Source organism: Ruegeria sp. D7 (assembly GCF_056534355.1).
Map to the genome: position 1 here is coordinate 54,651 of NZ_JBQFPG010000015.1, position 55,023 is coordinate 109,673.

The 55,023-nt window shown below is 55.9% G+C and carries 60 protein-coding genes and 1 tRNA gene (2 of these 61 running past the window's edge); 33 read left to right on the forward strand and 28 right to left on the reverse strand.

Annotated elements, in window-relative coordinates:
• A protein-coding gene (locus ACRZ9U_RS17750) for an MFS transporter (RefSeq protein ID WP_170408674.1) crosses the window boundary here: on the reverse strand, positions 1-550 show its beginning. Its footprint begins 770 nt before the window's first position; the window shows 550 of its 1,320 coding nt (coding positions 1-550); it begins with the start codon at positions 548-550; its stop codon lies beyond the left edge, outside the window.
• 144 nt (positions 551-694) lie between these two features.
• On the opposite strand from ACRZ9U_RS17750, the gene ACRZ9U_RS17755 reads away from it, so the two are divergent.
• From ACRZ9U_RS17755 to ACRZ9U_RS17785, 7 genes are all read left to right on the forward strand, one after another.
• Positions 695-1,309, forward strand: coding sequence for a ribonuclease D (locus ACRZ9U_RS17755; RefSeq protein ID WP_170408673.1), 615 nt, complete (start codon positions 695-697; stop codon positions 1,307-1,309).
• Entirely contained in the window at positions 1,306-2,268 is a 963-nt protein-coding gene (locus ACRZ9U_RS17760; protein ID WP_170395309.1) for a KpsF/GutQ family sugar-phosphate isomerase, read from the forward strand. The genes ACRZ9U_RS17755 and ACRZ9U_RS17760 overlap by 4 nt, the downstream gene beginning before the upstream one ends.
• Positions 2,269-2,272: 4 nt before the next feature.
• Positions 2,273-2,881, forward strand: coding sequence for an LPS export ABC transporter periplasmic protein LptC (locus tag ACRZ9U_RS17765; RefSeq protein ID WP_170408672.1), 609 nt, complete (start codon positions 2,273-2,275; stop codon positions 2,879-2,881).
• A 3-nt stretch (positions 2,882-2,884) separates the two neighbouring features.
• Positions 2,885-3,376 (forward strand): LptA/OstA family protein, encoded by a 492-nt coding sequence (locus ACRZ9U_RS17770; protein ID WP_255611996.1) that lies wholly within the window; start codon positions 2,885-2,887, stop codon positions 3,374-3,376.
• Positions 3,376-4,134: an LPS export ABC transporter ATP-binding protein gene (gene lptB, locus ACRZ9U_RS17775; protein ID WP_170395315.1), complete on the forward strand. Its 759-nt coding sequence runs from the start codon at positions 3,376-3,378 to the stop codon at positions 4,132-4,134. The genes ACRZ9U_RS17770 and lptB overlap by 1 nt, the downstream gene beginning before the upstream one ends.
• A 252-nt stretch (positions 4,135-4,386) precedes the next feature.
• Positions 4,387-4,950, forward strand: coding sequence for a ribosome hibernation-promoting factor, HPF/YfiA family (gene hpf / locus ACRZ9U_RS17780; protein WP_039541074.1), 564 nt, complete (start codon positions 4,387-4,389; stop codon positions 4,948-4,950).
• A gap of 59 nt (positions 4,951-5,009) precedes the next feature.
• Positions 5,010-5,474 carry a PTS sugar transporter subunit IIA gene (locus ACRZ9U_RS17785; protein ID WP_170395318.1) on the forward strand — a complete coding sequence of 155 codons (465 nt, stop codon included), beginning with the start codon at positions 5,010-5,012 and terminating at the stop codon, positions 5,472-5,474.
• A 70-nt stretch (positions 5,475-5,544) separates the two neighbouring features.
• Here the strand turns inward: ACRZ9U_RS17785 and dalA are convergent, their stop codons facing one another.
• Positions 5,545-6,060: a divisome-associated lipoprotein DalA gene (dalA, locus tag ACRZ9U_RS17790; RefSeq protein WP_255611997.1), complete on the reverse strand. Its 516-nt coding sequence runs from the start codon at positions 6,058-6,060 to the stop codon at positions 5,545-5,547.
• A 169-nt stretch (positions 6,061-6,229) separates the two neighbouring features.
• On the opposite strand from dalA, the gene ACRZ9U_RS17795 reads away from it, so the two are divergent.
• Both ACRZ9U_RS17795 and ACRZ9U_RS17800 read left to right on the forward strand, forming a co-directional pair.
• On the forward strand, positions 6,230-6,829 hold the full coding sequence (locus tag ACRZ9U_RS17795) for a L,D-transpeptidase (RefSeq protein ID WP_170395325.1): 600 nt from the start codon (positions 6,230-6,232) through the stop codon (positions 6,827-6,829).
• A 139-nt stretch (positions 6,830-6,968) separates the two neighbouring features.
• On the forward strand, positions 6,969-7,151 hold the full coding sequence (locus tag ACRZ9U_RS17800; protein ID WP_010442520.1) for a hypothetical protein: 183 nt from the start codon (positions 6,969-6,971) through the stop codon (positions 7,149-7,151).
• 76 nt (positions 7,152-7,227) lie between these two features.
• Here the strand turns inward: ACRZ9U_RS17800 and hemH are convergent, their stop codons facing one another.
• Together hemH and ACRZ9U_RS17810 are read right to left on the reverse strand one after the other, a co-directional pair.
• Positions 7,228-8,277 carry a ferrochelatase gene (gene hemH, locus ACRZ9U_RS17805; protein WP_170408671.1) on the reverse strand — a complete coding sequence of 350 codons (1,050 nt, stop codon included), beginning with the start codon at positions 8,275-8,277 and terminating at the stop codon, positions 7,228-7,230.
• Between the two features lie 55 nt (positions 8,278-8,332).
• Positions 8,333-9,163, reverse strand: coding sequence for a methyltransferase domain-containing protein (locus ACRZ9U_RS17810; RefSeq protein ID WP_170408670.1), 831 nt, complete (start codon positions 9,161-9,163; stop codon positions 8,333-8,335).
• Here ACRZ9U_RS17810 and ACRZ9U_RS17815 point away from each other — a divergent pair.
• Genes ACRZ9U_RS17815 through ACRZ9U_RS17835 form a run of 5 tightly spaced genes read left to right on the forward strand, consistent with a single transcriptional unit; the run spans position 9,144 to position 12,214 of the window.
• Positions 9,144-9,908 (forward strand): double zinc ribbon domain-containing protein, encoded by a 765-nt coding sequence (locus ACRZ9U_RS17815; RefSeq protein ID WP_480902555.1) that lies wholly within the window; start codon positions 9,144-9,146, stop codon positions 9,906-9,908. The genes ACRZ9U_RS17810 and ACRZ9U_RS17815 overlap by 20 nt on opposite strands.
• Before the next feature lie 37 nt (positions 9,909-9,945).
• Positions 9,946-10,203: a glutaredoxin 3 gene (gene grxC / locus ACRZ9U_RS17820; RefSeq protein WP_170395334.1), complete on the forward strand. Its 258-nt coding sequence runs from the start codon at positions 9,946-9,948 to the stop codon at positions 10,201-10,203.
• Positions 10,203-11,033, forward strand: a complete 831-nt coding sequence (locus ACRZ9U_RS17825; protein WP_170408669.1) for a carbon-nitrogen hydrolase family protein — start codon at positions 10,203-10,205, stop codon at positions 11,031-11,033. The genes grxC and ACRZ9U_RS17825 overlap by 1 nt, the downstream gene beginning before the upstream one ends.
• 14 nt (positions 11,034-11,047) lie before the next feature.
• Positions 11,048-11,488, forward strand: coding sequence for a MarR family winged helix-turn-helix transcriptional regulator (locus ACRZ9U_RS17830; protein WP_170395340.1), 441 nt, complete (start codon positions 11,048-11,050; stop codon positions 11,486-11,488).
• Between the two features lie 36 nt (positions 11,489-11,524).
• On the forward strand, positions 11,525-12,214 hold the full coding sequence (locus tag ACRZ9U_RS17835) for a hypothetical protein (protein WP_170408668.1): 690 nt from the start codon (positions 11,525-11,527) through the stop codon (positions 12,212-12,214).
• Between the two features lie 30 nt (positions 12,215-12,244).
• On the opposite strand, the gene ubiG is transcribed toward ACRZ9U_RS17835, so the two are convergent.
• A complete protein-coding gene (gene ubiG / locus ACRZ9U_RS17840; RefSeq protein WP_170408667.1) occupies positions 12,245-12,991 on the reverse strand; it encodes a bifunctional 2-polyprenyl-6-hydroxyphenol methylase/3-demethylubiquinol 3-O-methyltransferase UbiG in 747 nt (248 codons plus the stop codon).
• 48 nt (positions 12,992-13,039) lie between these two features.
• Here ubiG and pip point away from each other — a divergent pair, with 48 nt between their 5' ends.
• The 6 genes from pip (at position 13,040) to infB (ending at position 20,322) form a co-directional block, all read left to right on the forward strand.
• Positions 13,040-14,017, forward strand: coding sequence for a prolyl aminopeptidase (pip, locus tag ACRZ9U_RS17845; RefSeq protein WP_170408666.1), 978 nt, complete (start codon positions 13,040-13,042; stop codon positions 14,015-14,017).
• Positions 14,014-14,826: an ABC transporter substrate-binding protein gene (locus tag ACRZ9U_RS17850; protein WP_170408665.1), complete on the forward strand. Its 813-nt coding sequence runs from the start codon at positions 14,014-14,016 to the stop codon at positions 14,824-14,826. The genes pip and ACRZ9U_RS17850 overlap by 4 nt, the downstream gene beginning before the upstream one ends.
• A gap of 160 nt (positions 14,827-14,986) precedes the next feature.
• Complete coding sequence (gene rimP / locus ACRZ9U_RS17855) at positions 14,987-15,577, forward strand: ribosome maturation factor RimP (protein WP_170408664.1); 591 nt, start codon at positions 14,987-14,989, stop codon at positions 15,575-15,577.
• Positions 15,577-17,190, forward strand: coding sequence for a transcription termination factor NusA (gene nusA / locus ACRZ9U_RS17860; protein ID WP_170395353.1), 1,614 nt, complete (start codon positions 15,577-15,579; stop codon positions 17,188-17,190). The genes rimP and nusA overlap by 1 nt, the downstream gene beginning before the upstream one ends.
• Positions 17,191-17,212: 22 nt before the next feature.
• Entirely contained in the window at positions 17,213-17,836 is a 624-nt protein-coding gene (locus ACRZ9U_RS17865) for an RNA-binding protein (RefSeq protein ID WP_170395356.1), read from the forward strand.
• Positions 17,837-17,844: 8 nt separating this feature from the next.
• A complete protein-coding gene (gene infB, locus ACRZ9U_RS17870) occupies positions 17,845-20,322 on the forward strand; it encodes a translation initiation factor IF-2 (protein ID WP_170408663.1) in 2,478 nt (825 codons plus the stop codon).
• A gap of 59 nt (positions 20,323-20,381) precedes the next feature.
• Here infB and ACRZ9U_RS17875 read toward each other — a convergent pair whose 3' ends face one another.
• The 5 genes from ACRZ9U_RS17875 to ACRZ9U_RS17895 all read right to left on the reverse strand — a co-directional run bounded on the left by ACRZ9U_RS17875 (position 20,382) and on the right by ACRZ9U_RS17895 (position 25,055).
• On the reverse strand, positions 20,382-21,212 hold the full coding sequence (locus ACRZ9U_RS17875) for an alpha/beta hydrolase (protein ID WP_170408662.1): 831 nt from the start codon (positions 21,210-21,212) through the stop codon (positions 20,382-20,384).
• A 3-nt stretch (positions 21,213-21,215) separates the two neighbouring features.
• Positions 21,216-22,091: a tryptophan 2,3-dioxygenase gene (locus ACRZ9U_RS17880; RefSeq protein ID WP_170396070.1), complete on the reverse strand. Its 876-nt coding sequence runs from the start codon at positions 22,089-22,091 to the stop codon at positions 21,216-21,218.
• 63 nt (positions 22,092-22,154) lie between these two features.
• A complete protein-coding gene (gene tdh / locus ACRZ9U_RS17885; protein ID WP_170396071.1) occupies positions 22,155-23,183 on the reverse strand; it encodes an L-threonine 3-dehydrogenase in 1,029 nt (342 codons plus the stop codon).
• Between the two features lie 14 nt (positions 23,184-23,197).
• Positions 23,198-24,382 (reverse strand): glycine C-acetyltransferase, encoded by a 1,185-nt coding sequence (locus ACRZ9U_RS17890; RefSeq protein ID WP_170408661.1) that lies wholly within the window; start codon positions 24,380-24,382, stop codon positions 23,198-23,200.
• 109 nt (positions 24,383-24,491) lie between these two features.
• The gene (locus ACRZ9U_RS17895; RefSeq protein WP_170395365.1) at positions 24,492-25,055 is read right to left on the reverse strand and encodes a helix-turn-helix domain-containing protein; all 564 of its coding nucleotides are present in this window, start codon (positions 25,053-25,055) and stop codon (positions 24,492-24,494) included.
• 112 nt (positions 25,056-25,167) lie between these two features.
• On the opposite strand from ACRZ9U_RS17895, the gene ACRZ9U_RS17900 reads away from it, so the two are divergent.
• Positions 25,168-26,343, forward strand: coding sequence for an acetyl-CoA C-acyltransferase family protein (locus ACRZ9U_RS17900; RefSeq protein ID WP_170408660.1), 1,176 nt, complete (start codon positions 25,168-25,170; stop codon positions 26,341-26,343).
• A 98-nt stretch (positions 26,344-26,441) separates the two neighbouring features.
• Here ACRZ9U_RS17900 and ubiB read toward each other — a convergent pair whose 3' ends face one another.
• Positions 26,442-27,971, reverse strand: a complete 1,530-nt coding sequence (gene ubiB, locus ACRZ9U_RS17905) for a 2-polyprenylphenol 6-hydroxylase (protein WP_170408659.1) — start codon at positions 27,969-27,971, stop codon at positions 26,442-26,444.
• Positions 27,972-28,724: a bifunctional demethylmenaquinone methyltransferase/2-methoxy-6-polyprenyl-1,4-benzoquinol methylase UbiE gene (gene ubiE, locus ACRZ9U_RS17910; protein WP_170408658.1), complete on the reverse strand. Its 753-nt coding sequence runs from the start codon at positions 28,722-28,724 to the stop codon at positions 27,972-27,974. It abuts the gene before it with no gap.
• Positions 28,725-28,810: 86 nt separating this feature from the next.
• Here ubiE and mutM point away from each other — a divergent pair, with 86 nt between their 5' ends.
• The 6 genes from mutM to recF all read left to right on the forward strand — a co-directional run bounded on the left by mutM (position 28,811) and on the right by recF (position 35,406).
• On the forward strand, positions 28,811-29,662 hold the full coding sequence (gene mutM, locus ACRZ9U_RS17915; protein WP_170408657.1) for a bifunctional DNA-formamidopyrimidine glycosylase/DNA-(apurinic or apyrimidinic site) lyase: 852 nt from the start codon (positions 28,811-28,813) through the stop codon (positions 29,660-29,662).
• Between the two features lie 66 nt (positions 29,663-29,728).
• On the forward strand, positions 29,729-30,505 hold the full coding sequence (locus ACRZ9U_RS17920; protein WP_170395375.1) for an enoyl-CoA hydratase: 777 nt from the start codon (positions 29,729-29,731) through the stop codon (positions 30,503-30,505).
• Between the two features lie 227 nt (positions 30,506-30,732).
• On the forward strand, positions 30,733-30,996 hold the full coding sequence (rpsT, locus tag ACRZ9U_RS17925; protein ID WP_010442545.1) for a 30S ribosomal protein S20: 264 nt from the start codon (positions 30,733-30,735) through the stop codon (positions 30,994-30,996).
• A gap of 543 nt (positions 30,997-31,539) precedes the next feature.
• Complete coding sequence (gene dnaA / locus ACRZ9U_RS17930) at positions 31,540-32,922, forward strand: chromosomal replication initiator protein DnaA (RefSeq protein WP_170408656.1); 1,383 nt, start codon at positions 31,540-31,542, stop codon at positions 32,920-32,922.
• Positions 32,923-33,147: 225 nt separating this feature from the next.
• A complete protein-coding gene (gene dnaN / locus ACRZ9U_RS17935; RefSeq protein ID WP_010442547.1) occupies positions 33,148-34,269 on the forward strand; it encodes a DNA polymerase III subunit beta in 1,122 nt (373 codons plus the stop codon).
• 39 nt (positions 34,270-34,308) lie between these two features.
• On the forward strand, positions 34,309-35,406 hold the full coding sequence (recF, locus tag ACRZ9U_RS17940) for a DNA replication/repair protein RecF (protein ID WP_170408655.1): 1,098 nt from the start codon (positions 34,309-34,311) through the stop codon (positions 35,404-35,406).
• On the opposite strand, the gene ACRZ9U_RS17945 is transcribed toward recF, so the two are convergent.
• Positions 35,403-35,969: a carboxymuconolactone decarboxylase family protein gene (locus tag ACRZ9U_RS17945; RefSeq protein ID WP_170423365.1), complete on the reverse strand. Its 567-nt coding sequence runs from the start codon at positions 35,967-35,969 to the stop codon at positions 35,403-35,405. The two genes, recF and ACRZ9U_RS17945, sit on opposite strands and share 4 nt — an antisense overlap.
• A 99-nt stretch (positions 35,970-36,068) precedes the next feature.
• Between ACRZ9U_RS17945 and ACRZ9U_RS17950 the strand changes: the two genes are divergently transcribed.
• On the forward strand, positions 36,069-36,641 hold the full coding sequence (locus ACRZ9U_RS17950) for a TetR/AcrR family transcriptional regulator (RefSeq protein ID WP_170408653.1): 573 nt from the start codon (positions 36,069-36,071) through the stop codon (positions 36,639-36,641).
• A 102-nt stretch (positions 36,642-36,743) separates the two neighbouring features.
• Positions 36,744-39,161, forward strand: coding sequence for a DNA topoisomerase (ATP-hydrolyzing) subunit B (gene gyrB, locus ACRZ9U_RS17955; protein ID WP_170395385.1), 2,418 nt, complete (start codon positions 36,744-36,746; stop codon positions 39,159-39,161).
• A 564-nt stretch (positions 39,162-39,725) separates the two neighbouring features.
• Here gyrB and ACRZ9U_RS17960 read toward each other — a convergent pair.
• Both ACRZ9U_RS17960 and ACRZ9U_RS17965 read right to left on the reverse strand, forming a co-directional pair.
• Positions 39,726-40,463 (reverse strand): hypothetical protein, encoded by a 738-nt coding sequence (locus tag ACRZ9U_RS17960; protein WP_480902566.1) that lies wholly within the window; start codon positions 40,461-40,463, stop codon positions 39,726-39,728.
• A gap of 95 nt (positions 40,464-40,558) precedes the next feature.
• Positions 40,559-42,232 (reverse strand): sulfatase-like hydrolase/transferase, encoded by a 1,674-nt coding sequence (locus ACRZ9U_RS17965; protein WP_170554587.1) that lies wholly within the window; start codon positions 42,230-42,232, stop codon positions 40,559-40,561.
• A gap of 276 nt (positions 42,233-42,508) precedes the next feature.
• On the opposite strand from ACRZ9U_RS17965, the gene ACRZ9U_RS17970 reads away from it, so the two are divergent.
• Positions 42,509-43,465: a helix-turn-helix domain-containing protein gene (locus ACRZ9U_RS17970; protein WP_170554589.1), complete on the forward strand. Its 957-nt coding sequence runs from the start codon at positions 42,509-42,511 to the stop codon at positions 43,463-43,465.
• Positions 43,466-43,827: 362 nt separating this feature from the next.
• On the opposite strand, the gene ACRZ9U_RS17975 is transcribed toward ACRZ9U_RS17970, so the two are convergent.
• The 9 genes from ACRZ9U_RS17975 to ACRZ9U_RS18015 form a co-directional block, all read right to left on the reverse strand.
• On the reverse strand, positions 43,828-44,424 hold the full coding sequence (locus ACRZ9U_RS17975; RefSeq protein WP_170408642.1) for a hypothetical protein: 597 nt from the start codon (positions 44,422-44,424) through the stop codon (positions 43,828-43,830).
• Positions 44,425-44,428: 4 nt separating this feature from the next.
• Positions 44,429-44,617, reverse strand: a complete 189-nt coding sequence (locus ACRZ9U_RS17980) for a hypothetical protein (protein ID WP_170408641.1) — start codon at positions 44,615-44,617, stop codon at positions 44,429-44,431.
• A 2-nt stretch (positions 44,618-44,619) separates the two neighbouring features.
• A complete protein-coding gene (locus ACRZ9U_RS17985; RefSeq protein WP_170408640.1) occupies positions 44,620-44,931 on the reverse strand; it encodes a hypothetical protein in 312 nt (103 codons plus the stop codon).
• Positions 44,928-45,083, reverse strand: coding sequence for a hypothetical protein (locus tag ACRZ9U_RS17990; RefSeq protein ID WP_170408639.1), 156 nt, complete (start codon positions 45,081-45,083; stop codon positions 44,928-44,930). The genes ACRZ9U_RS17985 and ACRZ9U_RS17990 overlap by 4 nt, the downstream gene beginning before the upstream one ends.
• Positions 45,076-45,240 carry a hypothetical protein gene (locus tag ACRZ9U_RS17995; RefSeq protein WP_480902571.1) on the reverse strand — a complete coding sequence of 55 codons (165 nt, stop codon included), beginning with the start codon at positions 45,238-45,240 and terminating at the stop codon, positions 45,076-45,078. Before ACRZ9U_RS17995 ends, ACRZ9U_RS17990 begins: the two co-directional genes overlap by 8 nt.
• Positions 45,230-46,291 carry a hypothetical protein gene (locus ACRZ9U_RS18000; protein WP_170408638.1) on the reverse strand — a complete coding sequence of 354 codons (1,062 nt, stop codon included), beginning with the start codon at positions 46,289-46,291 and terminating at the stop codon, positions 45,230-45,232. Before ACRZ9U_RS18000 ends, ACRZ9U_RS17995 begins: the two co-directional genes overlap by 11 nt.
• Before the next feature lie 3 nt (positions 46,292-46,294).
• Positions 46,295-46,474: a hypothetical protein gene (locus ACRZ9U_RS18005; RefSeq protein WP_170408637.1), complete on the reverse strand. Its 180-nt coding sequence runs from the start codon at positions 46,472-46,474 to the stop codon at positions 46,295-46,297.
• Complete coding sequence (locus ACRZ9U_RS18010) at positions 46,474-46,980, reverse strand: eukaryotic translation initiation factor 4 gamma (protein ID WP_480902574.1); 507 nt, start codon at positions 46,978-46,980, stop codon at positions 46,474-46,476. Before ACRZ9U_RS18010 ends, ACRZ9U_RS18005 begins: the two co-directional genes overlap by 1 nt.
• A gap of 19 nt (positions 46,981-46,999) precedes the next feature.
• Positions 47,000-47,093 (reverse strand) — tRNA-OTHER (locus tag ACRZ9U_RS18015).
• A 465-nt stretch (positions 47,094-47,558) separates the two neighbouring features.
• Between ACRZ9U_RS18015 and ACRZ9U_RS18020 the strand changes: the two genes are divergently transcribed.
• Positions 47,559-48,533 (forward strand): adenylate/guanylate cyclase domain-containing protein, encoded by a 975-nt coding sequence (locus ACRZ9U_RS18020; RefSeq protein ID WP_170408635.1) that lies wholly within the window; start codon positions 47,559-47,561, stop codon positions 48,531-48,533.
• A gap of 85 nt (positions 48,534-48,618) precedes the next feature.
• Here the strand turns inward: ACRZ9U_RS18020 and ACRZ9U_RS18025 are convergent, their stop codons facing one another.
• Positions 48,619-50,139 (reverse strand): DUF2779 domain-containing protein, encoded by a 1,521-nt coding sequence (locus tag ACRZ9U_RS18025; protein WP_170408634.1) that lies wholly within the window; start codon positions 50,137-50,139, stop codon positions 48,619-48,621.
• Positions 50,140-50,199: 60 nt separating this feature from the next.
• Complete coding sequence (locus tag ACRZ9U_RS18030) at positions 50,200-50,976, reverse strand: 2-keto-4-pentenoate hydratase (protein WP_170408633.1); 777 nt, start codon at positions 50,974-50,976, stop codon at positions 50,200-50,202.
• A 123-nt stretch (positions 50,977-51,099) separates the two neighbouring features.
• On the opposite strand from ACRZ9U_RS18030, the gene ACRZ9U_RS18035 reads away from it, so the two are divergent.
• The gene (locus ACRZ9U_RS18035) at positions 51,100-51,297 is read left to right on the forward strand and encodes a DUF3955 domain-containing protein (RefSeq protein WP_170408632.1); all 198 of its coding nucleotides are present in this window, start codon (positions 51,100-51,102) and stop codon (positions 51,295-51,297) included.
• A gap of 232 nt (positions 51,298-51,529) precedes the next feature.
• Here ACRZ9U_RS18035 and ACRZ9U_RS18040 read toward each other — a convergent pair whose 3' ends face one another.
• A complete protein-coding gene (locus tag ACRZ9U_RS18040; protein ID WP_058282216.1) occupies positions 51,530-51,730 on the reverse strand; it encodes a hypothetical protein in 201 nt (66 codons plus the stop codon).
• A 367-nt stretch (positions 51,731-52,097) separates the two neighbouring features.
• Between ACRZ9U_RS18040 and ACRZ9U_RS18045 the strand changes: the two genes are divergently transcribed.
• A complete protein-coding gene (locus ACRZ9U_RS18045; RefSeq protein ID WP_480902579.1) occupies positions 52,098-54,383 on the forward strand; it encodes an autotransporter family protein in 2,286 nt (761 codons plus the stop codon).
• Positions 54,384-54,471: 88 nt separating this feature from the next.
• Here the strand turns inward: ACRZ9U_RS18045 and ACRZ9U_RS18050 are convergent, their stop codons facing one another.
• On the reverse strand, positions 54,472-55,023 hold the 3' portion of the coding sequence (locus ACRZ9U_RS18050; protein ID WP_170408631.1) for an SdiA-regulated domain-containing protein. Its footprint extends 381 nt past the window's final position; only the last 552 of its 933 coding nucleotides appear in the window; the start codon falls outside the window, past its right edge; it ends in the stop codon at positions 54,472-54,474.

Here is a 55,023-nt window from a genome sequence, read left to right on the forward strand (position 1 = left end):
ACACCACAAGCAGGGCCGAGGCGACAAAACCGACACAGGTGCCCAGAAACAGGCTGTCGAAACTGACGAACAGCAGCAAGGTGGCGGCCAGCATCGGGCTCAGCAGGCTTTCCAGATCGTAAGCCAGCCGCGACAGGGACAAGGCTTTGGTATAGTCCTGTTCGTTGGTCAGCACATCCGGGATGGTGGCCTGAAACGCGGGAGTAAATCCGGCTGAGGCGGATTGCAGCACAAAGATCAGCACGTAGACCTGCCAGATTTCGGACACGAAAGGCAGGCAGAGCGCAACCACAGCGCGCACCAGATCCAGTGCAACCAGCATCCGGCGACGATCCAGCCGCTCGGCAAAGGCAGCAGCAAGCGGGGCAACGGTGACATAGGCGATCATTTTGATCGTCAGGGCGGTGCCAAGGACCATCCCGGCGGCCTCTCCGGCCAGATCAAAGGCTAACAGCCCCAAGGCAACCGTCGCCAGCCCGGTTCCGGTCAGCGCCACGATCTGCGCGGCCAGCAGATGTCTGTAGGTGCGGTTTCTCAGGATGCTGAGCATTGTCGGAATTTCTCAATCGCGGTGTCGCCGATCCATAGTTCAAGTGTTGGCCACAAGGTCAAGGGGACGCTTTTCCAAGGACGGCGTTGAGTTTGCGGGCCAAACCGCCTATCTCGGGGCCGAAAGCGCACAAAGGACAATTCCGTGGCGAACCATCTGTATAAAAATGACCTGCCGGACGGGTTGGATTTGGGCCCCATCGTGGCCATTGACTGTGAAACCATGGGGTTGAACCCGCATCGAGATCGCCTGTGCGTGATCCAGATGTCAGGAGGGGACGGCAACAGCCATATCGTTCAGGTCGAGATTGGGCAGACGCAGGCGCCGAACCTCTATGCGATGCTGGAAAATCCGAATGTTTTGAAGCTGTTCCACTTTGGCCGCTTCGATATTGCTGCGATGTATCACACCTTCGGCGCTTTGGCCGCCCCGGTCTATTGCACCAAGATCGCCAGCCGCTTGGTGCGCACCTATACTGATCGTCATGGTCTTAAGAACCTGTGTCAGGAACTGATTGGCGTCGATATCTCGAAACAACAACAGATGAGCGATTGGGGTGCTGAAACGCTGACCGATGCCCAGTTGGACTATGCGGCATCGGATGTTTTGTACCTGCACCAACTGCGGGATGCACTGGACGGACGTCTGGCCCGCGAAGGCCGCACCGAAATGGCGCAGGCGTGTTTTGACTTCCTGCCAATGCGTGCGAAGCTTGACCTCGCAGGCTGGCCCGAAACCGATATTTTTGCGCACTCATGACTGACACCGAAGCATTCCTCAGAACCGCCCGGCAGGTCGTTACCGACGAAGCCCGCGCATTGGAGGTCCTTGCCGAAAGCTTGGACGAGCATTTCGCCGAAGCCGTGCAACTGATCCTGCAGGCCACTGGCCGCATCATTATCAGTGGTATCGGCAAATCCGGCCATATTGGCCACAAGATCGCGGCGACTCTGGCCAGCACTGGTACGCCCGCCTATTTTGTCCATCCCGCCGAAGCCAGCCATGGTGATTTGGGCATGGTATCGAAAGGCGATGTGGTCCTTGCGATCTCGAACTCAGGTGAAGCGCCGGAACTGGCGAACTTACTGGCCTTTACGCGTCGCTTTGGAATTCCGCTGATCGGGTTGTCGAGCAAGCCGGAAAGCACCTTGATGAAACAGGCGGATGTGCATCTGCTTATCCCGTCACTGGGAGAGGCCTGCGGCTTTGGGATGGTGCCTTCAATTTCGACGACGCTGACCCTTGCGATGGGCGACGCGCTGGCGATTGCGCTGATGAAGTACCGGGATTTCAAACCCGAAGATTTCCGCGCTTACCACCCCGGTGGAAAGTTGGGGGCGCAACTGTCAACTGTACGTGATCTGATGCATGAAGATTTGCCCTTGGTGACCGCTGGCACCCCGATGAGCGAGGCGCTGCTGGTCATGAGTCAGAAGAGCTTTGGTGTTGTGGGAGTCACTGATCAGGCAGGTCGTTTGCTGGGTATTGTGACCGATGGCGACCTGCGCAGGAACATGGACGGGCTATTGAGCAAAAACACCGAAGAGGTGATGACCGAAAATCCAATGACCATTGCGCCAAGTGCTATGGCGGAGGAGGCGGTTGCAATCATGAACGATCGCAAGATCACGTCACTCTTTGTGGTTGATCCTGACACAAATGGCCCAGCCTTGGGTCTGCTGCACATACATGACTGTCTGCGTGTAGGATTGGGTTAGGAAGATGGCTGAAGTTGATCGCCATTCCCGATGGGTGCAGTTCCTGAAGGTACTGCTACCGCTTGTGGCGATTTTGTTGCTGTCTTCTGTCTTTCTTCTTTCTCGCAGCGTCGACACCAATGTCTCGGTGCCGTTCAGTGATCAGGATATTGACGACCGGCTGACAGACCAGGTTGTTACGCGGCCCGACTATAAAGGTGTCACCCGCAAGGGCGAGGAAATCCGCGTCGAAGCCCGAAGGGCCAGTCAGGGTGGCGATGGCGACACACCGACGGCAGCCGAAGTGCAGGGCCGCTTCGGACTAAGCAACGGGGGCGAGATCACACTCGAATCCAACACAGGCATCATCAGGCCAGACAAGGGTACTGCAACGTTTGCAGGGGATGTGGTCATCACCACCAGAGACGGCATCCAGGTCACCACCGACCTGTTGAATACGTCGCTGGATGAAATACGTGGTGATAGCCCTGGACAGATTGACGGAACCGGTCCGATTGGCGACTTTACTGCCGGAAGAATGGTGTTTGGGACCGAAAAAAAGGACGGTCCGGTTCATATTCTTTTTACAGGCGGCGTGAAGTTGATATATGAGCCGCAAAAAGCAGAAAGATAACTTGTGTTCGATTTACGTGTCGCCTTTTTGTGTCTAGCCGTGGCTGTCGGAGCCACACCTGTTTCTGCACAAGAGGCTCAGGTGGCGTTCGGCTCTGTCAATGCCGACCCGACGCTGCCAGTCGAGGTGACGTCCGAGACATTGAACGTGAATCAGGAAGATGGATCGGCCGAGTTTATCGGCAACGTCATTGTCATCCAGGGTGAGATGCGCCTGACGGCAGACCGGGTTCTTGTCATCTATAACGAAGAACGCTCGGCCATCGAACGGATGGAGGCCACCGAAAACGTGGTTCTGGTCAGTCCGCCCGACGCAGCCGAGGGCGATTGGGCAGAATACACCATCGACTCCGGCGTGATTGAGATGAAGGGCAACGTGTTGCTGACGCAGGGCCCAAGTATCATCAGCGGCGACGAGATGATTGCAAATCTGACGACGGGAACTGCGACGATGTCAGGGCGTGTCAAAACCATTCTGCAACAAGGTGGCAACTGATGAACCGGCCCGAACTCTCCATCGCTGAAGGTTCTTCCGGTCTGAAGATCGAAAAGCTACGAAAGTCTTATCGCAAGAAGACCGTCATTCGCGATGTGTCCATGGAATTGAACCGCTCCGAGGTCGTGGCGTTGCTAGGCCCGAACGGATCGGGCAAGACCACCACTTTTTATTCTGTCGCGGGTCTGGTTTTCCCCGAAGCAGGCACGGTCACGATTGATGGGCAGAGCGTCACGACCCTGCCGATGTATCGTCGTGCCCGGATGGGGATCGGATATCTGCCGCAGGAGATGTCGATTTTCCGCGGGATGAGCGTTGAAGACAACATCGCTTCGGTTCTAGATATCACGGTTAAACATGCCCATCGCCGCAAGGAGCGGCTGGAAGAGCTGCTTTCGGACTTTTCCATCGAACACCTGCGCCGAGCGCCTGCATTGGCATTGTCCGGCGGGGAACGCCGAAGGGTCGAAATTGCGCGCTGTCTGGCCGCCGATCCGAAATATCTGCTGTTGGACGAACCATTTGCGGGTGTCGATCCGATCAGTGTCGGTGATATCCGGCATCTGGTGGCCGATCTGAAAAAGCGTGGCATCGGAGTGCTGATCACGGATCATAACGTCCGGGAAACGCTGGAGATTGTGGATCGGGCTTATATCTTGCATGACGGCCAGGTTTTGATGTCAGGCACGCCCGACGAAGTTGTCGAAAACGAAAATGTTCGCCGGGTCTATCTGGGTGAAAACTTCCGTATTTCATAAGGTTGTGCGGAGATGCGCCTGACGCATGACGGAAATCACGTATATACACACCTGTTTTGATTGACTCTTCCCTCACCTCTTGGCTCAATTGGCATATGGCATTTCTTCGGTTCCAAACTGGATCTCGATCTCCCTTCGTTGAAGGGCCGGGCCAACGGCAACCGCAGAACATGCCGATACCCCCCACCCGATAAAAACAAGTCAGTCGCGTTACGCGGCGTCAGAATGGGTGTGAATTGTGAAGGAGATCACATGCGTTACCAAATCAGCGGAAAACAGATCGACATCGGTGCGGCCCTGCAGACCCATGTGCAGACCGAACTGGGCGAGGTCGTGGGCAAATATGCCCAGCGGCCTACAGACGCCAATGTCGTCTTTTCCCGTTCGGCGCATGAATATGTATGCGAAACCACCGTGCATCTGTCGACCGGCCTGACCGCACAGGCCAAGGCGCACGCGACCGAGATTTACGCGGCATTCGAAGGCTGCTGCGACAAGATGGAGACACAACTGCGACGCTATAAGCGCCGCCTGAAAGACCACCATAAGGATCGGTCCGAGCCGGTTGAACTCTTTGGCGCGTCCTCTTATATCCTCGCCTCTGACGAATCGGAGACGGCAGACGAACCCGAATCGCTGCAGCCTATGATCGTGGCTGAGATGGAAACCAAGATCCCATCGCTCAGTGTTGGTGAAGCCGTCATGCAGATGGAACTCGCTGGTGCTCCGGTACTGGTGTTCCGAAATGAGAACAAGGACGGATTGAATGTCGTTTATCGCCGCGAGGACGGAAATATCGGTTGGATCGATCCGTAACAGGCAAGACAAATCGGCCTGCCCCCGAATAGCCGGGGGCACGGCTTAGGAGCAAAATGATGGAGCTTTCGAGCATTCTAAAGCCAGAAGCGGTGCGTGTACTGTCCGCTGCTTCCAGCAAGAAGCGTTTGTTTCAGGAAATTGGCGATGTGGGCGCCGCGACGCTTGGGCTGGATGCTCAGACGATCGTAGACAGCCTGCTTGAGAGGGAGAGCCTTGGCCCAACTGGTGTTGGACATGGTGTTGCACTTCCGCACGCACGGCTTTCCGAACTAGAATCGGTTTCGGGTGTGTTTGTCATGCTGGAAAAGCCCATCGACTTCGGTTCGGTCGACCGTCAGCCGGTCGATTTGGCGTTTTCCCTGTTTGCGCCAGAAGAGGCGGGGGTTGAACACCTTAAGGCGCTGGCGTTGGTCTCGCGCACGCTGCGCGAGCAATCGGTCTGCGCCAAGCTGCGGGCCAACCCTGACCCGGTAAAGCTGTATGCCATTCTGACTGAAGCGCAATCGATGCAAGCTGCCTGATTGGCCCACTTATCAACAAAAAAAGCCCCCGATTTGTCGGGGGCTTATTTTGTTTCTTTAGCTGGCGTGATCAGCCGCCGGATCCCATTTCCAGCGTCCACCAGATCTTGCCACCGCCTTCTTGGTGCCAGGCGAATCCCATCTGGGTGGCGCGCGGGTCCATGATCACAGCACGAGGACCGGGTTCCTGCATCCATGCGGCCAGCGTTTCGGTCTCGGTCTCAAAGGTTTCCGAGATCGCTTCACCCAGGAATGTACCGAAGTAACCGGCGCGCGCCGCGCGATCCAACGGAGACGAACCGTCCGAACCGAAATGCCATGGCCGATTCTGTCGCGCCATGTCTTTCGCATGAGTGGCGGCAGCTGCATTCAGTTGCGAGTTCAATTGGACCTGTTGCAGGCCAGATGCTTGCCGCAAGGCATTCACCGAATCCAGCATTCTGAACTGCAGCTTTTCAGGGTTGCCACGAATTTTGTACACAGATGGCAGCGGCCTGCCATCGGCGCCAATAGCGGATGTGCCCGAATCGGTACATGCCGCAAGTGCGACAAAACAAATCGCTAGTAGAGAAAGAATACGTGTCATGATCGGCCTAAATATTGTGTCGAGAAGGGAAATAGCCTGCTTGACCGCCCGGAGCAAACCTACAATGCCCCAACCTTGCGTGATTCTGCCGGTTTGATTTGCGACTGAAGCATTCTGGCCATAAAATGCCTTAGATTTTGCATTTGCTGTTAGCAGAGGACCGATCTCCATGGTCAAGAAACATATTCTTACATCGACGCGCCGGGGATTCCTGGCCGGTGCAACCGCTAGCTTGGCCTCGCCTGCGTTGGCTCAGTATATTCCGGGCGACCCGCTACGCCCCGCCCCGGAACCCGAAGCTCCGGTACGCCGCAATGTGTCGGGATTCCGTGCGCTGGACTGGCAGCCCTATTTTTCGAACACAAGAAACGGTGCCATTCTGGTGGATACCGTATCCAGAGCGCTGCATTATTGGTCAGATGATCAATCCGTATACAAACTGTACCCCTCTTCGGTGCCTCTGACCGAGGAATTGACCCGTCGCGGACGCACCAGTGTCATTCGCAAGGTGGAAGGCCCAAGCTGGTCACCGACGCCATCGATGAAGAAGCGCAACCCTGAATGGCCGGATTATATTCCGCCGGGTCCTGATAACCCGCTGGGAACACACGCTTTATATCTGAGCTGGAAGTATTATCGCATCCATGGCACCCACGATACGCGTAAAATTGGACGCCGGTCGTCGAACGGGTGCATTGGCTTGTTCAACGATGACATCGCCGAACTGTTTTCTATGGCCAAGGTCGGCACGCAAGTGTTGCTAATTTGACGACATTTTCGCGCACGAACCCGCTTGCGGGACAAGTTGCAATTGCAATCCGCCTGCATTGCTGATTAGAAAAACTCACGAGGTAAGTCTTAGATGCGTGGTTTCGCTATTGGGAATCGCGCAAATTCTGGAGGTTAATATGAAGAAACTCGTTCTCGCTGCTGCTCTGACTGCTGCTGCTTCGACCGCATATGCTGGCAACCTGGAAGAGCCGGTTGTTGAAGCACCTGTTGTTGTCGAAGAGACCCAAGGTTCGTCGCAGGGCATCATCCTGCCGCTGATCCTGCTGGTTGTTGTTGCCGCAGCTGTTGCAGCAAGCTAAGTCGACGAGACTTTATGCACTTAAAAGGCGGTGGTGCAAACCACCGCCTTTTTTCGTGTCTGGTGAAAGCGCGCGATTAGTCTAACCAACCACGCAGATTGTCTTCGATCACCTTGCTCAGCGCGGCGATATGCGAATCATCGTCGTTAAGGCAAGGGATATAGGTGAACGATTCACCACCTGCCTCTTCGAAGCTCTCTTTGATCTCTTCGTTGATCTCTTCCAGCGTCTCAATGCAATCGGCAGAGAAGGCAGGTGCGATGACGGCGATGTTCTTCTTACCCTGACGCGCCAGATCAGCCACGTGATCAACGGTGTAGGGCTTCAGCCATTCTTCAGGTCCAAAGCGCGATTGAAAGGTCGAGATCAGCTGATCATCCGTCCATCCCAGACGCTCTTTCAGTAGCCTTGATGTTTTCACGCATTGGCAGTGATAGGGGTCCCCTTGCTGCAAATAGCGCTGGGGCATCCCGTGATACGAGCAGACCAGGACATCCGGTTTTGTCTCCATATCTGCATAGGCGCGCTCGACAGAGCTCGCCAACGCATCGATATAGGCAGGTTCGTCGAAATAGGCCGGAACAGTTCGGCTGGCAGGCTGCCATGTCTCTTTCATCAACGCGCGGAAGAACTGATCATTTGCTGTAGCAGTCGTGGCACCGGCGTATTGCGGGTAGAGCGGGAAGAACAGGATGCGATCACAGCCTTCTTCTACCATCTCTCGGACCTTCGACGGAGTTGAAGGATTGCCGTAACGCATGCAAAAATCCAGCATCACCCGATCGCCATACCGCTGCTGCATCGCTGCGCGCAGCTTGGCAGTCTGATCTTTGGTGATCGTCATCAACGGGCTTTCGCCCTTATCGTGATTCCAGATTGACTTGTACGCCTCACCCGAACTGAAAGGCCGCTTGGTCAGAATGATGCTTTGCAGAATCGGCTGCCACTTCCACGCCGGGTAGTCGATCACGCGCTTGTCCGACAGGAACTCGTTCAGATACCGCCGCATAGGCCAATAACTGTAGTCATCTGGAGTTCCCAGATTAGCCAGCAGGATGCCGACGCGGCCCATCTTGACCTTGGGATGGTCTGCAGGGGCATGGGTTGGACGAGTGGCATCAAACATTGAAAGCTTCCTGATTTGTGGTGTCTGGCCTGAGATATAGGGAAAAGGCCGGTCGTCAATCGGGCAGTTTGCCCTCATCCGTACCTAGCGCATCAGCCAGCCGCATCTTGGCGGATCCCGGACGCAAAGGTTTGGGTTGGCTGTCATCGGGGGTCCAGCCCGTCAGACAGATCAATTCAAATGTTGCCGTCAGGCGGCCCTGTGGCGATTTGTAATGTCCGGCATAGATGTCTTGCGCTTTGTCAAAAACAGCACGTCGGGTCGCGTGTTTCAGGCGATCGGCCAATGCGTTGGTTTCTCCCATTGCACGCAGATCACGCATCAGATGCAGCAGATCGCGGTATTCCGCAGACAGTGTCGCCTTGTCGGCGACGGGTAAAGCCAGCCCGGCCCGCTGCAGCAGCCCCCCCAGATCACGAAGCTCGGCCATAGGAGCAATACGGGGGCTGAGACCGCCAGTCACCTCGATCTCGGCTTGACCCAAAGCCGCGCGTAATTCCTTAAGGGTGTCGCCCCCTAAACATACCGCTAACAGCAATCCGTCGGATTTTAGGGCGCGATGGCATTGGATCAGTTGGCCGACCGGGTCGTTTGCCCAATGCAGTGCCATCGCATGTATCAAGAGATCATGCGCTCCTGGAGTTAGGTCGAGAACATCTTCATCCCTGATCACCCGGGCCTCGGGCCACAACCCCTCCCAGATATGAGGGAAGGGGGTCACGACGGCGGGGGCCTTAAAGGTTTTGTTAACCATGGACAGACGATCCTGCACTTCGTCGACAGCGACATGGTGCAGGAAAAGCGCGTCGTCCCGCGCGCGGCTGCGGTGAAGCGCAAGGACGGCGCGGTCAAACAGAGAGGGTGTAGTGTCGGACGGAAGCTTCATAAGCCGCAAGTATCGCATTCGTCAGGGGATTCAAACCGCTGTCGAGATGATCTACCCACCGCGTTGCCTGTCCTGCGGAGCACTGACCGAATCCGATTTCGGCCTCTGCGGCGCATGCTGGCGCGACACGCCGTTCATCGGTGGCACCGTCTGCGAAAGCTGCGGCATGCCACTTCCCGGCGCGCGGGACGGACACCGGATTGAATGTGATGACTGCCTCAGGGCACCACGCGCGTGGCAGAATGGTCGGGCAGCGTTGCTGTATCAGGGGCGCGCGAAGGCACTCATACTTGCCTTTAAGCACGGGGATCGGCCTGAGTTGGCCCGCCCTGCCGCACGCTGGATGGCTCAAGCCGGGCAAGAGCTGTTGCACCCGAACATGCTGATCGCGCCGGTTCCGCTGCACTGGACCCGGCTGATCAAGCGTCGCTACAATCAATCGGTGCTGCTGGCGGGGCATCTGGGCCGGGAAGCGGAGTTGAGCGTCTGCCCCGATCTTCTGGTACGCACGGTACGCACCCCTGTTCTGGATGGAAAAACTGCGGTTGAGCGATCCCTTGCGCTGTCCAACGCCATATCTCTGCATCGAAAACGTGCACCCATGATCAGAGGCCGGGATATTCTTCTGGTCGATGATGTTATGACCTCGGGTGCGACGTTGGACGCCTGCGCGCGTGTCTGTCGCGCGTCAGGGGCAAATCATATTTTCGTGTTGGTACTGGCGCGCGTTGCCAAGGATGCCTAATTCGCCCAAGAATGTGCGAAACCCAAAGGGACGGAATATGAAGCCGGTAGAAATCTACACCTCGCCGCTGTGCGGCTTTTGTCATGCGGCCAAGCGGTTGTTGAAACAGAAAGGCGTCGAATTCAAGGAAATCGACGTGCTGATGCATCCGAAACGCAAACCTGAAATGATCCAGCGCGCGGCAGGAAAACGCACTGTGCCGCAGATTTTTGTGGGCACCACCCATGTTGGTGGGTGCGACGATCTTTACGAGCTTGAACGTCAGGGCAAGCTGGACCGCCTGCTGGCGGCTTGATGAAAACCGCTTTGCTGCAGATCACCGCGTCGGATGATCCGGCTGAGAATCTCGAGATGGTGCGTGCCATGATGGCCCACGCGGCAGCGCAGGGTGCGCAGTTCATTCTGACGCCCGAGGTCACGAATTGCGTCTCCACCAGCACCACACGCCAGCACGAGGTTCTGCAGCACGAAGAAGATGACATTACTTTGGCGGGTCTGTGCGAACAGGCCGCCAAATTGGGTGTCTGGCTGCTGATCGGGTCACTTGCGATCAAAACGCATGACTCGGACGGGCGCTTTGCCAACCGTAGCTTCATGGTCAACCCGCAGGGGCAGATCGTGGCGCGGTACGACAAGATTCACATGTTCGACGTGCAGGTCACGGAATCCGAGACCTTCCGCGAATCGAAGAACTATCGCCCCGGTCAGAAAGCGGTGATTGCCGACACCGATTTCGGTAAAGTCGGCCTGACCATCTGCTATGATATTCGATTTCCCTACCTGTATGCCGCTTTGGCGCAGGCGGGCGCGCGGATTCTCACCGTCCCGGCGGCGTTTTCGCCGGTCACCGGTGCTGCCCATTGGGAAGCACTGCTGCGCGCGCGGGCCATTGAGACCGGCTGCTGGGTGCTGGCTCCGGCACAAACGGGTGAGCACCCTAAAACTCGCGGCAAGACGCGATATACACACGGCCACAGTATGATTGTCGCCCCGTGGGGAGAGGTGCTGATCGACGCAGGCACCGATCCGGGCATTCACTTTTTTGATTTGGATGATAGGTCTGTTACAGAGGCGCGACGACGCGTGCCTTCACTAACACATGTCCGCCCCTTTGACGCACCCTGATCCAGAACCGGACCATGACTGACGAAAAAAATGCCCTTGCGGTCACGCTGTTCAGCGAGATCCTGACCGCCGATCAGCTATTGCGCAACCGGCTGAGCCGGGTGCTGCCCAAGGGCATGGAAATCTCGCATTTCTCGGTGCTGAACCATCTGGTGTTTGTCGGCGACGAGCGCACCCCGGCGCAACTTGCCAACACGTTCCATGTGACGCGCGGGGCGATGACCAACACTTTGGCCAAGCTGGAATGGGCCGGTTATATCCACATCCGCCCCGACTGGGACGACGCCCGCCGCAAGATGGTCGCCATCAGCCCCGCAGGCCGACGCGCACGCGATCAGGCGATTTCCTCGATTGCCCCGCTGATCAACCGCGTGGTCGGAGAGCTGGGGCTGGAGCGGGTGCGCAGCACGCTGCCCGTGCTACGGGATTTGCGGTTGCAGTTGGAGGGGGAGTAGGGGCTTTACGCCAACTGCGCCAAAGGATCTTAAAAGATGACGGATGAAATTTGGGTTTCAGACATTACCGTCGGGATGGACCTGCAGAGGCCATTCCGGGCGCTTGTCCCCGATGATTTTCCTGAAGAACCAAGTGAACGCTTCAAGGCCTTCAGGTGGCAACCCGGATCAGGTTATCATGCGAATCTGTATCGTTGGCAGCGCCACGGGGAGCCGCTGGAGCAGCAGGATATCTTGCCGGATTTCTTTCAAGAGGTTGCACCTGAAGATCATGATTTTGAGCCTCACTACGGCAAGTATTCTGCTGTAATCACGTTGTTTGGAATTCTCGCGGTTCGATCAGATGTTGCCGATGTCCTCAAGAACTTCGACTTGGGGCAAGGGGGGCTTTATCCCGTCAACCTATTCGAAAAAGACAAGATCACACCGATTGAGCAGAACTACTCGATCCTGTGGATCGCAAACAAATCAGGCACGCTGAACATTGCTGAGTCAAAAGGCCTTCTGCGTCGCCGACCCGATCGGGATGACCTTTTCCGACTTCCTGAATGGAAGGATGCCAAGCCCGGGGATGTTTTCTGCAATGCGGATGCGGCGTCCGGGATCGACATTTGGCGCGACCAGGGCGTACCACATCGTGTTTTTCTAAATGGGCTTCTTAAACAAGCGTTAGACGAAGCTGGGTTTGCTCCAGCATTCAGTTTTCACCGTTTGGCCGTCAAATAGGCAATTGTAAGATGGGTGCAATCGCCCATCCTACCTCGGCTTCACACTCGCCGTCACATAGTTCACACTCAAATCCCGGTCCGAGATCGACCAGCTCCACAGGATCGGGTTGAAGACGAACCCCTTGCGGTCCACCGGTTCCAGCCCGGCCTGGCGCAGCAGGTCGAACAGCTCATCCGGGGTGATGAACTTGTTCCACTCGTGCGTGCCGCGCGGCAGCCAACGCATAACGACCTCGGCCCCGATGATGGCCATCGCGTAGGATTTCGGGTTGCGATTGATGGTTGAGCAGATCAGTAACCCGCCCGGTTTCAGCAATTGCTGCGATGCGGTCAGGAAACCCAACGGATCAGCGACGTGTTCGACCACTTCCATATTCAGCACCACATCGAACTGTTCGCCTGCGGCGGCCATGTCTTCGGCGGTAGTGTGGCGGTAGTCGATCTGCAGCCCCGATTGCTCGGCATGGATGCGAGCGACCGGCAGGTTGCCTTCGGCGGCGTCGGCGCCCACGACCGTGGCGCCCAAACGCGCCATCGGTTCGCTCAATAACCCGCCGCCGCAGCCGATATCCAGCAGGCGCAAGCCTTCGAAGGGACGCGGAGCTTTCAGATCACGGTCGAACTCGCCTGCGATCTGCTGTGTGATATAATCCAGGCGACACGGATTCAGCATGTGCAGAGGTTTGAATTTCCCATGCGGGTCCCACCATTCCGCAGCCATCGCCTCGAATTTTGCGATCTCGGACGGGTCAACCGTGTTCGGATGCGCTTGCATTCCTGTCTCCGTGTGCTCTTTTACGCTTAAGGACTATATAGGGTCGTAATGGATAAGTACCCGGACCAAAAGCGCGCAGTTCAATATCTTTACCCGCCGATCGATCCGTTCGATCAGCGCGTGGTCGATATGGGCGATGGGCACCGTATTTATGTGGAACAATGCGGTAATCCCAATGGGATACCAGTGGTGATCCTGCATGGCGGGCCGGGCGGCGGCTGCAGCCCGGCGATGCGACGGTATTTCAACCCGGATGCCTATCGGGTGATTCTCTTTGATCAGCGCGGATGTGGCCGGTCGCGGCCAACCGCGTCAGTCGAAAACAACACGACATGGCATCTGGTGGCGGATATCGAGCGTCTGCGCAAATTGTTCGACATCGAAGATTGGATCGTCTTTGGCGGCAGCTGGGGCGCGACACTGGCGTTGATCTATGCCCAAACACATCCAGATCGGGTAAATCGGCTGGTATTGCGCGGCGTGTTTCTGGCCACACAGGCCGAGCTGGACTGGTTTTATGGCGGTGGTGCGGGCAAATTCTGGCCTGAACAATGGGCCAAGTTCACCTCTATCTTGCCCGAACATGAAGTAAATGACGCAATTTCGGCCTACAACAAGCGCCTGTTTTCGGGCGACCGCGCGACCGAGATCCTCTATGCCCGCGCGTGGTCACATTGGGAAAACGCTTTGGCTTCGATCCACACCAACGGATCGGTCGGGGAAAGCCCCGGCGAATACGCGCGAACTTTTGCGCGGCTTGAGAATCACTATTTCACGAACAAGGCGTTTCTTGAGTATGACGGGCAAATTCTGGATCAGATGGACCGAATTGCCCATATTCCCGGTCATATCGTTCAGGGACGCTATGACATGATCTGCCCACCGCAGGCTGCATGGAACCTGTCCGAGCGCTGGCCCAATGTCGAACTGAAGATGGTGCGGCAGGCCGGTCACGCCCTGTCAGAACCGGGCATCAGCGCGGAACTGGTTCGGATCATGGATCGCGTGTCGGAGGAAACGGTATGACTCGCATCGACCGTCGCGCATTATTTGCCTCGGGCGCCGCCGCCGCTTTGCTGGCGGCGACAGGAGCGTCTCTGGCCGATACGCCGAAACAGGGCGGCACCTTACGGCTGGCGGTGCCACGCGACAACAGTCTGGAACAGGTGGCTCGGGGCGCAGTCTTTGACAGCCTGACCGAGATCGCGCCTGATGGTACCCTGCGCGGAGAGCTGGCTACAAATTGGCAGACCGATGCTGATGCGCGGGTCTGGAACTTTGATTTGCGCGACGATGCTGTGTTCCACGATGGCACCAAGCTGGACGTGAACGATGTGCTAGCTGTTCTGGAAGATATTGGTCAGGCCGAGGCCATTGCACCTGATCGTGTGCAGCTGCAATTGGCCGAGGGCAACCCGGGACTACCATTCTTGCTGGCTGGGTCACGGTTTGTCATTGCGCGAGGGGGCGTGACGCCACTGGCTCAGGCCAACGGCACAGGATGCTACCGGGTTGAGCGGGCCGAGGATGAACGTCATTTCCGCGCACGCAGGGTGTCCAATCACTACAAAAGCGGAACGGCAGGATGGGTTGATACGCTTGAGATTATCGTGATCCCGGACGCCGGGGTGCGGGCCGAAGCATTGCGCGATGGATATGTAGATATCGCAGCGCTCCCGGCTGGTGAGGAGCTGACCGCGCAACGCGGGCTGCGATATCATCCGTCTGAGGCCGAGATGGCGTTGGCAATGGCCTCTCATGTCGGTATGCCGCGCCAGATCAGCCGGGCTGCGCTGGATGATGGGCGCATCGCCGAACGGTGGTGGCTGGCGTAAATTTGATCACGATTTGCGCCGGGGGTTGCAGACTCAGGAACTCCTGCGTATATGCAGTTGCAACAGCGGCGCGTCGGACTTCTGGTCCGGGGCTCCACCGGAAAATTCGACGGGCCGCGCGCCCGTTTTTTTGTGCCCGATAGCAGGGTAGAGAACCTGAATGACAAACGACCTGATAGCCAAAGCTGCCATCGACCGGCGACTGGCCGAGATCATCACCCCTGTGATCGAGGATCTGGGGTATGAGCTTGTCCGCATTCGGCTGATGAGCGGCAAGACCACCACGATGCAGATCATGGCAGACAAGCCCAATGGCGGCATCGAAGTGGATGACTGCGCCGAGATTTCCAATGCGGTCAGCGCCACGCTGGACGTCGAAGACCCCATTTTGGACGCCTACACGCTTGAAGTTTCCAGCCCTGGAATTGACCGCCCTCTGACCCGTCTCAAAGATTTTGAGACGTTCGAAGGGTATGAGGCCAAGATCGAAACCGCAGAACTGATCGACGGTCGCCGCCGCTTCAAGGGCGAATTGGCCGGGATCGAAGGGGATGAGGTTCTGATCAACATCCCCGAGGGAGACGAGACGATCACCATCGGTTTGCAATTCGACTGGCTGAGCGATGCCAAGCTGGTCCTGACCGATGATCTGATCAAGGAAATGCTGCGCCAGCGCAAAGACGCTGGTGCCCTGAACGAAAACGCTTTCGACGAGATTGAGACCGAAGGGTCCGAAGAGGAGACGAACTGATGGCAATCACCTCAGCCAACCAGCTGGAGCTGCTGCAGACCGCCGAGGCCGTGGCCCGCGAAAAGATGATCGACCCCGGTCTGGTTGTCGAAGCGATGGAAGAATCGCTCGCCCGTGCCGCCAAGAGCCGTTACGGCGCCGAGATGGACATCCGCGTCAGCATCGACCGCAAGACCGGCAAGGCGACCTTCACCCGCGTCCGCACCGTGGTCGAGGATGAAGAGCTTGAGAACTATCAGGCCGAGATGACCGTCGAGCAGGCGCGCCAGTACATGGAATCGCCCGAGGTTGGCGACGTCTTCGTTGAAGAAGTGCCGCCGGTTGAAATGGGTCGTATCGCTGCTCAGTCCGCCAAGCAGGTCATCTTGCAAAAGGTTCGCGAAGCCGAGCGTGATCGTCAGTACGAAGAATTCAAGGATCGTGCAGGCACCATCATCAACGGTGCGGTCAAGCGTGAAGAGTTCGGCAATGTGATCGTCGATCTGGGCGGTGCCGAGGCCGTTCTGCGCCGCAATGACAAGATCGGTCGCGAAAGCTATCGCCCGAACGACCGTGTGCGCGCCTATATCAAAGAGGTTCGCCGCGAGGTGCGTGGTCACCAGATCTTCCTGTCGCGCACTGCGCCGGAATTCATGGCCGAGCTGTTCAAGATGGAAGTACCGGAAATCTATGACGGCATCATCGAGGTCAAGGCCGTTGCTCGTGATCCCGGCTCGCGCGCCAAGATTGCCGTGATTTCTTATGACGGCTCGATTGACCCCGTCGGCGCTTGTGTTGGTATGCGCGGCAGCCGCGTGCAGGCCGTGGTAAACGAGCTGCAGGGAGAGAAAATCGACATCATCCCGTGGAACGAAGATCAGCCAACTTTCCTTGTGAACGCTCTGCAGCCCGCCGAAGTTTCAAAGGTGGTTCTGGACGAAGAAGCCGGCAAGATCGAAGTTGTGGTTCCCGAGGAGCAACTGAGCCTCGCCATTGGCCGTCGTGGTCAGAACGTGCGTCTGGCCAGCCAGCTGACCAATCTGGACATCGACATCATGACCGAAGCCGAAGAATCGGCGCGCCGTCAGAAAGAATTCGAGGCCCGTACCCAGTTGTTCATGGAAACGCTGGATCTGGACGAATTCTTCGCTCAGCTGCTGGTTTCTGAAGGCTTCACCAACCTCGAAGAAGTGGCATACGTTGAAATCGACGAACTGCTGGTCATCGACGGTGTGGATGAAGGAACCGCGCAAGAACTTCAGACACGTGCACGCGAATTCCTGGAAGCTCAGGCCAAGGCGGCGCTGGATGCAGCCCGTGCGCTGGGTGCCGAGGACAGTCTTATTGAATTCGAGGGCCTGACACCCCAGATGGTAGAGGCGCTGGCCAAGGATGATGTGAAGACTCTGGAAGACTTCGCAACCTGCGCCGACTGGGAACTGGCCGGTGGCTGGACTACGGTCGATGGCGAACGCATCAAGGATGATGGTGTACTGGAGCCCTTCGGCGTGACGCTGGAAGAGGCGCAGGATCTGGTCATGACCGCGCGCATCATGCTGGGCTGGGTTGATCCGGCCGAGCTGGAGCAGGCCGAAGAAGACGGTGAAGCAACCGATGAGGAGGTCGAGGCCTGATCTCAGGCCTCGGGTGGCTGACATGGGTCGCGGTGGCGTCCATAAGGATCGGTCGGAAGGCCCTGAACGCAAGTGCATCGCCACGGGCGAGGTTCAGCCCAAATATGGCTTGATCCGCTTTGTAACGGGGCCCGACGGTCAGGTCTTTCCCGATGTCGCGGCGAAATTGCCGGGGCGTGGGGTTTACGTGGCGGCGGATCGTGCGGCGCTGGACAAGGCGGTGAACAAGAAACTGTTCTCGCGCGGGTTTAAGGCGCAGGTGAGTGCCGCCAAGGACCTGACCGATGAGGTCGAGAAACAGGTGGCGCGTCGTGTGATCGAGCTGATCAGTCTGGCGCGCAAGTCCGGTGACGCGGTCGCCGGGTATGAAAAGGTCAAGTCGTGGCTGGACCGGGAAGAGGCCCAGGTGCTGATTCAGGCCTCAGACGGATCGGGGCGCGGCAAGTCGAAACTCAGCACGCCGCACTTCGGGAAATACATCGGCTGGCTGACTGCGGATGAGCTTGGGGCGGCATTTGGGCGCCAAACCGTGATTCATGCGGCCTTGGCCTCTGGCGGACTCGCCAAACGTGTTGTAGAGGAAGCGCAGCGCCTGCGTGGCTTGCGCGAAAAGGATGACGGCGGCAAGGGCCGCTCGGAAGGGTAAGAAGCTTTATGAGCGATAGTGACGGCAAAAAGACATTGGGTCTTCGTGGCGGGGCACGCCCCGGAAATGTGAAACAGAGTTTCAGCCACGGACGCACCAAGAATGTCGTGGTGGAGACCAAACGCAAACGCGTGGTCGTACCCAAGCCGGGCGCGACCAAACCAAGTGGTGGTGCGACACCTTCGGGTGATCCTTCGCGTCGCCCAGCGGGTATTTCCGATGCGGAAATGGCGCGTCGTATGAAGGCGTTGCAAGCCGCCAAGGCACGTGAGGCTGAAGAGGCCGCTGCCCGTGAGGCGCAGGAAAAGGCGCGCGAAGAAGAACGCGCACGCCGCCGGGCCGAACAAGAGGCCAAGGAACGCGAGCAGCGTGAAGCTGAAGAGCGTGCCCGTGCCAAGGCCGAAGAGGAAGAACGCAAGCGTAAAGAGGCCGAGGAAGCAGCCCAGCGTGCTGCCGCAGCCCCGGCACCCGCCGCCGAGCCCAAGGCCGCACGCAGCCCATCCAGCAAGCCTGCACCTGCTGCGGCACCGCGCAAGCAGGATCGCGAGCGTGAGCAGCGTGGCCGTGGCAAGGGCCGTGACGACAACCGCCGCTCGGGCAAGCTGACACTGGGTCAGGCCACTGGCGGCGAAGGCAATCGCCAACGCTCGATGGCCGCGATGAAGCGCAAGCAGGAGCGTGCGCGCCAGAAGGCCATGGGCGGCACGGTCGAGCGGGAAAAGGTGATCCGCGACGTTCAGCTGCCCGAGGCGATCATGGTCTCGGAACTGGCCAACCGTATGGCCGAGCGTGTCGCTGACGTTGTCAAATCGCTGATGCAAATGGGCATGATGGTCACGCAGAACCAGACCATCGACGCTGACACGGCTGAACTGATCATCGAAGAATTTGGCCACAAGGTCACGCGTGTCTCTGATTCGGATGTTGAAGACGTCATCAAAGAGGTCGAAGACAGCGATGACGATCTGCAGCCCCGTCCGCCGGTCATCACCATCATGGGTCACGTTGACCATGGTAAGACCTCGCTGCTGGATGCGATCCGCGACGCGCGTGTTGTTGCCGGCGAAGCCGGTGGAATCACGCAGCATATCGGTGCCTATCAGGTGAAAACCGACGGCGGCACCACGCTGACCTTCCTGGATACGCCTGGCCACGCGGCCTTTACCTCGATGCGCTCTCGCGGTGCTCAGGTCACGGATATCGTGGTTCTGGTTGTTGCCGCCGATGACGCTGTGATGCCGCAGACGATCGAGGCGATCAACCACGCCAAAGCGGCCGAAGTGCCGATGATCGTGGCGATCAACAAGATCGACAAGCCCGACGCGAACCCCGACAAAGTCCGCACTGACTTGCTGCAGCACGAAGTGATCGTCGAGAAGATGTCGGGTGAGGTTCAGGACGTTGAGGTCTCGGCCATGACTGGTCAGGGTCTGGACGAATTGCTGGAAGCCATTGCACTGCAGGCCGAGATTCTGGAACTGAAAGCCAACCCAGATCGCGCCGCCCAAGGTGCCGTGATCGAGGCGCAGCTGGATGTGGGCCGTGGTCCCGTCGCCACCGTTCTGGTTCAGAACGGCACGCTGCGTCAGGGCGATATCTTCGTTGTGGGTGAGCAGTACGGTAAGGTCCGTGCGCTGATCAACGACAAGGGCGACCGCGTCAAAGAAGCTGGCCCCTCGGTTCCGGTCGAGGTTCTGGGGCTCAACGGCACGCCCGAAGCAGGTGACGTGTTGAACGTGACCGAGACCGAAGCGCAGGCCCGTGAGATTGCTGCTTATCGTGAGCAAGCCGCCAAGGACAAACGCGCCGCTGCCGGTGCCGCGACCACCCTTGAGCAGCTGATGCAGAAGGCCAAGGAAGACGAAAACGTCACCGAGCTGCCAATTCTGATGAAAGCGGATGTGCAGGGCTCTGCCGAAGCCATCGTTCAGGCGATGGAGAAGATCGGCAATGACGAAGTGCGCGTACGCGTTCTGCACTCGGGTGTTGGTGCGATCACCGAGACGGATGTCGGCCTGGCCGAAGCCTCCGGCGCTCCGATCTTTGGTTTCAACGTGCGTGCGAACGCATCGGCGCGTAACACTGCGAACCAGAAGGGCGTCGAGATCCGGTATTACTCGGTGATTTACGATCTGGTGGATGACGTGAAAGCAGCCGCATCCGGCCTGCTGAGCGCCGAGATTCGCGAAAAATTCATCGGTTACGCCGAGATCAAAGAGGTCTTCAAGGTCACCGGCGTCGGCAAGGTTGCTGGCTGCCTGGTCACCGAAGGTGTTGCCCGCCGCTCGGCGGGTGTCCGCCTGCTGCGCGACAACGTGGTGATCCACGAAGGCACGCTGAAGACCCTCAAGCGTTTCAAGGATGAAGTGGCCGAAGTTCAATCGGGTCAGGAATGCGGTATGGCGTTCGAGAACTACGACGATATCCGCGCAGGCGACGTGATCGAAATCTTCGAGCGCGAAGAGGTCACGCGCACGCTGGACTGATCCGGATCTAGAAAGAAACTTGAAACAGCGGCCCCACGAGGCCGCTGTTTTCATTTAGGTTAGTCCGTGCGCGACGACAGAAACGTGCCCGACGGCATGATGATGTCAAAATGATGCTTGCCCTTCTGCAGATCGAAACTGACCGAATGTCCGGCCTTGCGCAGTAGTTCAGCATAGTCACGGCTTTGGCGGATAAACTCGGGCGTATCCCGCTCGGCGACTGTCACCCTGTAACGGGGTCCTGGCGCGGGCAGGTTGAGGCAGGGTGAGAAATCGTGAATCTCGACCTTGGTCAGTTGCAGCGGATCATTCACCGAGGTCAGGCTGATCGGAACAAGGTCATAGATCCCGCTAATCAGGATCACATTGCGCACCCGCAGGCCAGCCTGCGCAAATGCCTTCGAAGACGTCGCCATCACCATCGCAACCAGATGGGCACCTGCACTGTGACCCGATAGCGTGATGTTTGATGGATCAAAACCCAGTGTTTCGGCCTGTGACGCAAGCCACAACAAGGCGGTACGGCATTCTTCGACCATCTGCCCCAATCTGGCATCGGGGGCGAGCGTATAATTCAGCGTGGCAAAGGCTTGCCCGTTCTCATGCAATACCGGTGCCATAGGGGCCGACTCACGCTGGCTAAGCGCCTGCCAATAGCCACCATGAATAAAGACATGCAAAGGCGCGTTGGCGCCAGGTGCGGGGAAGAAATCTAGAACTTGCGTCGGGCTGTCGCCATAGGAACGGTTTTCCTGCATCCTAATTTCAGACCGTGCCTGTGTGCTGAGGGCAGAATAGCTGGCTAGATATGGCGTCAGATCACCGCCAATCATTGAGCTAGGGGAATACTCCTGCTCAAGCTCTTCTTGGGTGAATCCGCGATACAGCATGGCCTATTCCCCAGTATACATCAATTCGGTTCGCACGTCGTAGAGGTCGTGGAAAAACCGCAACTCCAGCGCCTTGCGCAGGAAGGCCACGCCGCTAGATCCACCCGTTCCGGGCTGCATTCCGATCACGCGCTCAACCGCGGTTGCATGATCGAATCGCCACCTCTGGAACAGAGATTCCACATCCATCAGTTTTTCGGCCAGCGCGTAAAGATCCCAGTATTGCTCCGTGTTGCGGAACACTTCGACCCAGATTTTGACGATACGCGGATCGCCGGAGTAGGGCTTTGCGTAATCCCGCTCGATCAGATCATGCGGCACGTCAAACCCTTGCCGGGCCAGCATCCGCAGCACTTCGTCATAGAGCGAGGGTTTGGTAAGAGCCGCGTTCAGCATCTCCATCACTTCTGGGTCATGCGCATGCACTTTCAGGGTCTGGGGATCTTTGTTGCCCAGAATGAACTCGATTTGGCGATAGCCATAGCTTTGAAAGCCTGACGAACTGCCTAATGCGTCCCGAAACGTCATGTAGTCCGCGGGAGTCATAGTCAGTAGCGTCTCCCACGCGGCGATCAACTGCCGTTGGATCGCCTTGATCCGGTCGAGGTTCTTCATCGCGGGACCGAAATCGTCCTGCTGCAAGAACCGGCGGACTTCGACAAGTTGATGGTGCATCAGTTTCAGCCACAGTTCGCTGACCTGATGAATGATGATGAACAACATCTCATCAGGTTGGGCCGGGTCCTGAAAGGTCTTTTGCAGGTTCAGCAGAGTCTTAAGTTGCAGAAAATCCCCATAGCTTTTGCGGTGAGTTTCTGTGAAATCGGTGACCAGAGACTCTTCGATTCCCCGTTCTGTATACCTGTCTTTGTCGCCCATGTGCTCCTCCAGACGCGCGGGTTTATCCATGTTTAGGGACAAAACCCGCACGGTTCCAGAGCGTTAGGTCCAGTCCAGAACCACCTTGCCTGATTGACCGGATTTCATGGCCTTGAATCCCTGAGCAAAGTCATCGACCGCAAACTGGTGGGTGATTACGCGGCTGACATCCAGCCCGTTCTGCAACATGGCGATCATCTTGTACCAGGTCTCGAACATCTCGCGCCCATAGACACCCTTGATGGTGATAGCTTTGAACACGATGCGCGACCAGTCCACCGGAGATTTTCCGGGCGGAATCCCCAACAGCGCGATCTTGCCCCCCATAACCAGCGCTTCGACCATCTGGTCCAGCGCGGCTTGCGAGCCCGACATTTCAAGCCCGACATCAAAGCCCTGAGTCATGCCCAGTTCCGCGATGACATCCTGCAGATCCTCTTTGGACACATCAACGGTGCGTACCGTAGGTACCACGTGTTCGGCCAGTTTCAGGCGGTCGGGGTTGATATCGGTGATCACTACATGCCGGGCACCGGCGTGACGGGCAACGGCGGCGGCCATGATGCCGATAGGGCCTGCGCCAGTAATCAATACATCCTCGCCCAGCAGATCGAAGCTGAGTGCAGTGTGCACGGCATTGCCCAGCGGGTCGAGGATCGCCCCGATCTCATCCGGTACGTCGTCAGGCAGGGGCACCACGTTAAAGGCAGGCAGTTTCAGGTATTGCGCAAAGGCACCCTGTTCATTCACACCGATACCGCGCGTGCCGGGATCAAGGTGGAACTTGCCCGCACGGCTCTGGCGGCTGTCAGGGGTGATCAGATGGCCCTCGCCTGAACAGCGCTGGCCGACCGTCATCCCTGTCACGTTGCGACCCAATTCAACAATTTCACCCGCGAACTCGTGGCCGGTGATCATCGGGATCGGCACGGTGGCCGCAGCCCATTCATCCCAGTTCCAGATATGAATATCCGTGCCGCAAATCCCTGTCTTGTTGATGCGGATCAGAACCTCGTCTGGGCCGATCTCGGGTACCGGGGCCTGCACCATCCACAGACCTTCCTGGGGCTTGGATTTCTCAAGGGCTTTCATCGTGTTGGGCCGCATCAGATTATCCCCAATTCTTTGCCGACCCTGCCAAATGCCGCGAGCGCTCGGTCTAATTCGTCGCGTGTTAGAGCCGCATTCATCTGCGTTCTGATTCGGGCCTGACCACGCGGCACGACAGGGAAGAAAAAGCCCGAAACATAGACGCCTTCGTCAAACAATCGCGATGCCATATCCTGCGCCAGGGTCGCTTCACCCAGCATGACCGGGATGATCGGGTGTTCGCCCGGAAGTAGGTCGAAGCCGAGATTCTCTAACCCGGCGCGCCAGTACTTGGCATTGCCGAACAATTGGGCGCGCAGCATGTCACCTTCTTCAACCAGACGGATTGCCTCAAGCCCTGCGGCAACGATGGACGGCGGCAGCGAGTTTGAGAACAGATAGGGCCGCGCCCGCTGCCGCAGCAGGTCGATCACTGGCTGCGGCCCGGCGATATAACCGCCGATTGCCCCCCCAAGTGCCTTGCCCAGAGTTCCCGTCAGAATATCCACGTCGACGCCGAAGTGGTCCGGCGTGCCCGCTCCGTTTGGCCCCATAAAGCCGGTGGCGTGGCAGTCATCGACCATCACGATGGCGTCGTATTTGTCGGCCAGCTCGCGAATCTTCGGCAGATTGGCCAGATAGCCATCCATTGAGAACACGCCATCGGTTGCGATCATGATATGCCGCGCCCCGTCCTCGCGCGCTTGTTTCAGCCACGCTTCGAGGTCGTTCATGTCGTTGTTCATGTAGCGATAGCGTTTTGCCTTGCACAGCCGTACCCCGTCGATGATCGAGGCATGATTTAGACTGTCAGAGATGATGGCGTCTTCGGGCCCTAACAAAGGCTCAAACAACCCGCCATTGGCGTCGAAGCAGGCAGCGAACAGAATTGAATCGTCCTTGTTCAGGAACTTTGCCAGCTTCTGCTCAAGTTCGCGATGAATGTCCTGCGTACCGCAGATGAACCGGACCGAGGCCATGCCGAACCCCTTGGGCTCCATGACGCTTTTGGCGGCGTTGATCAGCGCGGGGTGATCGGCCAAACCCAGATAGTTGTTGGCGCACAAGTTGATCACCTGCTTGTCGCCCACCGTAATCTCACCGCCCTGAGGCGAGGTGATCATTCGTTCGCGCTTGTACAGACCCTCTGCCTCAATCTGCGCGAGTGTATCCGAAATATGGGACAGGAATGCATCAGCCATGGCGACCTCCGTTAATCTGAGTCGCACGTCTAACATAGCGGATGAAATTCCCAAATAGGAGAATTACAGTATTTGGGAAAAATATCCGTGAAGGCGGAATCTTGCCCGTTCAGGCGTTTTTTACGATCAGGAAAACGCGGGCCGGGTTTTCAGCGCTTATCGAATGCGTAATATCGGCGGCATACCGGGCGGTATCCCCTTGTTTCAGATCGCTGGATGCCGTTCCCGAAGTGACACGGACGGCGCCTTCCAGCACAGTCAGTTGCTCTCGTGCGCCGCGCGCATGAGGCTGGCTGTTCAGGCTCCCATTGGCCTGAAACTGAATATCATAGACCTCGTGTCCTCCGGCCTCTTCGGGGGGAGAGAGGATGCGAATCCGGCATTTCTCGCCCATATTGTCGATACTGGGCACTTCTGCTTGACGCAGCACTTCGATCTGGTCGGTCGTTTTGGCGTCTTCCAAAAGTCCGGCGAAATCCACCTGCAGAGCGCGTGTCAGGTTCCACAGAGTCGAAATTGTGGGGCTGCTTTCGCCACGCTCGATCTGGCTGACCATGGAACGCGAGACGCCGCTGAGGTTGGCGACCGCCTCAAGCGACAGACCTTTGGCGCGGCGTGCCTCTTTCAATCGGGCGGGCAGGCGCGTCAGAATATCGTCTGTGTTTTCCGTCATGACGGAATCCATGGGTGTTGCGCAACGTAATGTCAATTCCGGCGTGACAGTGAGTCTAATATGAAGATCATGCTGCAGGTGCATAATGGGCGCGAGACTTGGAGGAGAAAACATGACGGACATAGTAATACTGGACGGTGCGCGCACAGCCATCGGGACCTTTGGCGGTGCGTTGGCCTCGACCGCTCCGATTGATCTGGCGACCGTGGCGACCGAGGCGGCAATGGAGCGTTCGGGCGTTGAAGGCGCGCAGATTGATCATGTTGTCTTTGGTCATGTGATCAACACCGAACCGCGCGACATGTATCTATCGCGAGTCGCCGCAATGCAGGCGGGTATTCCGAACGGGACTCCGGCGATGAACGTGAACCGGCTGTGCGGTTCAGGGGCGCAGGCAGTAGTGTCGGCGGTGCAGGCGCTGATGCTAGGCGATGCCGAGTTTGCCGTGGCGGGCGGTGCGGAAAGCATGTCGCGCAGCCCTTATGTCGTACCGCAGGCCCGTTGGGGGGCGAAGATGGGCGATGTCAAATCGCTCGACATGATGCTAGGTGCGCTGAACTGCCCATTCGGCACCGGGCATATGGGGGTGACCGCCGAGAATGTGGCAGATGAACACCAAATCAGCCGCGAACAGATGGACGCGTTTGCGCTGACCAGCCAGACCCGTGCGGCTGCGGCGATTGAGGCCGGGTATTTCGACAGCCAGATCGCGCCGGTGCAGGTCAAGGTCAAGCGCGACATGGTCGACTTCAAGGTCGATGAACATCCCAAGGCCACCACTGCCGAGGCGTTGGCCGGATTGCGCCCGGTATTCCAGAAAGATGGGCGGGTGACGGCGGGCAACGCCTCGGGCATCAATGACGGCGCGGCGGCGATGGTGTTGGCGACAGCGGATGCTGCAGAAAAGGCGGGCTTGAAACCCAAAGCGCGCGTGATTGGCTATGCGCATGCCGGCGTGCGACCCGAGGTGATGGGCATCGGCCCGGTTCCAGCTGTGCAGAACCTGTTCGCAAAGACGGGTTTGTCTGCGGATGATTTCGACGTGATCGAAAGCAACGAGGCGTTTGCGGCGCAAGCTCTGGCCGTCAATCAGGAATTGGGTCTGGACGCTGCAAAGGTGAATCCGAACGGTGGGGCTATTGCACTGGGCCATCCGGTGGGCGCCACAGGGGCGATTATCACGCTTAAGGCGTTGTATGAGTTGGAGCGTATTGGTGGATCAAAAGGTCTGATCACCATGTGCATCGGGGGCGGTCAAGGCATTGCCCTCGCCATCGAGCGGCTCTGAGTTGGACCGGGGCAAGGGGGGGCTGTCTGCCCCCCATCGCGCCGGGGTGCGATTCCCCCCCGAAGGTATTTTTGGCCAGATGAAGCGGTCGGGTTAGTTTAGCTGAGTGCGAAGATCACCAGCGTCGCGGCTATGCCTGCGGCCGCGCCGATCGCTGCTGGCAGAAGGTTCGCGATGAAACCCGGGGTCTTTGGGTCGTCTTTTTGAGTCTGGGCAATCAGGGCATTTTCCACCAGACCGGGCAAGCGGGGGCCGAAACGGGCAAGCACCAGGGCGGTTTTACCGAAATCGCGCAGGGCGGCGCGGGGGCCGATGGATTGTTTGATGTAATCCTCGACCACCGGTCGGGCGACCTCCCAGATGTTCATGTGATCATCAAGCGAGCGGGCGACGCCTTCGACCACCACCATGGTGCGTTGCAGCAGGATCAGCTCGGTGCGGGTTTCCATGCCAAAGCGTTCAGTGACTTCGAACAGGTAGCTCAGCAGCCGACCCATCGAGATATGGGTGGCGTCCATGCCGAAGATCGGCTCACCTACCGCGCGCAAGGCGCGGGCGAATTCGTCGACGTCCTGATTGGCAGGCACATAGCCTGCTTCGAAATGGACTTCAGCCACGCGTTTATAGTCGCGGCGGATGAAACCAAAGAGAATCTCGGCATAGACCCGGCGAGTGTATTCATCGATATGGCCCATGATGCCGTAGTCATAGGCGATAATGTCACCGTTCGCAGCGACCTTGAGGTTGCCTTGGTGCATGTCGGCGTGAAAATAGCCGTCGCGTAGCGCGTGCAACAGGAACAGGCGGAGCACGCGCTCAGCCAGATCGCGGCGATTATGTCCGGCAGCGTCCAGCGCGTTGTTATCTCCCAAGGGAATGCCATCAGCCCAGCTGAGCGTCATGACGCGACGAGCGGATAGCGACCAGACCACCGGAGGCAGCCAGAATCCAGCATCATCCTTGGTATTGGCAGCGTATTCCGAGGCGGCGGCGCTTTCCAGACGCAGGTCCAACTCGCCGCGTACTACGCCGTCGAAATGCTCGATCACTTCCATCGGGCGTAGTCGGCGCGCTCCGGGGGCGCAAAGTTGTACCATACGCGCGGCGAAATAGAACGCGTCTACATCCTTGCGGAAGGCGCGCTCGATACCCGGTCTCAGGACTTTGACAGCAACGTCTTCGCCTGTGCTGGTCAGCTTGGCCTTGTGAACCTGAGCAATCGAGGCAGCGGCGATGGGTTCACTGAACTCACTGAATATCTCTGACGTCGGTTGGCCTAACTCTTTCTCGACCTCTGCCATTGCTTCAGCTTTGGAAAAGGGCGGCAGCTTGTCTTGCAGAACACGCAGTTGCTCGGCCAGTTCATTTCCCACCACGTCGGGGCGGGTCGAAAGCACCTGCCCGAATTTGATGTAAGCCGGACCCAATGCGGTCAGGGCACGGGTGGCGGGCGGCATCTCGGGGTCGCCCTTGTAGCCCAGCCATTGGAACGGTTTGCCCAGCGTATGCGCCAGAATACGTACGGCGCGCGGCGCTTCAAACGCGTCCAGCACCACATTCATGGCACCGGTGCGTTCCAGCGTGGCGCCCGTCCGGACCAGGCGAATGATGTTGTGGGGGCCGCGCATCTAGATCTTCCAGCCAGAATGCAGTGCGGCAATGCCCATGCTCAGGTTGCGGTATTTGGCGTTTTCGAACCCGGCGGTGCGGACCATGTTCAGGAATGTCTCCTGATCTGGGAACTTGCGGATCGATTCCACAAGGTATTGATAGCTGTCGTAGTCGTTGGCGATCAGCTTGCCCATACGCGGGATGACATTGAAACTGTAGAGGTCGTAAAGCTTCTGCAGCCCGTCATTGGGTAACTGGCTGAACTCAAGCACCATCAGACGACCACCGGGCTTCAGAACGCGATAGGCCTCGTTCAGCGCCTCTTGCGGGCGGGTGACGTTCCGGATGCCGAAGGAGATGGTGTAGACGTCGAAGGTGTTATCCTCGAAGGGCAGCGCCATCGCATCGCCCACCACCCAATTCAGGCTGTCGGACATCTGGTCGGCCTCGGCGCGCTGGCGGCCTTCGACCAGCATCGGCTCGGTCAGGTCCAGCACGGTAGCATGGCCGTGGCCTGCGCGCTTCAGAAAGCGGAACGAGATATCGCCGGTGCCGCCCGCCACATCCAGAAGCCGCTGACCGGCGCGCGGGGCAAGCCAGTCCATCATCGCGTCTTTCCAGACCCGGTGGATGCCCATCGACATCACGTCGTTCATCACGTCGTATTTCGAGGCGACCGAATTGAACACGCCCTGTACGCGGCCGGCTTTTTCAGCCTCGCGCACTGTTTCGAACCCGAAATGGGTGGTCTTGTCGTTGGTGTCGGACATTTGCCTTGCCGTTTGTCGAATTTCGCCTCTGTTATAGGGCGATAAGAGGCGGGCACAATGCGGCCCTTTGGAATAGGAGCCCTGTAATGCCCGAATTGCCCGAGGTCGAGACAGTAAGACGCGGCCTGAGCCCCGCAATGGAGGGCGCAGTGATCGAAAGGGCGGATGTGAATCGCCCCGATTTGCGTTGGCCTTTCCCGGCTCGGATGGCCGAGCGGCTGACGGGGCAACGGGTGGATCGGCTGCGGCGACGGTCGAAGTACATTCTGGCGGATCTCAGCAGTGCCGAGACGTTGTTGATCCATCTGGGCATGTCGGGGCGGATGACGGTCTCTGGCGATCCGCTCGGACAGTATGCGCATGAGCATCCGATGGCGCAGAAACATGATCACGTGGTGTTTCATATGGCTAATGGCGCACGCATCACCTTCAACGATCCGCGCCGGTTCGGGGCAATGGACCTGCTGCCGACGGCAACGGCGGAGCAGCACAAGCTGCTATCGGTTCTGGGTCCTGAACCGTTGGGTAATGATTTTCACGAACAGCACCTGATAGACGCCTTCAAAGGCAAGAACAGCCCGGTCAAATCAGCGTTGTTGGATCAGGGAATCGTTGCTGGTTTGGGTAATATTTACGTCTGCGAAGCGCTTTATCGCGGCAAGGTGTCGCCACGTCGCAAAGCCGGACAGATTTCTGCGCCACGCGTTGCGGCCCTTGTGCCGATCATCAGAAAAGTGTTGCAGGACGCGATTGAAGCGGGTGGGTCATCGCTGCGCGATTTCCGCCAAGCCGATGGAGAACTTGGATATTTTCAACACAGTTTCGACGTCTACGGCCGCGAAGGAGAGCCTTGTCGAACTGAGGGTTGTGGTGCTGAAATCAAGAGAATCACCCAGTCCGGTCGCTCATCCTTCTATTGCGCGCAATGCCAAAGATAACTTGATCCAGCGAAATCGCGTGATAAGGAATCGTACCTGAACGGAACAACCGGAAGCTTACACCTCATGGCTTTTGAGACGATCATCGTCGAAATCGAAGACCACGTCGCCCTTATCAAGCTCAACCGCCCCGATGCGATGAACGCGCTGAACACCCAGTTGCTGGGTGAGCTGTGCGAGGCGCTGGAAGATGCGGATAGCAATGACAAGGTGCGCTGCATCGTCATCACCGGCTCGGACAAGGCCTTTGCCGCCGGTGCGGACATCAAGGAAATGTCCGAGATGAGTTTTGTCGATGTATTCGACGTCAATCTGTTTGCAGACGCCAACGATAGGGTTTCCGCGATCCGTAAACCTATTATCGCCGCCGTTGCCGGTTACGCGCTGGGCGGCGGCTGTGAACTGGCGATGCTGTGCGATTTCATCATCGCTGCCGACACCGCCAAGTTCGGCCAGCCCGAGATCAATCTGGGCGTCATCGCGGGGCTTGGTGGCAGTCAGCGTCTGACCCGCTTCGTTGGTAAGTCCAAATCGATGGATATGAACCTGACAGGCCGCTTCATGGACGCGGAAGAGGCCGAGCGCGCGGGATTGGTCAGTCGTGTCGTGCCCGCCAAAAAGCTGATCGAAGAGGCAACCGGTGCGGCGCAGAAGATTGCAGAGAAATCGCAGATCACGGCCATCGCGGCCAAAGAGGCTGTGAACCGCAGCTATGAGCTGCCGCTGAGCGAAGGCATGCTGTTTGAGCGTCGGGTGTTCCATTCGATGTTCGCGACAGAGGACCAGAAAGAAGGCATGGCCGCGTTTCTGGAAAAACGTGCGGCTCAGTTCCGCGACAAGTAATCGTAATCGTCGCTTAGTGATATTAGGCGGGCAGACCCCGCCTTTTTCCCTCATCACATACTGGAAGAATCAGCTTGGCAAACCTGCCAAACTTGGTTAGAGACCGCCGTCATACATGCGCGTGCGGCCCGCTTGGCCCGACTCACACTCGTGATTTCTGATCCGGTGCGGATATGTCCGTGGCGCGCAACCCAAGATAACCGTACCGAACAAAAGGTCAGAGACACATGGCAAATTCGCCCCAGGCAAAGAAACGCGCCCGTCAGAACGAGAAGCGCTTCGCCGTCAACAAAGCGCGTCGTTCGCGCATCCGTACCCACCTGCGCAAAGTTGAAGAAGCGATCGCATCCGGCGACAAGGACGCAGCTACCGCAGCCCTGCGCGCCGCTCAACCCGAGTTGATGCGTGGCGTCACCAAAGGCGTCTTCCACAAGAACACCGCAGCCCGCAAAATGTCGCGCCTGTCGGCGCGCGTCAAAGCGCTGGGCTGATTCTTTGGGAAAACGCGTCAAGCGTTGATTTACGAAAAAGGCGTCGCTGATTGCGACGCCTTTTTCATTGTTGCCGGAAAGCCGCGTCTTCACGAAGCCGAGAGATTCTTTCGCCCAGAACCCCGAGTCAATATCAGAGTTTCGTTGCCCGGACCCTTGAGCTCTTGCTACGACTTAGACAGCGATTCACTCGCTTGGGGGGACAGGCTGTTCCAAGGATCTGACCGACGGGCATCGGGAAGATTTAGGAACGAATGTTCGAAAGCTGGCTTCGGTCAGTTGGACGATCTGCTCTGGGTCTCGGGTTAGCCGAAGATCCTGGCCCTGTCGATAAATTGGAATATCATGCGCATCCCGGATTCCGGGTGTGCCCCCATTTTGGGGCCGTGCTGTATTGGACTGCGATGATATTCGAGCGTACCCGCCAGACCATCAGGTTTGGCGAAACGTTCCCTTGTGTGTGAGCGCCATAATGGCCCGTAATTCGGGACACATTAAAAAAGGCCTTAAGGCCAATAATGAATGGGATGCGTGAGGCGCCGAATGACACAAGAGAAATGGGGACAACTGCGTAGCAAATTGATGAAGGCGGTTGGGAAGAACAATTTTACCACCTGGATTGAACCCTTGGAGTTTCAGGAGTTGCAGGATGGTGTAGCGGTGTTCTCGGTGCCGACCAACTTCATGGGCAACTATGTCAGTCAGAATTTTGCGGACCTTATTCTCTATGAGCTGAACACATCGGGCGAAAAGGTTCAGCGCTTGGCATTTCGCACAGCGGCCAATTCGTCAGCCCGTCCCACATTGGTGGAAGAGCCCAAGCCATCTCCCGCGCCAGAAACCCGGCCCGCTGTTACAGATACAGCCAACGATGCGCTTGAAGCACTACAGGCTGCGCCACTGGATGCACGGTTTACCTTTGATAGCTTTGTTGTTGGCAAACCCAACGAACTTGCACATGCCGCAGCTCGCCGCGTATCCGAGGGTGGCCCGGTAACTTTCAATCCGCTCGTTCTCTACGGCGGTGTTGGACTGGGTAAAACCCACCTGATGCACGCGATTGCGTGGGAGTTGAAAACCAAGCACCCCGAGTTGAATGTGCTTTATCTGTCAGCAGAACAGTTCATGTATCGCTTTGTGCAGGCTTTGCGTGAACGCCGCATGATGGATTTCAAGCACTTGTTCCGTTCGGTCGATGTGCTGATGGTCGATGACGTGCAGTTCATCGCTGGCAAGGATTCGACGCAGGAAGAATTTTTCCACACGTTCAACGCGCTGGTGGATCAGAACAAGCAGATCATCATCTCGGCCGACCGCGCTCCGGGCGAAATCAAAGACCTTGAGGATCGCGTGAAATCGCGCTTGCAATGTGGCCTTGTCGTCGATCTTCATCCCACAGACTACGAATTGCGTCTGGGAATCCTGCAGAACAAAGTGCAGCAGTACAGCAGCACCTATCCCGATCTGACCATTGCTGATGGTGTATTGGAATTCCTTGCACACCGCATCTCGACCAATGTGCGCGTGCTGGAAGGGGCGCTGACCCGCTTGTTCGCCTTTGCCTCGCTGGTCGGGCGCGAGATCGATATGGAGCTGACGCAGGATTGTCTGGCCGATGTACTGCGCGCCTCCGAGCGCAAGATCACCGTCGAAGAGATCCAGCGAAAGGTCTCGGATTATTACAACATCCGCCTCAGCGATATCATCGGCCCTAAACGCCTGCGGTCCTATGCGCGTCCGCGTCAGGTGGCGATGTATCTGTGCAAGCAACTGACCAGTCGGTCGCTACCTGAGATTGGCCGTCGATTTGGCGGGCGAGACCACACCACGGTCATGCATGGCGTGAAGCGCATCGAAGAGCTGAAGTTGACCGATGGCCAGATTGCCGAAGATGTTGAGATGCTGCGCCGGGCCTTGGAAGCCTAAACCTCACTGAATCCTTGAAAAACACCCCGGACTATTGCGTTCGGGGTGTTTTCTTGTGCGCTATTGTCCACGGTTGAGAATGATCTGGTGTGTTTCACGCGCGCTGCTCTTGACCACCGAGGCAATCCGACCCAGAAATCCGTAAAAAATCCTTGTGCCTCAGGGCTGAGACGCTAACGTGCCAGTCCCGCCTATTTCGGCACGCAAGTCAAAGGAACAGAGGGTATGAAGATCAGCATCGAACGCGGCACCCTTCTCAAGGCCGTTTCGCAGGCCCAGTCAGTTGTCGAACGTCGCAACACCATTCCCATACTTGCCAACGTGCTGATCGAGGCCGAAGGCGATCAGGCGCTGTTTCGTGCCACCGATCTGGACATCGAAGTGGTCGACAAGGCCCCTGCGCAGGTCGAGAAAGCGGGCGCCACGACTGTTGCGGCCACAACGCTACATGAGATCGTACGCAAACTGCCCGATGGGGCGCTGGTGACCCTAACCGCAGATAGTGCAGCTGGGCGGTTGACCGTGGAAGCGGGGCGCTCGAATTTTTCTCTGGCCACGCTGCCGAAAGAAGATTTCCCGGTTATGGCGTCTTCAGAATACCAATCGAACTTTACGGCGTCGGCGGCATTGTTGCGCCGGCTGTTCGATAAATCGAAGTTTGCCATTTCCACGGAAGAGACGAGATATTATTTGAACGGCGTTTACATGCACGTTGCGGATGGTTCCGAGGGCGGCAAGGTACTGCGTTGCGTGGCGACTGATGGTCACCGCTTGGCACGGATCGATGCGGATCTGCCGGATGGTGCAGCGGATATGCCGGGCGTGATCGTGCCCCGCAAAACCGTGGGCGAACTGCGCAAGCTGCTGGATGATGACGAGATGGACATCGCCGTCTCGGTCAGTGAAACCAAGGTGCGGTTTGCAACGCCTGACATCACGCTCACCTCGAAAGTGATCGACGGAACGTTCCCGGATTACACACGTGTCATCCCGCAAGGTAACACGCGCAAGTTAGAAGTGGACGCGGCTGAATTCGCGCAGGCCGTGGATCGTGTGGCGACAGTTTCGTCCGAGCGGTCGCGGGCCGTCAAACTGCAATTGGATGCGGATAAGCTGGTTCTGTCAGTGAATGCACCCGACAGTGGTGCGGCTGAGGAAGAGCTGGCAGTTGCTTACGGGGATGAGCGCCTGGAGATCGGGTTCAACGCTAAGTATCTGCTCGAAATCGCGTCTCAGGTGGATCGTGAAAATGCGGTGTTTATGTTCAACTCGGCAGGTGATCCGACGCTGATGCGCGAAGGCAACGACCAAAGCGCGGTATATGTCGTAATGCCGATGCGCGTCTGATTGCCTCGACTGGGTGATCTCTAACGAAAGAGAGGGGTCATGGGATTGGCCCTGACCGAGCTTACGGTCTCGCATTTTCGGTCTCATAAGCTGGCGCGCCTGTCGTTGGACGGGCGGCCAGTCGCGATCCATGGGCCAAACGGTGCCGGTAAGACCAACATCCTGGAAGCGGTTTCTCTGTTTTCACCCGGGCGCGGGATGCGGCGGGCAAGCGCCGCTGAGATGACACGGCGCCCCGAGGCGCTGGGGTGGAAGCTGATTGGGCTATTGAATGCGCAAGGACAGAATTTCGAGATTGAAACCTGGTCCGAAGGTGGTGCGGCGCGGCAAGTGCGGATTGATGAGAAAACCTCAAGCCAGATTGAATTGGGAAAGCTGGCGCGGGTAGTTTGGTTAATCCCATCGATGGACCGTCTCTGGATCGAAGGGGCTGAAGGGCGGCGGCGGTTCCTCGACCGAATCGCGCTGAGTTTTGATCCGGCACATGCCGAGGCATCTCTGACCTATGAAAAAGCGATGCGCGAGCGGAACCGGTTGCTGAAAGAACAAGTTCGCGATGCCCATTGGTACGCGGCGCTGGAAGGGCAGATGGCCGAGATGGGGCATCGCATCCACGCCGCGCGGTTGAGTACGTTGGAGTATCTGCGCGCAGCACAGGACAAAGCTGAGACGGCCTTTCCGTCAGCGGATCTTGAATTGGTCCAAACCGAAGGTGCAATGCCTGAGACGGCGGAAGACTTGCGAGAAGCTTTGGATGAAAGCCGGTTTCGCGATCTGGCCGCCGGGCGGACTTTGGTCGGCCCGCATCGATCAGACCTGTATGGTGTATATTCCGCCAAGGGCGTTCCTGCCAAAGATTGCTCGACCGGTGAGCAGAAAGCATTGCTGGTGTCGCTGATCCTATCAAACGCGCGAGCGTTGGCGGAGATGGTTGGAGCACCTCCTATTGTATTGCTGGATGAGGTGGCCGCGCATCTGGATGCGGGTCGCCGCGCTGCGTTGTATGATGAGATTTGTGCGCTGGGCGCACAGGCCTGGATGACGGGCACCGGGCCTGAGCTATTTGCGGAATTGGGGGATCGAGCCCAAACGCTGGTCGTTACCGAAGGCGACGAGGGCTCGGTCGTCCGCGTTTAGGCAGGCTCGCCGACTTTGCGTTCCCAAAGGAAGCCGCGCATCACTTCGTCGACCGGGGTTTTGGCCATGTGGTTGACGTAGTTCGACATGGTTTTTTGTGCCAGACCCAGCACGACATCCAGGACCGCACGGTGGGAATAGCCAGCGTCAAAGAAGGCCTGCAACTGTTCTTCAGTCGGGTTTCCACGGGTTTCCATCACTTGCAGGGTAAAAGTGCGTAGCGCTTCCAGCTTGGCCGTGGGCAGCGGCGTTTCGTTGCGCAGCGCCTCGGTGATCTCGTCAGAGACCTTCATCATCTTTGCGATGCCGGTATGCGCAGGCACGCAGTAATGGCATTCGTTTTCGACATTGATGGTTTGCCAGACAACGGTTTTTTCGTCGTTGTTGAAATCGGTCTGCAGAAACAGGCCGTGCAGAACCTGATAGCCTTCCAGATGCTGGGGGCTTTCAGCCATTACTTTATGAAGACCGGGCAGGCGGCCGAATGCAGCCTGAGATTTCTCAAGCAGCGGCTTGGACCCTTCCGGGGCGGTTTCTAGGTCGTGAGACGGGAAATTGGCCATGTCAAAACTCCTGTTTCTGGCGCGATGAGTCGTATTTAGGGTTTCTTGAGCGATCACTCAAGTATATATTTGAGCGAACGTTCAAGAATTGGTGAAACGATGCCCCGCAAACCCTCATATGACCGAGACGCGCTTATCGCGCAGGCGCGAGACATTTTTTGGCGTCACGGCTGGGCGGGGACATCGCTTAAGGATCTCGAGCGAGAGCTGAAGCTTAAACCGGGCAGCTTCTACGCGGCGTTCGGGTCGAAAGATGCGCTCTACGCCCTGGCGTTAGAGCGGTATACTCGGGAAGGGGTTGCCAATATGAAGGCTTTGGCGCAGGAATTGGGCCCGCTTGGTGCTCTTAAGGTGCAACCTCGTCGTGTGATCGAGGCGTCGGAACTGCCAACAAAAGCCTGCATGTTGGCGAAGACTTATGCGGAATTGCAAGCCAAAGACCATGATTTGGCTGATCAGGCGCAAACCCATATGGCTGACATGAAAGCTTGTTTTGCGGACCTCTTTCGCAGCGCGCAGAAGGCCGGAGAAATCGCGCCAAGTCATGACCCGGATCGCTTGGCGGCGCGCTATCAATCCGACCTTCTGGGGTTGCGATTGTCAGCCGAACGGGACGATGTGAACGCGGCAGAAATTGCCGAGGATATTGCAGCAGACCTTGATCGGCTTTGATCCGCAAATTAAGCGGATCAGAACCACAAAATATGGGGGGAGCACGTGACAATCCCCACCAGAAAACGTATAAGTTACCAAAATAATATAGGTACTAACGGCATGTCCGAAGACGCACAGGCACCCCAAGAATACGGCGCTGATTCCATCAAAGTTCTCAAAGGCTTAGAGGCAGTTCGCAAACGTCCCGGTATGTATATCGGGGATACGGATGATGGTTCGGGTCTGCACCATATGGTGTACGAGGTTGTCGATAACGGAATTGACGAGGCACTGGCCGGTCATGCCGACCATGTGACTGTAAAAATTCACGCTGATTCCAGCGTTTCGGTCAGCGACAATGGACGTGGAATCCCGGTGGATATCCACCCCGAGGAAGGCGTTTCAGCGGCTGAAGTCATCATGACCCAACTGCACGCTGGCGGTAAGTTCGACAGCAACTCGTACAAGGTGTCAGGCGGTCTGCATGGAGTGGGCGTCTCGGTGGTGAATGCGCTATCCGATTGGCTGGAACTGCGCATTTGGCGGGCCGGCAAGGAACATGTGGCGCGTTTTGAGGGCGGTGAGACGGCGGAACATCTGAAAGTCGTCGGCGAGTGCGGCGATCGCACGGGAACCGAGGTACGATTTCTGGCCTCGACCAACACGTTCTCGAACCTCGAGTACTCGTTTGAGACGCTGGAAAAGCGCTTGCGCGAGCTGGCCTTCCTGAACTCAGGCGTGCGGATCATCCTAATCGACGAACGCCCTGCTGAGCGGCTGGAAACCGAGCTGTTCTACGAGGGCGGCGTCAAAGAGTTTGTCAAATATCTCGACCGGTCCAAGACCCCGGCGATGCCCGAACCGATTTATATCAAGGGCGAGCGTGACGATATCGGCGTGGAAATCGCCATGTGGTGGAACGACAGTTATCATGAGACCGTGCTGCCCTTCACCAATAACATCCCGCAGCGCGATGGCGGCACCCATGTGGCTGGGTTCCGCGGCGCGCTGACCCGGACGATCAACAACTATGCGCAGTCCAGCGGCATAGCAAAGAAGGAAAAGGTCAGCTTCACCGGTGACGATGCACGCGAAGGCCTGACCTGCGTGTTGTCTGTGAAAGTGCCCGATCCGAAATTCTCGTCCCAGACCAAGGACAAGTTGGTCAGCTCTGAGGTGCGCCCGGCGGTCGAAGGTCTGATGAACGAGAAGCTGGCTGAATGGTTCGAAGAGAACCCGAATGAGGCTAAGGGGATTGTCGGTAAGATCATCGAGGCGGCTTTAGCGCGCGAGGCCGCCCGTAAAGCTCGCGAATTGACCCGCCGCAAGACTGCGATGGATGTGAACTATCTGGCTGGTAAGCTCAAGGATTGCTCTGAAAAAGATCCGTCCAAGACTGAAGTTTTCCTGGTCGAGGGGGACTCGGCTGGTGGTTCTGCCCAGACCGGTCGGGATCGGCTGACTCAGGCTGTTCTGCCTTTGCGTGGCAAAATCTTGAACGTGGAACGGGCGCGGTTTGACCGGATGTTGTCGAGCCAAGAGATCGGTAACCTCGTGATGGCGTTGGGCACCGGCATTGGCCGCGACGAATTCAACATCGAAAAACTGCGTTACCACAAAATCGTCATTATGACGGACGCAGATGTTGACGGCGCGCATATCCGCACCCTCTTGTTGACCTTCTTCTACCGGCAAATGCCAGAGTTGATCGAGGGCGGGTATCTCTACATCGCTCAACCACCGCTATACAAGGTTTCTAGAGGTAAATCAGAGGTTTACCTGAAGGACCAGGCTGCGCTGGATGATTATTTGATCAATCAGGGCGTCGAAGGCGCAGTACTTAAATTAGGCTCGGGCGAGGAAATCATCGGCCAGGACCTGACCCGCGTAGTGGATGAAGCGCGCCAGCTGAAGCGTGTGCTGGACGCCTTTCCAACGCATTATCCACGCCATATTCTGGAGCAGGCTGCTGTAGCCGGTGCTTTCGTGCCCGGCGCTGTTGATGCCGATTTGCAGGGCGTGGCCGACAAGGTCGCGGCGCGCCTTGACTTGATTGCACTGGAATACGAACGCGGCTGGCAAGGCCGCATCACACAGGATCACGGCATCCGCCTCGCGCGCATCCTGCGCGGTGTGGAAGAAGTACGCACACTGGACGGCCCCATGTTGCGTTCGGGTGAGGCTCGCAAAACCGGCAGTTTCACCCAAAGCCTGCAAGAGGTCTACAACACCCCCGCAACGTTGGTGCGTCGCGATCGGGGTCAAGTCATACACGGCCCGCTCGACCTGCTGCGCGCGATTCTGGAAGAAGGCGAAAAGGGCTTGTCGCTGCAACGCTACAAAGGTTTGGGAGAGATGAACCCCGATCAACTCTGGGAAACAACGCTGGACCCGGACGCACGGACCCTTTTGCAAGTACGCGTGGATGATATGGTCGAGGCCGATGATCTGTTCACCAAGCTTATGGGTGATGTGGTAGAGCCACGCCGTGAATTCATTCAAAAGAATGCTCTGAGCGTGGAGAATTTGGATTTTTGAGCGGTTGTAGGTTTGCGCATAACACTTCGCGCACCCCATAAGTTTACGTAGTTCGCCCATAGTTTTGCGCTGCGCGTTTGTCTGCATTAGCGACGAATTCAATCAGTTTATGGCTTAGTCGTCGCGGTTATGGCCCTTTGCATTGCTCAACCCCGCAAAGGGCCTCCCTAAGGAAACTTGGATTCTCGCGAAGGTCTGCGATGCGCAGAAAGCGGACTTTGCAAAGTCTTGGGTACAGATCGTAATAGAAGTCTATTTTCTCAGAACTCTGGGCCTAAGCATCGCTGGCTGGGGATTAGAAGCGCGAACGACGGATTCAGTTTCAAGGTTCAAATCCATCTTAGCGGATCGTCCAGAGACTGTTGATCTTCCCCGAGTTCAGAGCGAAGTAGACAGATAGAATGATGCGGCGTGACGCCAATTTATTTCCTACCGACCCGAAGCGGGCAGGGATTGGCTCAAGGCAGTTCCAGGAAGGGTCAAGATAGACGCAGAAAACAAATGGCTGAACAGAGTTCTGGACTGTGACATAGATGATCTTCGCCGAGGTTGGGTGTGGGTGAACTAGTAGTTGAAACGCAAACCTAAGCCGGCACCTTTATCGTAGGGGCGGTCGGAACCTATACCGATGAGGAAATCAGCATAAATTGCGATGCCAGGACTGAGGTTCTTGCCAATCTGGAACTCAGCGGTCGCTGGCCAAGCATCATTCTCCCAGTCATATGGTGCTTTGATATCAGCCTTGGCCCAGTACCCATCGCCAAACGGTTGTAGCGCAATCAACCGCATCGCGGTTTGGTTTATGTCCGTCGGGCCATTGTATGAAGCAAAATGCTGGAGCAGTGGGATCAGCGTCAGCCCTGATTTTGTGTTTGCAAAGGCGAACCCGCCAAAAGGCGCAATTTGATCGGACCCGGTTCCGATCCCTTTTTCCGGGTCGCCAAAGTCCAGTATCCACTCCAGGCCAATGGCCGACTTGATGGCCCACGTTTCGTTGAGCGGTCTCTGAGAAGGGAAATAGATCGCTTTGAGGCTCAATTTCTCAAAGTCAGTGAACCGAGTTCCAGTCACATCCGTTGAGTTGTGGTGCAACTCATATTTCAGTTTCAGATCAGGCCGCAGCATGTATGCGCCATCTATAAAGGCGTCCTGCTTGTCAGCACCGTTGCCCAAATCAAAATACTGATACCGGATGTCCGTGTTATTGACTGCGGCCAAAGGGTTTGAAGCGTTTTCATCGGCGATTGCTGGGGCCGCAACAATGCCAGTCGCCAATGCAAGGACAAGCGCTTGGATTTTCATATTGTTTCCAGAATTTTTGTTGTGGATGCCAAGCCCCACATCAAGCATATCATTATCTGATGCGGGGCTTGCATTACTCTTATCAGCTTCACCTTTTAGTCGGGCTGAATGTCCCGCTTGGCGACAAAGGCATCCACCGCTGCGACGGTTTCAGGACGAAGGTTCACGATACCTTCATAGGGACGTCCAGTCGCGGCCGGTTGATCGGGGTACATTTCCTTGAATTTCAGGTGGCGGGCAATAATGCGGTTAAACTCATGTCCAGCCCATGCTCCGATCTCGGTCGATACGCTCTGTTCTTCGCGGGGGTCGCGGAACAGGTTGTAGAACTTGGCCACGATAGCATTTTCACCTTTGGCCGGAACTTTGAGTTTGATGTGTTCCTTTACCACCTCTTTCAGCGAATTGATCGAGTAGATCAGTACATGATCCCTGCGCCCATGCGTATCGCCAATAAACATCAGGGACGTCTGATCGACACCGTCAATGATCCGGTCGCGGGGGATGGCATCCATCGCTCCGCCGATACGCGCAATTGAAGTGAACAAATCAGAGATATGAATAATGTCAGATACAATCGAGTCTCCCTCGATCAAGCCGGGCAGGCGGGCAAACGCGTCCACCCGAACGCCTCCTTCAGACGTATCGGCCTTGCCGCCGCGGAAGACCAGCGGCGAAAACCCACTGCCGGGGGCATATTTGGTGAAGTGACCGTTGTCGCCCATCAAAACGATCAGGGTATTGTCCCTGAGCCCCAGCGCATCGACTTCGTTCAGAATGACCCCTATCCATTCATCCAGCTCTTCCATGCTTTCAACGAATGTACCGCCGTTGGGTGTCGTGAACGCCTCTCTCGTCGTGCGCGTTGTCGACAGAGGGACAAGCGGCCAGTATTGCAGGAAGAACGGTTCATCCCGTTCTGCTAGCAGGCGCAACTGTTCCATCGCCTGTGCCTGATAGCGGATGTTCATTTCATTATATTTGTCCTGGGTCCATTTCTCACCCGGTTCCATATGGACTTCGCGGACCTCCCCGCCAATAACAGCTTCAAGGCCGGTAATCATGTGTCCCGGATCAGGGCGAAACCAATCATCCAGCGTGTATTTGGAGTTGTAGTTGTCTTCCCCTATGGCCATGGTGATTTCTTCCTTGGCTGCATCTTCGTTGAAGATGGCCAACTGGCCCTGCTGATGGATGGGGAACGCGGCGTAGTCAAAGCCCTGATAAGTAGGCCAGGATTCCTGAATGTCGCCCATGTGCCATTTGCCAACATGCGAGGTGTTGTAGCCTACGGATTTCAGAACTTCGGCAATTGTGACTTCTTCATCGGCAAGGCCAAAACCTGAAATATCGACGGCGGTATCGCCCATCCCATTGCGATACGGCTGGCGACCCGTCATGAAGGCGACCCGCGACGGTGTGCAGGACGGCTCGGTATACATGCGCGCAAACCGCATGCTTTCCTCTGCGAGCGCGTTGATATTGGGCGTCGAATACCCGCGTATCGCGTTCATCTCGGGCATACCCATGTCGCCAAAACCCATATCGTCAATAAGGATGTAGAAGATGTTTGGAGGGTTCCCTCCGTTTTTCTCACGAAAATCGGCCAGCAGTTGGTCAACCTGTGCGTCGTTCTCGACCCAAACGGCTGCGTTTTGTTGCTTCAGCACATAGTATTCCGCATCATGCACGATATTGCTGTCCTGAGCTGCCGCCGTGATAGCGGAGCCGGCAAAGACCAGCGCGGAGAGGAACAGTTTTGATTTCATGAGATACCCCTGTTTCATGATTTACTTGTTTTCAGACCTTCAAGGATCAGATGATGGCAAAAGGTTGAAAGGGAGAGTTCGCTGTCTTCAGCCTGTGAGCGCAACAACTCTTTTTCGCTTTTGGTTAGCAGCGTTACGACGCGTTCGGTGCGCGCAGTATCATCAGGCAACGATGGGCGTCCGAACCTCTTCCCTCTCGATTTGTCTGCTTTGTCTTGCAATTTCCCAAGCCTACATATTCGAATAACATTTCATGAAAACTACCTGCGGGGCGGAATGGACGACATCAAAAAACGATCAGCCCCCCAAAAAACCTGCGCCCCAAACACACTTTTTTTGCAGGACCCTTCGCAATTCCGCCAGCTGTCCCAATGGGATGTCGAGCTACGCCAACTTGAAGAGGGAACTATGAACTCTTCGGTATCCGTTTGGGCAGGTCTTGACCTTCAAATGATTGATTTGTCGTTTGATAAGGCTGTGTACCAAACCGGTGTTTCTCGCTCTGACATTCTAGCGTTTGGCTTACCAGACAAAGGGAGTGTACGGACTTGGCTTAACGGCTCACCCTCAGACACCGCTCTGATGAATTTTGGTAGCGGAGACCCTTTTGAAGGCGTGAGCAATTCAACGCTCACAGGCCTGACCTTCGCCATCGACATCCGAAGGGCTCAACGGATCGCCGACGATTGCGGTCTTGATATCAGCACCGTGCGAAATGACGCTTTAAGATCTTTCGTTAGCGACGCTGGCAAGCTTCATTCCTTAGTCCAAAACAAAGCGCGCTTTCTAATTGGATCAGCGGCCGGACCAAGCTCTGATAGTGAAGAGAGTGATATGATCTTAGAGCTTCTGGAAATGCTGGTGGTAGGCGAAAAATGGAGTGATCGGCGAAACAGTAAAAATAGAACCCGGCTAGCACAACAAGCCGTTGACTTCATGCGGGCCCATTTGATGGATAACGTGTCAATCGGTGAAGTATGTGCAAATATTCAGGTATCCGCATGCACTCTTCGTCGCGCGTTTCAGGAAACATATGGGGTGAGCCCCAAGCAGTTTTATCTAAGAGCCCGTCTCGGTGCTGTGCGCCATGAACTGGTATCCTGCTCGCCAGAGGAGAGTATATCGGACATCGCAAACGCTTACGGATTTTGGCACATGGGTCAGTTCGCGCGAGACTACAGAGCACTCTTTGGACAACTGCCGACACAAACGTTGTCAGGCAAAATGAACTGAAACAGAGCTTGGCAACAGTCTTTGGCGCAAAGTTTGTGTTAAGCAATTGTAGTTGCGGAGCCACTGTCAGAGTTCAGTGGCTAGCGACGCTGAGACCTTGGCAGTACGCGGCCTAACTTGTCCGCAACACGAGAATTGCAAAGTCGCATTTTGAAGGTCCGCTTCGGGCTGGTTGCGGTCAACCATGCTTATCGTAGAGACTGGTAGTACATGGTTCCGCAGAGCAGTGTTGGGGAAATGCTTATCCGGGGCGCTTTGGTTCCTAGCAGGAGAGGCGCTAAGAAGAAGCGCGCACTACTACAACGACAGTCGCCATAGACTTCTGATGTCAAAAATTGGGTAATGGCGGCAGGTAAGCTGTACTAGCGGTCTGGGTATGTATCGAGTTTGCCCCAGAGATCATCAACCAGATCTGAGAAGCCATCATTCGAGGCCTCCTTGTGCAGTAGACCAGCTCTTCGCCGGCGTTCGACCTCGGCCATTAGTTCTTCCTGTGTGGCTGTCTCAACCACATCACATCGAAGAGCTTCAATCTCGTCCGCTGTCCACGACTCAAATTTGTCAGCGTAAAAGCCCAGGGAAAACGGCTCGTCATCAGAAATCTGCTTGATCACAGCATTCCAGTCTTCGCTCTGGTTCGATTCCTTTTCGACCCTCTCATCTAGTTCGCGGATAGACTTGCGGATCATCGGCAGCAGCTCTGCCTCAACGCTTTCTTCGCCCGCGCCGGTCCCCGCAAGCCAAAGGTCTGCGATCTTGCGGACGAGCCTCCAGACCGTCTGATTTCGAGGGTGGCCCTTAATCCGGCCGCCTAGACCTTTTTCTTGAATGCCAAACCGCTCGGCAGCACGTTCGTTCATCCGGATATTGTAATCGGACACGTCCGCGAGTTCTGAATCGTTCTCAGCCACAGCTCGGGCGACCTCTTGATCACCAACATAGACAACCACCTTCAACATCCCGCTACCCCTTCCTTCGCCGGTTCATCACTCGGTCCAGGTGGCTGTAGTCCAGATCTCGCATGATCCTTTGCACTTGCTCTGGATCGACTTCGCGATCTTTTCCAGCAGTGCGGACGATGTGTCTTACATAGATCGCCAACGCGACAATGATCACGGCGGATAAGATCAAGCTGAAATGCTCGTCCCCCATCACTAAGTCTTCTTCCTTGGGTCTTCGATCTCGAGGTCGTCAAAAACGTTGCCACTGCCTTCAGTGATTTCGACATCATCGTCGTCAGTCACTAAATTCCAGTTGTTCTCTTTGACCCACTCGTCCCGCCACTTTGGCGCATCCGGCGGACGTTTTGCAAAATCGGCGATTTGCTCGAAAATTATTTTGCGCAATGCTAGCCAGACTTCCGGCCCCTCTTTACGACGGGCTTGAAGTTCCGCAATCAAGTCATCCAGAGGAACATCCTGTAACGGGCGCCCGAAGATCTCATCTTCTAAAAAATTATCTGTCATCGCTCAACATCCTCGACACTGATCGTCAAGACTAAGATCTTGTTTGGTTTTACAGTGATCTCTTTTCCTTCAATCTCTCGAAGTTTGCCGTTCACCAAAGTCTCGCAGATTACGAAAATAGGGATTTCCTCTTCTGTAGTCTCGTCACTCATCTGGCTTACCCTTCGGATAAGGCACCTTTCGCGACCGGATCTCATCCGAGGTAATCGGCTTGGTAAGTTTTGCTCGACCGGCCGCAATTTCAGCCTCCCGAAGCCTAAGCAATCGCAAGGTTTGTTCATCCAGCTCAACGTCGTCATCATCGCCCATCAGACTTCTCCCGAGTACAGTGACAGTGAGAACAGAGCACTTGAGACCTGTCGGCTGTCCGAACGATGTCACCAACGTGGCCACACTCTTCACACGTCACACCGCATCGAAATTCCATCCAGTCAGCGTACTCCTGAATGAGATCGTGGTATCGACTGAAACCGATGGAAATCTGGCCATCCTGGCCTTTCTTAATATCCGAGATCTGAATAGTTCCAGGGTCCAGTGCCCTGAAATCCTGACTGAAGGAAAGCTTGTGGAGTGCTTGCGAAATCACGACGAGCCAGCCATTTCCGACAGCAGGAACAAGAGATGCGCAACCCGGGGAAACGAGGTCTGGATAGTTTTCCACGATGTCCAGCCTCAGGCTGTCGGGCCAGGATTCTTCGGCGCCCTCAAATCGCCGCCGCAGAGCATCATTGTAGCACCAGCTGCAAAGCGTCGTCACAAACCCAAGGATGTGCTGGCGTTTAGCAGAATTAGAACAACCTTCGCAGGTTTGCTCAATCTGATTGACACGCCATTGAATCTCTTCACTCGCAGCCTGGTTGCAGCCCGGGGCCTCATAGACGCGCAAGCCTCCCCATTTCTGTTTGATCTGAACGATGGACGGGTGTTCATCACCAAACAGGTCGGGCTGCTCGTTGATCAACCTCTTCACTTTCTCAAGTGCAAGCGTAAGCTGCTCCGCCCACCCGGCACGATACTCACCAAGCTGCTTGAAGACGCTTCCATGAATATCATTCCAGTCGACAACACTGCTCATCACTGACCTCCGGGCCCGCGCCTCTTTGAGATCATGTGAAACCTCCGCCATAGCAGTCATCATACGGTCGACCACTTCACGGTCATCACACTCGACATGCAGACCCTCGGTCGACCATGTGACGTCAGAGACGTGCGGAGCTGGGTAGTTGTGCGCCATCACCAAACGCATCTCTTCGGCGTACCAGGCGTCAAATGAGCGGAGATCATCTGGCGCTCCATGGTCCTCGATCACACCTCGGACCTTTTCCCGGAATTCCTTCCAGCTCTTTTCGACATCATCCATCAGTCACATTCTCCAGAACTTGGTCTTGTTGAGATGGAAGACCCCTCTCGAGATCTGGCAAAGGGCAATCAGCGGGACATGACCGGTGGCCAGTGAGCCCGTATTCATGAGCTTCCGGGCGTAGTTCTCATCATCGTAGTCTTCCATAATCTTATTGAAGGTCACTTGTTGTTCGGCGGTCATCACCATTCCTTCTTCACGCACGCAGGGCACCGATTACGGTCATCCGTTCGGTCGATCTGACCGAAATAGCCACAAACTGAGCAGGTCATTCGATCTCGAGCAGGCTTTTTTCGAATGCCAAAAAGCCTCTTCCTTTTAGGGTGGCGCTTGCTCGCGACATCATGCGCGCACCAGCAACAAAGTGTCTTGTACCAGCCGTCCAGAAGTTGGGTCTCGGCACTATTCCCGCATCGTTCACAGCTGTGATTTGCACGCGCAATCGTCGCAGCGATCATCGACTGAATTTGTCGATCATCACACCGGTGGTAGATGCGGAGCTCGCCGATTTTCTCTTTGATCTGAAGGACAAAGGGGTAGGTGGCACCCTTCAGATCGCAGTATTCCTTAACCTCTGTGAAGAGCACCGTGACCAAGCCGGACCAGCCTTCGGGTGTGCTTCCGAGGTTCTCCTCGACCGATTGCTTGATGTCGTTGAAATCAATTGCGTTCGTGACGTCGTCCGCCATGTTGGACACCTCCTGAGAATGGTAGGAGGCGTCGGAATCGAACCGACTCGTGCACTCTAATCTGGAGCAATTACAAGGATATAAGCCTCGCCCGCATACCAATGCTGCCTCCCACGGATTTTGCGTGGGTTATCGACCTCAGGCCGATATTCGATGGCAGTGGATGCGTGTGTACGTCATGACCGCAAGCTGAACCAGTTCGCATAGCCATGTCAAGACGGCGCTTGCTGCACTTCGAAATTCACCGCGTAGTTCTGGGAACCTTCTAGCTTAGCGTGTGCCCGATACACTCATGCATCTTATTTTGCGGGTCAGTACAGCGTCGAGTAGCTCTCCGACAGCGAAACGATTCGATACCCTGTGATCCGGAATCGAACTCAGAAACTCCGTCGATAGTTCGCTCTGAACCGACGCGCGTCTTTTGATCTGCGTCTTATGCGCTCCGTTCTGGAGAAATACAAAAGTCTTGATCTGACCAAACCTCAGCGGCAGCATTGACCTGCATCTTTCGAAAAATGGAGATCCCGGTTGCAAGACCTTGTAAGCCTCATTCCATTTAGCGTCTCGAGTCATTTGTGATGATACGTTCCTCACTTGAGCTGCTGGCGGTTTCGAGGCGTTGGTATGAAATACTCAGAACCAAGAAGAATACTGACGAGTTGCAGGATTTTCTGTCGAAGGTAGATGAACTACGGTTTGTTGGGACAGGCGAAGGAGAGTTTTGGAGTGGGCAAGCAGTTCGCGATGGGGTTAGCGGCTTTTTCGCGGAGATCCCTGCTCCCGTCGTTTTCGAAGAAGTTGAAGCTGAGGCCTTCGAAAACGGAGACACGGGATGGTCATCCTTCGTCCATAAGATTCAGTTTGTCGGCTTTGATGAAGCCGTATTTTACCGCACCGTCCTGATTTTTGTCCTGGAGGGAGCGGCCTGGAAGATCATCAATCGCCACGCTTCAGTGCCCACTCCAAATATTGAACTCGTGGGTAAGGAACAGCTAGCCATCCAAAAATTGGTTGATGCTGCGCGTGAAGATGGACCCGAGCTGGTCCAAACCGAAGGTTTGGCTTCGGTACTTTTCACTGATGTAGAAGGCAGTACAACGTTGGCGGAGGCGTTGGGCGATCAGCGTTGGTCGGTGCTGATCGAAAACCACTTCCAAGTCTTGGCGGCGATCATTGAAAAGCATCATGGCCAGTTCGTGAAATCCCTCGGAGACGGAACGTTGTCCGTCTTTCCGTCCGCGAAAGAAGCACTGACGGCCGCTATCAAGATTCAGAAGGCCATTGCATCGGTATCCGCGGAGCCATCTTTCGATGTTCGGATTGGAATTCACACTGGTGATGTCGTGCAATCTCGTGGAGATTTTTTCGGTACGGTGGTCAACAAAGCATCACGCATAACGACCGTTGGTGCGGCAGGCGAGATACTCGTTTCAGATGCGACTCGCGCTATGGTCGGAGGACGAACCGATTTCTCTTTTTCTGAAATAGAACCCAGACTCCTGAAAGGTCTACGCGGTCACCACGTTTTGTATCGGCTGGATTGGCAAGACTAAGTCTTGGGGGCGCCGTAACTCCGGCAAATCGCCTAGTCTCGTAGGGGAGCAGCACCGCCAGTTGTTTTGAGGTTCGCGCCACAGCTCACATCGCCAGCAATTCCTGATGAATTGCGACCATTGCCCAAGTGTCGCGCGTGCAATACGCCACAAGATCAGAATAGACCTTCTCGCGCGCTGGATCATCCGGTTCGGTCAGTGTTACGTCCTTCCAAAGGCGAGACGCGCTCGCCCCCTCTTTGATGTCCAGATCATCGTATGAAAGTTCTGGCAAAAACGCTGGAAGAACGGCCTTGATAGAGGCGCTTCCTTTGAACGCAGGATCGTTGATCATTTCATCCGCAAACGGCTTCATCAGATCTACAACGCGTGCATTTAGGCCTTCCAGGAACTCTGCATGCTCTGGATAAGTTTCCGCCATTTCCGTATTGCGCGATTTCTCGAACGGCGCATACCAAACCACTAAAGAGCCAACGTCTCCTATGTCCTCACGAAGCCTTTTCAGCAAGGCTGGCATCGGGTTACTGGCGTCTCGGTGGAGATACTCCCTGTGCTCAATTTCTCCGCCAGGCTCATGCTGGACATGCAAGGAATACTGGAAAGCCACTTGCTGATAGGGACGCGTTCCGTCCCAGGGTGGCAGCAAACTCTGAGACGTCTCGTAGTCAAAATAATAAACCGGATAGACAATCTCGCTCAGAAACCTGCTCAACTCCTGATGATCGATTGTGCGCCCACCATTCGCCGTGGCTCTCAAGTAGCGTTGCGTCGACTTGCCCAACACAAATGGATCGCTGATCTCGTCAATCTTTGTGATCCCATTTGCGATGAGTTCGGAGGCTTTTTCCGAATTCATGAACGGAAGGCGGTGGATACTGTCCTGCGCGAGAGGTGGGTCGAGTTTTTCGCGAATTTCCAGCCATTCACCGTAGGATTTAAGGCGCGCACGTTCGGGGGACGGGTCAGGCATCGTACCGCTGGCAACGACGCTCAATGCCTGATCGATACGCGTGCGTGTTTTTTCGAGCTGCTCAGTCACCGCATCCGTGATGTCAGTGATGCTGACAAGCTCTTGCGGATTGATTTCGCCGTTTCTGACGTAATCACGGTTCACATGTGCCACTTCGCAGCGCGCAATGGGGAACCCCGCTGCCTCAAGCACGACACGCTGGAATGCGAGATCAAAAGTGTGTTCGGGCTTTGCAGAAGTCCCGCTCTTGATCTCTGTCAGAACGTACCCATCGCCGCTGCGGCTCACGATGTCGGAGATGCAAGTTATGGTTCCATCTTCATAGCGTCCCTGAGCCACGGCGTTCGCACCATCTCTCCAAGCATCCAGAGTGCGTGCAGGCAGAGCTTGGTATTCAGAAAAATCTGAAAAACCGAGGCGAACGAGATCACCAAAAAGCTCCTCTGCATAAGGCTCAAACGCGTGCCCCTCGTCAAAGCGTGCTTGCAATGAGGGGTCAATTGGCGGCAACAGATGCCTGGCGTGTTTTTTGATCCATAGCCAGGCAGGGTGCCTGAGAAACATCATGTAATCTGATTTGGATAGCATCGTGTAATTTGCTTCCCAGAATTGATGGAACCAGTGGAAGACCATCATGGTCAGCTATTGAGAGCAACTTTTCTTTGGTGCAGTCGGCGTCACCAATCTATCAAAGCCTCATGTAAATCGTACCGATAGCTCGGTGTCCATCACGCCACTAAAACCAGCTGACCATTCTTCACCCGGAGACACTGGCCATGCGTCTGTCAAAGTACCGGTTGTAACCAGCTCGCCTCCCTGAAGCTGGTCGGCTTCGGAGAGCAGAGATACAAGATGAGCCAGGACTTCAATTGGGCCTCCAAGCGCGTTTTCACCTTTGCCGGACTCGATGGCCTCGGTGCCCTTGAACAATGCTAGTGGCACTTCGGCCAAGCCGATCAAAACATCATGCGTCGCCGCGATTTTGTCGCCAAGAACAAGGCAGCCGTGCAATCCTTGTGCTGCGATTGAATCTTCGACTGAGAATTTCCAGTCGGGATAAATCGATTGCACGATTTCAAACCCTGGAGCGACCCACTCCACGCAACCTGCCAACTGTTCATTGTTCATTTCAGCCGTCGGCGCATCGCCGAGGCCAAGTACGATTTCTGGCTCGATTCTCGGTTCTGAATACCTTGCCAAGTTTACCGGCTGATCAGTCGAAAACAGCCCATCTGAGTGAACCTCTCCCCAAATGGGTTGATCCACACCATAAACAGGCCAAATCGTGCGGTTCGTGAAGCCGACTTTTCTGCCAACTCTTTCTTTGCCCAAAATCTCGCGGACACGACTAGCAATCGAATATGCGTCATCCAGCGATAGCTGTCCTGCCTCTGAAGACAGTTTAGGTATCTGCCGGGCAGAGGTCAGGGCATCAGCGATTGTCTTAGCGTTAGCTTCAATATCTCTTGTCATATTCGCATTATACGCGCCTACGGCTGGATTACGATGCAATCAAGGTATTGAAGAACTAGGCTCCTCAATTCACAGGTATGAAAAACGATGCTAACTATTGGCCCATTCCGTTGGAGACCTGACATGACCAAACTTCGCCTTTTTGGTATCGTCATCCTTTTCCTTGCAGCACTAAGTGGGCTTTCAGAGCACCTGTTTTATGGCGGTGTCGACCCAAACGGCGTTCTGCAAGAAAGCTTCTTTTTGCCGCTGACTTTCATTCTCGCAGCAATTGGCGTCGTTGTGCTCGTAGTTTCGTTGTTCCAATCACCGCGTGACTGAGACGCGTCCGTCAGTTAGAACGCTGTTCCAAAACGCAAATCGGGTAATCTCCAGGATGGCGACCTCCGCCCAAGTCTAGGCAGGCCTCCTCATATTGGTAACGTTCGACCGCACGTCCCGCTAGGAACATGCATAACCCGACCGTCAATACGGTGAGCGCCAACAGTATCTTCGTACTCCGTGTCATTGCTCAGTTTATTGTTTCATTCTCTTGGTTTCAGTCAACCAGCTTTCAGATCTTGTCGAAAATTGGCAAACTCTGAAACTCAAAATTCAAATTGGTTTCGTCGAGTTTCTGAATAAGGGACGCGCCCTCGATAAGATCAATCTCGGTCCAGAAGTTTTGGCCTACTAGCTTGAAAAGGTGCGTATCGGCGGAGCGGTGAGCATCTGCATTGATCTTAGCTATCGACTCCGAAATCCAATGATCCATGCCTATACTCAATGGCGCTGTTCAGCGCCCGTCAAGCTCGGGAAAATCGTTTCAAGGCTTGACCTTTTGCGACGGCTTCTACGCAAAGGTGCGTATGGTCGGAATGCAAAACCCGGCTTGTCTTGCCTCGCAGTAATTGCACGAGCAGGTCTGCATTGGGCAGACCTTCCCGTGTTGTGAGTTTGCTCATATGCCACAACAAAAAATCCAAAAAGATAAACTTTGTTTTTCAAGTCCTAAGTTAAGGTAGCTTCGCTTGTACTGCGAGAGGAGAAAGTTGGTGACAAACAATAGGCCGTTCCCACTAAGTCGAATTGCTCAGCTCATCACTCTGGCGAATATCGCATTCGTAATTTTGGCTTATTTGATGTCGCCAACCAAAGCACAAGCCCAAAGCTCACAGGCCTGCGTAGAATTGGGGTCTCCTCGAATAGAGTATGCTTCTGGATCTGAAAGCACTCGCGTTAATCAAACAATCTCAACGACGGAACGCACGTGTCTGCCGATCCCAAACGGACCCATAACAGGACTTACAATTGGTAACTCCTCTATCACGTCCTCAGGTGAAATTGAGTTGTATGTTCCTGGCCAAAATACCGTTCCAAGCAATGCTTCAGTTTTAACTCTTCTGAATGTTGATGTCGCCGCAGGCAGCGGAGACTTTGTATCCCGGGAAGCATTGGCAACAAACATCAACGGGAAGCTCAGAGTGAACCTCATTGGAACTTCGATTGGTTCCGGCAGATCAATGACGTTCGTTCCGTTCAACGGCGCGAATATCGACCCCACTGAAGTTTACTTCCAGTCAGACCGACCGTTAACTTACGACAACCTGACTGTTATGGGGGCTACCGAAGTGGTTTTCGGGGCGTACTATATCCAAACTCGGGTTGCTGAGGCTTCTGATTTCACACTGACGAACAGTTCGATTTCTTCAACCAGCGACATGACGATAGCCGCAGGCACGACTGTTCGGCTTGATGCAGCAAGCAGTTTGAACACTGTAAACTTTGAAAATTTTGGCACGCTGGCCGGAACGGGAACAGTGAACGCATTCAACTTCACAGTTAAGAACGGAGGGGTGCTTTCGCCGGGCTTTTCAATTGGTACGCTCAACAATAGTGGCGGAATCGCCTTTGAAGCTGGGTCAAGGCTCTTAAGTGAGGTCGATCCGACGGCTGGGCAGAAAGCTGACTTGGTGTCATCCAGCGGGCCCGTGACAGGGATTAACCGCGCCACCATACAAGTCGAAGCCGCTCGTCCCGGCCTGACTGCGCAGGACTATGCTGCTGGCAATGACTACACGGTTTTTCAAGCCTCGAGTTTTGATGGAAACTCCCCAACTCTTGTTGCCGGAGGATCTTTGCCCGCTCTATCCAGTCTGAGTATCTCAAACACGCCAACCGCGGACGGTAGAATTGATATTGCGTTTTCGACCCTCCCTGTCTCGAGCTTACCGCTGCATCCAGCAGTTGTAGGATCACCCAATGCAAGCAATCTCGCTGGTGCGGTGGCCAACACCGCAATCAAGTCACCTGGAACCATTCTGACCAACGGCACAACCTTGGGCAATGCAGTTAACACGCTTACCAATTCAGGTTTGGCTGGGTTTAATCGTGTGCACGCAGAACCCTATTCCTCCAATTTGACCGTTGGGTTGGAGCAACTTGACCTGATAACCAACACTGTGCTGAGCCACGCTGACTGCCGCAAGTATCAAGCCGTCGGCTTCAGTAATGAGGATCAACCCGTTGCGGCAGGCGAAATCGACTCGGCCCAGAGCCCGAGCGGCGCAATAGACTGCTCTGATCGGCGCTGGTGGATCGACACGGCCTATGTGAGCGGGGACGTTGATGGAAGCAATGGCCTTGGGACATTCGACTATTCGCTGGGCACGATTTTGGTCGGAGCGGATGTCGCAAGCACCGATAGAGGTGTGGTCGGCGTGTACGCAGGTTTTGGGACATCCTCCATGGATGAACACGATCAAGTCGATCAGGACTTTTCGACCGACAGCTATCATGTGGGCGTCTATGGGCGCACAACAACCGGAACTTGGGAGTTCTCCGGGCTGGTCGGTTACATGTTCGGTGAAACCGACGCCAAGCGAAATAACCCTTCTGTTGATGGCTTTACGGGAGGCGAGGCAAAGTCTGATTTGGACCAAGAGGGCATCCATGCCGGTATCCAGGCACGAAAGCTGTTTAACCTGGACAGCGATGCAAGGGTTTCTACGGTTTTCGGATTGAACTACGGGCGTATCCAACAAGGTTCAGGCACAGAGACGGGCGGTGGTGATTTTAATTACTCGATTGAAAAAGCGAACGCAGAATCGCTGGTCGCTTCTATTGGAATTGACTACCAGCGGGATTTCTTGACAGAGAATGGTGTGCTAACCCCAATCGCCTTTGCTCGTTACGAGTATGATTTTTTTGCCAACAAGGACAGTGAACACGAAATCACTGTCACGAGCCCGATATTTGGGACATTCACGCAAGTCGGACAAAACCGAGGCGCCAATGGTTTCGTTCTTGGGCTTGGACTGGGCTATCAGATTTCTGATCTGGCGAGACTAACGGCAGGATATGGCTATTCAGTTCGCTCCAATGGCCAAGAACATGGCCTGGGTGCCAACTTAAGTGTTCGGTTCTGATTAGGGTGGACCAACGAAGAGGAGTGGTAAGCTAGCTGCAACAACTTGCGTCAGCTATTGTGGCGATGTGAGCTTCATTCTCTAGCGATCAAAATTTGGGGATATTAAAAACATAAAGCCGTGATTTCTTGGCGTCGTCTGTCAGGATGTAGAGAAGCCCTTTGGTCTCATCGAGAGCGATTCCTTCGGGATGTTTAACTTCCTTTTGTTCGCCATCTTCTGTGAACGTCAAACTGATAGACTTTACTGACTTGGATTTTGGATTGTAGACGAAGATCTGACGGCTTTTGTCACTCACAATCCAAAGAGAACGCGAGGACCGAGACCATGCCAGGCCACTCAAATCCAGTTCATCATCATCTACACGCTCGGAGATAAAACCTGCATCGCGGGCTAAAGGAATGATCTCAATAATTTCGTCTAGCTCTGGCGATAACACCATTAACAACCTTGGTTGTCCCTCAATGCCAACGAAGACCCGCCCGGATTCCGGGTCAACGGCGATGCCTTCGGGTCCCTTGTTCAATGGGTTGCCGACGAGTAATGCAGCGGCGGTCGGGTAACCTTTAAGAGATGCGAGAGGTATTGTCGTCAGTTGAATGGGGTCAGTTGGGTGAACGACTAGGATTGATCGGTCAGT

Bases quoted from the DNA above. Each gene is read 5' to 3' on its own strand.
- ACRZ9U_RS17760 (WP_170395309.1), top strand. From the start codon at position 1,306: ATGACTGACACCGAAGCATTCCTCAGAACCGCCCGGCAGGTCGTTACC.
- ACRZ9U_RS17765 (WP_170408672.1), top strand. From the start codon at position 2,273: ATGGCTGAAGTTGATCGCCATTCCCGATGGGTGCAGTTCCTGAAGGTA.
- lptB (WP_170395315.1), top strand. From the start codon at position 3,376: ATGAACCGGCCCGAACTCTCCATCGCTGAAGGTTCTTCCGGTCTGAAG.
- hpf (WP_039541074.1), top strand. From the start codon at position 4,387: ATGCGTTACCAAATCAGCGGAAAACAGATCGACATCGGTGCGGCCCTG.
- ACRZ9U_RS17785 (WP_170395318.1), top strand. From the start codon at position 5,010: ATGGAGCTTTCGAGCATTCTAAAGCCAGAAGCGGTGCGTGTACTGTCC.
- dalA (WP_255611997.1), bottom strand. From the start codon at position 6,060: ATGACACGTATTCTTTCTCTACTAGCGATTTGTTTTGTCGCACTTGCG.
- ACRZ9U_RS17795 (WP_170395325.1), top strand. From the start codon at position 6,230: ATGGTCAAGAAACATATTCTTACATCGACGCGCCGGGGATTCCTGGCC.
- ACRZ9U_RS17800 (WP_010442520.1), top strand. From the start codon at position 6,969: ATGAAGAAACTCGTTCTCGCTGCTGCTCTGACTGCTGCTGCTTCGACC.
- hemH (WP_170408671.1), bottom strand. From the start codon at position 8,277: ATGTTTGATGCCACTCGTCCAACCCATGCCCCTGCAGACCATCCCAAG.
- ACRZ9U_RS17810 (WP_170408670.1), bottom strand. From the start codon at position 9,163: ATGAAGCTTCCGTCCGACACTACACCCTCTCTGTTTGACCGCGCCGTC.
- grxC (WP_170395334.1), top strand. From the start codon at position 9,946: ATGAAGCCGGTAGAAATCTACACCTCGCCGCTGTGCGGCTTTTGTCAT.
- ACRZ9U_RS17825 (WP_170408669.1), top strand. From the start codon at position 10,203: ATGAAAACCGCTTTGCTGCAGATCACCGCGTCGGATGATCCGGCTGAG.
- ACRZ9U_RS17830 (WP_170395340.1), top strand. From the start codon at position 11,048: ATGACTGACGAAAAAAATGCCCTTGCGGTCACGCTGTTCAGCGAGATC.
- ACRZ9U_RS17835 (WP_170408668.1), top strand. From the start codon at position 11,525: ATGACGGATGAAATTTGGGTTTCAGACATTACCGTCGGGATGGACCTG.
- ubiG (WP_170408667.1), bottom strand. From the start codon at position 12,991: ATGCAAGCGCATCCGAACACGGTTGACCCGTCCGAGATCGCAAAATTC.
- pip (WP_170408666.1), top strand. From the start codon at position 13,040: ATGGATAAGTACCCGGACCAAAAGCGCGCAGTTCAATATCTTTACCCG.
- ACRZ9U_RS17850 (WP_170408665.1), top strand. From the start codon at position 14,014: ATGACTCGCATCGACCGTCGCGCATTATTTGCCTCGGGCGCCGCCGCC.
- rimP (WP_170408664.1), top strand. From the start codon at position 14,987: ATGACAAACGACCTGATAGCCAAAGCTGCCATCGACCGGCGACTGGCC.
- nusA (WP_170395353.1), top strand. From the start codon at position 15,577: ATGGCAATCACCTCAGCCAACCAGCTGGAGCTGCTGCAGACCGCCGAG.
- ACRZ9U_RS17865 (WP_170395356.1), top strand. From the start codon at position 17,213: ATGGGTCGCGGTGGCGTCCATAAGGATCGGTCGGAAGGCCCTGAACGC.
- infB (WP_170408663.1), top strand. From the start codon at position 17,845: ATGAGCGATAGTGACGGCAAAAAGACATTGGGTCTTCGTGGCGGGGCA.
- ACRZ9U_RS17875 (WP_170408662.1), bottom strand. From the start codon at position 21,212: ATGCTGTATCGCGGATTCACCCAAGAAGAGCTTGAGCAGGAGTATTCC.
- ACRZ9U_RS17880 (WP_170396070.1), bottom strand. From the start codon at position 22,091: ATGGGCGACAAAGACAGGTATACAGAACGGGGAATCGAAGAGTCTCTG.
- tdh (WP_170396071.1), bottom strand. From the start codon at position 23,183: ATGAAAGCCCTTGAGAAATCCAAGCCCCAGGAAGGTCTGTGGATGGTG.
- ACRZ9U_RS17890 (WP_170408661.1), bottom strand. From the start codon at position 24,382: ATGGCTGATGCATTCCTGTCCCATATTTCGGATACACTCGCGCAGATT.
- ACRZ9U_RS17895 (WP_170395365.1), bottom strand. From the start codon at position 25,055: ATGACGGAAAACACAGACGATATTCTGACGCGCCTGCCCGCCCGATTG.
- ACRZ9U_RS17900 (WP_170408660.1), top strand. From the start codon at position 25,168: ATGACGGACATAGTAATACTGGACGGTGCGCGCACAGCCATCGGGACC.
- ubiB (WP_170408659.1), bottom strand. From the start codon at position 27,971: ATGCGCGGCCCCCACAACATCATTCGCCTGGTCCGGACGGGCGCCACG.
- ubiE (WP_170408658.1), bottom strand. From the start codon at position 28,724: ATGTCCGACACCAACGACAAGACCACCCATTTCGGGTTCGAAACAGTG.
- mutM (WP_170408657.1), top strand. From the start codon at position 28,811: ATGCCCGAATTGCCCGAGGTCGAGACAGTAAGACGCGGCCTGAGCCCC.
- ACRZ9U_RS17920 (WP_170395375.1), top strand. From the start codon at position 29,729: ATGGCTTTTGAGACGATCATCGTCGAAATCGAAGACCACGTCGCCCTT.
- rpsT (WP_010442545.1), top strand. From the start codon at position 30,733: ATGGCAAATTCGCCCCAGGCAAAGAAACGCGCCCGTCAGAACGAGAAG.
- dnaA (WP_170408656.1), top strand. From the start codon at position 31,540: ATGACACAAGAGAAATGGGGACAACTGCGTAGCAAATTGATGAAGGCG.
- dnaN (WP_010442547.1), top strand. From the start codon at position 33,148: ATGAAGATCAGCATCGAACGCGGCACCCTTCTCAAGGCCGTTTCGCAG.
- recF (WP_170408655.1), top strand. From the start codon at position 34,309: ATGGGATTGGCCCTGACCGAGCTTACGGTCTCGCATTTTCGGTCTCAT.
- ACRZ9U_RS17945 (WP_170423365.1), bottom strand. From the start codon at position 35,969: ATGGCCAATTTCCCGTCTCACGACCTAGAAACCGCCCCGGAAGGGTCC.
- ACRZ9U_RS17950 (WP_170408653.1), top strand. From the start codon at position 36,069: ATGCCCCGCAAACCCTCATATGACCGAGACGCGCTTATCGCGCAGGCG.
- gyrB (WP_170395385.1), top strand. From the start codon at position 36,744: ATGTCCGAAGACGCACAGGCACCCCAAGAATACGGCGCTGATTCCATC.
- ACRZ9U_RS17960 (WP_480902566.1), bottom strand. From the start codon at position 40,463: ATGAAAATCCAAGCGCTTGTCCTTGCATTGGCGACTGGCATTGTTGCG.
- ACRZ9U_RS17965 (WP_170554587.1), bottom strand. From the start codon at position 42,232: ATGAAATCAAAACTGTTCCTCTCCGCGCTGGTCTTTGCCGGCTCCGCT.
- ACRZ9U_RS17970 (WP_170554589.1), top strand. From the start codon at position 42,509: ATGGACGACATCAAAAAACGATCAGCCCCCCAAAAAACCTGCGCCCCA.
- ACRZ9U_RS17975 (WP_170408642.1), bottom strand. From the start codon at position 44,424: ATGTTGAAGGTGGTTGTCTATGTTGGTGATCAAGAGGTCGCCCGAGCT.
- ACRZ9U_RS17980 (WP_170408641.1), bottom strand. From the start codon at position 44,617: ATGGGGGACGAGCATTTCAGCTTGATCTTATCCGCCGTGATCATTGTC.
- ACRZ9U_RS17985 (WP_170408640.1), bottom strand. From the start codon at position 44,931: ATGACAGATAATTTTTTAGAAGATGAGATCTTCGGGCGCCCGTTACAG.
- ACRZ9U_RS17990 (WP_170408639.1), bottom strand. From the start codon at position 45,083: ATGAGTGACGAGACTACAGAAGAGGAAATCCCTATTTTCGTAATCTGC.
- ACRZ9U_RS17995 (WP_480902571.1), bottom strand. From the start codon at position 45,240: ATGGGCGATGATGACGACGTTGAGCTGGATGAACAAACCTTGCGATTG.
- ACRZ9U_RS18000 (WP_170408638.1), bottom strand. From the start codon at position 46,291: ATGGATGATGTCGAAAAGAGCTGGAAGGAATTCCGGGAAAAGGTCCGA.
- ACRZ9U_RS18005 (WP_170408637.1), bottom strand. From the start codon at position 46,474: ATGACCGCCGAACAACAAGTGACCTTCAATAAGATTATGGAAGACTAC.
- ACRZ9U_RS18010 (WP_480902574.1), bottom strand. From the start codon at position 46,980: ATGGCGGACGACGTCACGAACGCAATTGATTTCAACGACATCAAGCAA.
- ACRZ9U_RS18020 (WP_170408635.1), top strand. From the start codon at position 47,559: ATGATACGTTCCTCACTTGAGCTGCTGGCGGTTTCGAGGCGTTGGTAT.
- ACRZ9U_RS18025 (WP_170408634.1), bottom strand. From the start codon at position 50,139: ATGATGGTCTTCCACTGGTTCCATCAATTCTGGGAAGCAAATTACACG.
- ACRZ9U_RS18030 (WP_170408633.1), bottom strand. From the start codon at position 50,976: ATGACAAGAGATATTGAAGCTAACGCTAAGACAATCGCTGATGCCCTG.
- ACRZ9U_RS18035 (WP_170408632.1), top strand. From the start codon at position 51,100: ATGACCAAACTTCGCCTTTTTGGTATCGTCATCCTTTTCCTTGCAGCA.
- ACRZ9U_RS18040 (WP_058282216.1), bottom strand. From the start codon at position 51,730: ATGGATCATTGGATTTCGGAGTCGATAGCTAAGATCAATGCAGATGCT.
- ACRZ9U_RS18045 (WP_480902579.1), top strand. From the start codon at position 52,098: ATGTCGCCAACCAAAGCACAAGCCCAAAGCTCACAGGCCTGCGTAGAA.